The following is a 56022-nucleotide window of genomic DNA, read 5'->3' as shown; positions in this document are numbered from 1 at the left end:
GCGCGAGGCGTTGCTGAGCCTCGCCCGGCAGGCCAACAACCCGGGCTGGTGGCACCACTTCGGCGACATCCTGCCCGGCTGGTTCCAGTCGTACCTGGGCCTGGAGGCCGCGGCGACGCTGATCCGCACGTACGAGATCCAGTTCGTCCCGGGCCTGCTGCAGACCCCGGAGTACGCCCGCGCGGTGATCATGCTCGGTCACGCGGGTGCCAACGCCGACGAGATCGACCGGCGCGTCGAGCTCCGGCGGCAGCGCCAGACGCTGCTCAACCGTCCCGAGCCGCCGCAGCTGTGGGCCGTCATCGACGAGGCCGTGCTCCGCCGCCCGATCGGCGGCGTCGAGGTGATGAAGGCACAGATCGAGGCCCTGATCGAGGCGTCGAAGCAGCCCAACGTGCGGCTGCAGATCATCCCGTTCAACGCCGGCGGCCACGCCGCGGCGGGTGGACCGTTCGCGATCCTGCGTTTCCCGGAGCCTGAGCTGCCCGACGTGGTCTACGTCGAGCAGCTCACCAGCGCCATCTATCTGGACAAGCGCGAGGACGTCGATCATTACGCCATCGCGATGGAACGCGTCTGCATCGATGCCGACCCGCCGAACCACACGCCGGAGATCCTGGAGAAGCTCCTGCACGAGGTCGGCAGGCCGGGCTAGGGTCCCTGCCCCGCCGCGTCCTACCGGGGGAGCAGGTTGTCGAAGTCGCCGTCGCGGACCCCGCCGATGAAGGCCTCGATCTCGGCGGGCGTGTAGATCAGAGCCGGGCCCTCGGGATCCCGGGAGTTCCGCACGGCGACGCTGCCGTCCGGCAGGGCGGCACACTCGACGCAGTTGCCGCTGGGGTTGCTTCGGCCGCTCTTCTGCCAGGTCACTCCGTGCAACTGGCTGGCAGACATGCCGTTGACCATGCGCGACATTTGTACTCCCTACGTTGCCCTTCCGGCCGGGTCTCGGCCGGCGGTGGTTCTAACCCTTTGGCCCCGTCAAGCGACCGGCTGTGCAGATGCACGTGCATGTGGCCTTGCGCTCTCACGGGATTGTGAGCATGATAACGCACAGGCACAGGGAAAAAAGGTCACTGAGGGTGACATCTTTAAGTGACCATACGGTCGCAGAACGGCCTCAAGCGAGGTTCCTTGGCGGGGGCGTCCGAGCGGGAGGTAACAGGGCATGTGGGTGCCGAACATCGGTCCGGAGCTTCCTGAACCGTCCGATCCTGGTGCTCAGGACCACGCGCGGAAAGGCAACCCGGCTCTCTTGTATCGCGACGAACTGCAACTCGACGATGTGTCCGCGGCATCGAGCCGGGCCAGCGCCGTCACGCACCGTTTCGGCGGCATACGCTACGCGTTGCTGCGGTCGCCCCGTCGCCCCCAGGATGGTGAGTCCGATCCGCACGCTTGAGGCACTGCGCTGCATGCGGCGTTGTCATCCGAAGGTGTGGGTGGCCGACGAGCCGACGATGCGCGACGGCCGGCTTCAGCCCCGGCTGCACCGCCGCCTGGTGCACGAGTTCGCCGAGAGCGACTATTGCTACGGCATCGGCACACTGACCATCAAGCTGGACCGCATCGGCTGGGACCGCCCGGTACCTTTCGAGGGCGACACGTGGCTCGAGGTCGAGGGCACCGTCATCGACGGCTCGGGCCGCGAGGGTGCGCGCCGTGAAGTGCTGGTCAGGGCCCATTGCCTGCCCCCACGCCCGACTCGGAAACGTCCGCGGCTGCGCCCCTGAGACCCCGGTCGGGCGGTCGGGCTCCCCCGTGCCAGGCCGCTCGACCGGCTTCACTCTGGCGAAAACATCAAGATCACATTCAAGAGCTTGATCTTCCCGCGTTCGTCGGGGTACAGACCGTATGCTCCCGCGGGCTACGGGCTGGGGCCCATCGGGGATGGCCCGAGCCCTTCCGGGTGCGTGATCGCAAGACCCGAAGAGCAAACCAAGGTCACGCCGCTGTGGCGGCGCCGCGCCGGGTTCGGGTCAGGCCGAACACCACGCGGTCGCGGCCGGCGTGCTTGGCGGCGTACAGGTTGCGGTCGGCGGCGGACAGCATGCTCGGCTGGGTGGGCGACGACGCCTGGGAGCGGGTCGTCACGCCGACGCTCACCGTGACCGGCAGGTCCCCGGTGAGCGGCCGCCACGCGTGCGAGGCGACCGTCGACCGGATCTCGTCGAGCACCCGGGCCGCGGCGGTCACCTCGGTTGCCGGCATCACGACCAGGAACTCCTCGCCGCCCATGCGCGCGACGAAACCGTCCGGGCAGGCCGCCGCGAGCTCGGTCTCGAGCACCTTGGACACCTGGACGAGCACCTGGTCGCCGACGTCGTGCGAGAGGCGGTCGTTGATCTGCTTGAAGTGGTCCAGGTCGACGATGGCCAGGGTGAGCAGCGGGTCGCGCTGGATGAGGCCGGGCAGCTGCTCATCCACGTACCGTCGATTGAGCAAGCCGGTGAGGGGGTCGCGCCGCGCCTGCTCGCGGAACCGCTCCGCCTCCTCGCGTGCCTCGGCCGTCTCGAACATGGCCTGGCGGGTGCGGGCCTGCGCCTCGCGGTCGGCGGTGTAGAGGCTGTTCTGCGCCGTGTGGAAGACCTTGTACTCGGCGAACGCCGCCTCGAAGTCGCCGCGGGCCGCGTACAGCTCGGCCTGCTCCTGGTGGACGCGCACCAGGACGTGGCCGAGGTCGCGTTCCTGGCAGACCGCACGGGACTTGTCCAGGCTGGCCTGCGCCCGATCGGCGGAGCCCAGCCCGCGTTGCGCCCGGGCCAGCGTCAGCAGGTACTCGGCCAGCGAGTCGGCGTCCTCCAGCCGGCCGTCGTCGTAGCGTTCGATGCAGGTGAGCAGGGTCCGCTCGGCGTCGGCGTACCGGCCGTTCTCGATCTCGATCGCGCCGATCGTGTCCAGGACCGTCGGCGGCAGATCGGTGCCCAGGTCGGCCGCCGTCTGCTGGAGCCGGCGCACGATCTGCTGGGCGCGGGCGGCCTCGCCGGCCGCGGACTCCGTCCAGGCGAAGTTGTTCAGCACCCAGAGCAGCAGGTCGGGCCGGTCCAGCCGCTGGCAGAAATCCTCGGTCTGGCGGTAGCGCGCCCGGGCGGCGTCCAGCGAGCCCATCGCGCCCAACGCGTCGGCCAGCTTCAACCGGTGCCAGATCTCCATGAACGGCGTCGCGGTGTCGCCGAGCATCTGGACGGACTTCAGCGCGTGCTCGAGGCTCTGCGCCGAGTCGCCCAGGAACTGGTGGATGTTGGACCAGGTCAGGTGCAGCCGGGACAGCAGGCGTGGCTCGCGGTGATCCTCGGCCCAGCGGTGGATCGACCAGATCTGGCGGGAGGCGGCGGCCAGCTCACCCGTACGCATCAGCATGGTGACCCCGCACAACCGCGCGCGCTCCACCAGCAACTCGTCGCCGATGGCTCGCGCCGCCTGCTCCAGGCGTGCCGCGACGTCGCGGGCCTCGACCACGTCCCAGAGGACACCGTCCTCGATGTTGAGGATGGCGTCCGAGATCTCGTCGCGGTTCATCGTCCGTTTGCCTCAGGCCGCCGTCACCGCGCTGCGGTACGCCCGGTTGAGCCCGTCCCGCGGCATGCCGAAGACGACCCGGTCGCGGCCGGCGTGCTTGGCCGCGTACAGGTTGCGGTCCGCGATGGACAGCAGGACCGGCTGAGTGGGCGCCGCGGTCTCGGCGCCGGTGGCCACGCCGATGCTGACCGTGACCGGAAGGCTGCCGGTGATCGGCCGCCACGCGTGCGCGCCGACGGCCGAGCGGATCTCGTCGAGCACGCGAGCCGCAACGGTCACCTCGGTTCCCGGCAGCACCAGCAGGAACTCCTCGCCGCCCATGCGCGCCACGAAGCCGTCGGTGCGTACGTCGGCCAGCAGGGTCTCCAGCAGCCTGGCCACCTCGATCAGGACCTGGTCGCCGACGTCGTGGGACAGCAGGTCGTTGATCTGCTTGAAGTGGTCCAGGTCGACGATGGCCAGGGTGAGCAGCGGGTCGCGCTGGATGAGGCCGGGCAGTTCCTCGTCCACGTACCGGCGGTTGCGCAGCCCGGTGAGCGGGTCGCGGCGCGCCTGCTCGCGGAAGACCTCCGCCTCCTCGCGCGCCTCGGCCGTCTCGTACATGGCCTGGCGGGTGCGCGCCTGCGCCTCCCGTTCCGCCGAGCCGAGCGCGACGTGCGCGGCGAAGAACAGCTTGTGCTCGGCGAACGCCGCCTCGAAGTCGCCGCGGGCCGCGTGCAACTCGGCCTGGTCCTGGTGCACCCGCACCATGACGTGGCCCAGTTCGCGTTCCACGCAGTTACGCCGGCACTCGTCGAGGGTTCGCTGCGCCCGGTCGAGGGCGCCGGTGCCGCGCTGCGCCCGGGACAGGGTCAGCAGGTACTGGGCCATCGAGTCGGCGTCCTCGAGCCGGCCGTCGCCGTGCCGCCGGACACACTCCAGCAGGGTCTGCTCGGCCTCGGCGTACCGACCGTTCTCGATCTCGATCGAACCGATGGTGTCCAGGATCGTCGGGTGCAGCTCGAAGCCGTGCTCGGCGGCGAACGGGCGCAGCCGCTCGATGATCCGCTCCGCGCGCACCGGCTCGCCCATCAGGCACTCGGACCACGCGTAGTTGTTCATCACCCAGAGCTCGAGCACCGCGTGGCCCAGCTCGTGGGCGATCGCCTCGGCCCGCTCGTAGCGTTCCCGGGCGGCCGCCCGCGAGTCGACCAGGCCGAGCGCGCCGGCCAGCCGGGCCAGGTGCCAGATCCGCATGAACGGGGTGGCGTCGGAGCCCATCAGCTCGACGGCGAGCACCGAATGCTCGAGGTTGAGGGCGTAGTCACCCAGCAGCCGGTGGACGTTCGCCCAGACCAGGTGGGTACGCGCCAGCAGCTTGCGCGACTGGTTCTCCTCCGCCCAGCGGTGCACGGCCCAGATCCGGGAGGCGGCGCCGGCCAGGTCGCCGGCGCGCATGAGCACCGCGATCTGACACAGCCGGGCGCGTTGCACCAGCAGCTGATCGCCGAGCTCGACGGCGCGCTGCTCGTACTGGTCCGCGAGGTCCCGGGTCTCGATGGTGTCGAAGACCAGTTCGTCCTCGATCGCGAGGATGGCAGCCGAAAGCTCCTCCGCGTCCAACACGCGTTGCGTCACGTCGCCATCCCCTCCTCTCGCCACCTTTAGTTCGACCGAAGGTGGCGAGAGGTGAGGACTTAGAGGGCCCGGGCAGGTTCCGGTTCGGCGGCGGGCGCCGCGCTGTCCACGGCCTTCTTGCCGCAGAGGTCGGCCGGCTTGCCCACTGCGCAATATTTCGCGTTGGGAACTGGATCACAGACTGGCTACGCTGGTCGCCGTGACGGCAGGACTCCGCGAGCGCAAAAAGGCGGCCACCAGGCTCGCCCTGCACGAGTCCGCGGTCCGTCTGGCCATCGAGCACGGCGCCGAACGCGTCACCGTCGAGGCCATCGCCGACGACGCCGGAGTCTCCCGGCGCACCTTCTCCAACTACTTCGCCAACAAGGAACAGGCCCTCCTGCACGGCGACTTCGAACGCATGCGCCACCTCACCGAGGCCCTCCGCGAATGCCCACCCACCGTCCCCGCCTGGGCCGCCCTGACGACCGCCGCCGACCAGCTCTACGGCAACCTCGGCACCCTCGACCCCGGCCAGGTGCAGCGCTGGCGCCTGGTCCGCGAACACCCCGCGCTGACCGCCCAGCACGTCAACACGTTCGCCGTGCTCGAACAGGAACTCAGCGCCGCCATCGCCGAACGCGTCCCCGACCCGCTCCGGGCCCGCCTGATGGCCGCGACCTTCCTGGCCGCGCTCCGCGTCTCGCTGGACGTCTGGCTCGACGCCCCCGACTCCGACCTGGCCACGGTGGTCCGCCGGGCGTTGGCCTCCAGCGCGGCGGGCTTCGCCCAAGACCTTTGACGGGTACGCCCGACGAAGCCCGCACGTGACACACACGCCGGGCCGTCGTGGGTCACCCTCCCTGCCCCGCCGCCGGGCTGTCGCGCGTGGGCGCGCCTGGATCGCGCTGGGTCTTGGCTGCTCGCTGGGTTGCTTGCCCCTGCGTCGGATTGCCTGCTCGCGCTCGGTTGACTGCTCCGCGATGGGGTTTGTTCGCGCCGCCTGTCTCGCGCCGTAGTGCCTGCCGGGCGTTCCCACAGCGCCTGCATGTGGATACCGAGCGGTTCCCGCGGCGCGGCTGCATGTGGACAACCGGGCGGTTCCCGCAGCGACTGCCTGTGGATAACACAGAAAAACGTCGCACCCGCCGCCTACATTCAGGCCCACCCAGTGCCGGGGTGGGGGAGGTGGCGGCGCGCGCGTCCGATTTGTGAGTACTCGGCTTGGGTGCGTTTCAAGATGGCGCGCGGACTTTGGTCTGCCGCTGGTGCTGGGCCGGATCGGTCGGTTGCGGTCCGGCATGGTCGTGGGGTCGGCGCTTGGTCGGGGGCGCTCGCCTCCGGCGTAATTGGTAGGACCGGGCGGTATTCCGGCCCCGGATAGCGGGCTGATCTACCACTAGTCCAGGCAGTGGTAGCTGAGGCCGGCATTCGTGGCCTGGATGCCGCTCAGCCCCACCACTCGTGCCTGGTTCTACCAGTCGCGCCAGGTTCTACCAATGCCGTCGGAGTCCAACCGCGAGCGGCCGCAGCGACGGTGGGTGGGCACGTCGGCCGCCTGGCAACGTGGCTTGACTCCGTGCCGGCGATAGTGGCGCAGCGGCCGTGGGTGGGCAGCTCGGTCGCTTGGCGCTCCGCGTGACTACATGCCGGGCAATAACACTCCCGTGCCTGGATAACAGTGGCGGCAGCGGCGGTGGTGCTACGCCGACGCCGAGTAACGGCCGCGCGGCGACCGTGCGCCGGCGGTGCTTGGGCGGAGCGGCTCTGCCCGACGCTCAATGGGCGCGCCCACCAGCGAGACCGGCGGTTCATGACCGGGCAGGGTGTTCAGGCCGGCGCTGACCACAACGGAGGGTGACCGGATCGGATCTTGGCCACCTGGTGTGGATGTGGCGGCTACGTAGCGGCTTTTCAGTAAGAATTAAGTCTTGAAGTGTCGCGGTGGAGGCCTGGAACCAGTCAAGATTCGGTTCCCGACGTAACCCCCCGCGATCGGAGAACGCATGCCCGACTCCTTGTCAGGTGACGAGCATCTGCTCGGCCCAGGACCGTCCGAGCCGGACGGTGTGCCGCCGCATCTCGTGCCTGAGCCGTTGGCGTTCGGCAGTGCCGCTCGGCGGCGGCCGTTCCGCCCCGGTGCCCGGCGGCCGGGGATGACCGCGCCGCAGCGTGCGCGTCGCCCGCGTCGGACGTCGCGGCCTCGGCGCCACCAGACCGCTCCACCGCGCTGACCGGGGCCGACAACGGCCGGGGCCGACAACGACCGGGGGGCGACAAGGGACCGGGCCGACAAGGGACCGTGGGCCGACAACAACCGTGGGCCGACAACAACTGGGCCGAAACTTCGCGAGCGCTTCGACAGCGGTCACATTAGATTGATCGCAGCGAATGAGGCTTTGCGGAACCCGCCACCCAGAAACGCACGGCGCCGGAACCCCCACTCCGGCGCCGTGCCCTGGAACCCCGCGCCCCACAGGACGGATGCCCGCACGCCCCCGCAGGGCATCCCTCAGCGCGGCGCCGGGACGCCCCATCCCGGCGCCGCGCCCCCAGCGCCGCCCCATTCGTCTGGCGTGATCGGTCCACCGTGGAGCGCAGCGTCACAGCAAGTTCACAGCTATTCGTTACGCTTCGTGCAGCGACGGGAGTCGAAACAGGGTCGTTTCAGCGGGCTGCGAGGCCGTCCAGGAGCAGGCTGAGCTGGCGCCGCCAGGCCTCCGGGTCGGGTGAGCGCTGGATGACGCCGGCGTTCGCCATCAGCAGGCGCCACAGGTCGTCGAGGTCGAAGTCGGCACGCAGGCCGCCGGCGTCCTGGGCCCGCTGGATGACCTCGCGGGCGCGGCGCTGGGAGGTGGCTCGCAGCTGGGCCAGGCGTTCGTCGCCGTCGAAGTTCACCGCCACCAGCAGCTCGCCCAGGCCCTTGTTCGCGGCCTGGAGCTCGCACAACGCCGTTACGTAGCCCACGAAAGCGGGCCACGGGTCGGGTTGGGCGAGGGCGTGTTCGGCCAGGTCGACCTGGGTAGCCTTGCGGTCGGCGAAGACCGCGGCGATCAGGTCCCGGCGGGTGGGGAAGCGGCGGTAGAGCGTGGCGTTGCCGACGCCGGCGCGGCGGGCGATCTCGTCCAGGGACGCCTCGAGGCCCTGTTCGCTGAACACCTCTCGGGCGGCGGCGAGCAAGGCGATGCGGTTGCGCTCCGCGTCAGCGCGCAATCGTACGGCGGCCATCTACTCAGCGTACCGATGCTAGTGGGGATTAATCCCCGCTTAGGGGTAGCGTGACCGGGACAGCGGACATGACAGGGAGGCGTGGAATGCAACGCAGTTCGGTGGACATCCAGACGCGCGACGGGTCGGCGGACGGATACCTCGTACGGCCCCAGGGCAACGGGCCGTTCCCGGGCGTGCTGCTCTTCCCGGACGCGTTCGGCATCCGGCCGCGGCTGACGGAGATGGCCGACCGCATCGCGGAACGGGGCTACGCGGTGCTTGTACCCAATCTGCTCTATCGGTTCGGACCCGCACCCCACGTCGACATGAGCGGGCTCAGCGACCCGGACCGGCGCGGCGAGGTCATCGAGAAGATCATGCCGATGGTGCACGACCTGGACCACGACAAGCTCCTCAGCGACACGGCGTCCTACCTGGACTTCATGGGCAGCGCGCCGGGCTTCGACGGCGGGCCGGTCGTCATCGTCGGCTACTGCATGGGCGGGCGGAACGCGCTGGTCGCCATCGAGGCGTACCCGGAACGGGTCAAGGCGATCGCCAGCTTCCACGGCGGCGGCATCGTCACCGACCAGCCGGACAGCCCGCACCTGCACGTCGGCACGATCACCGGCGAGGTGTACCTCGGGCACGCCGACAACGACCGCTCGATGACCGCCGACAACATCAAGACGGTCGAGGCGGCGCTCGCCGACGCCGGGGTCACGCACACCTCGGAGCTGTACGAGGGCGCGGCGCACGGGTTCACGATGGCCGACACCGCGAGCTACCACGAGGAGGGCGAGCGGCGGCACTGGACGCGACTCTTCGAGCTGCTCGACCGAGTTCACCCTGCCTAGGCGGCCTGCCTAGGCGGCCTGGCCCTATGGTGCTTCCGTGCAGGAAACCGTTCGGCGAACCGAAGGCTGGCTGATCCGTCAGGGGCTGCCACAGCTCATCGCGGGCTACAGCTTCACCGGGCACATCCTGCCGCGGATGGTTCCGTTCCTCGGGCTCGTCGCGCTCACCGGCCTGCTCTGGCCGTTGCGCGACGAGCTCAGCCCGGTCGGCCGGTTCACCGCGGTGGCGGCGGTGCTGGCCGGCGGGGTCGTCGGCGGGGTGCTGCTCAACCGGTTCCGGCGGCTGCCCACGTTCCCGCGCTGGGTGGCGATCACCGTCGTCGTCGCGTACGGCATCATGCCGATCTTGATCCCCCTGCTCGATGTGGCGATCTGGCACCGGGCGTCGGCCCCCGAACTCCACGCCGGTGCGATCACCGAGGGCAGCGTCGGCTTCCTCAGCGCGGCCCTCGTCTTCGCGGCCATCTTCGCGGCGCTGTTCGAGCTGTCCCGGCTGGCGACCACCTACGGCGTCCTGCCGATGCTGGAACGCGCCGTCCGCCACGCCCTGCGGGACCTGCGAAACACCGTCCGCCTGCAGAGCCGCGCGCTGCCGATGCTGCTGTTCGTCACGCTGTTCTTCTTCTTCACGGGCGAGCTCTGGCAGGCGATGGACCGCCTCTCCTGGTGGCGCCTGAGCGGGGTGCTCGCGCTCTTCGCCGCGGTCACCGTGCTCGCCGCGGCCGGTCGGTTGCGCGAGGAGATCGTCCGGGTCGAGCAAGATTTGAGTACGCCACGGCTGGAGGAAGCCTGCCGGGGCACGCCGCTCGAGGACGTGCCACTCGACACGCTGACGTTCGAGCCGCCGCCGCCACCCCTCAACAATCGGCAGGTCGGCAACCTGCTGGTCATGCTCGCGTCCCGCCAGCTGTTGCAGGCCATGGTGGTCGGGTTGTGGCTGTTCGCGTTCTTCCTGATCGTGGGCCTGCTCGTGGTCGGACCGGAAACCGCCGAACAGTGGATCGGCGGGCCGCCGCACTACTCGCCGGTCTTCCCGTCCGTGCCGTCCGCGCTGTTCCGGAACGCGGCGCTGCTGGCCGGCTTCGGCAGCATGTACTTCGCGGTCACCTCGATGATCGACACCGAGAACCGCCGGCAGTTCTTCGCCCCGATCCTCGACGAGGTGGAGAGCACGCTGGCCGTGCGCGCGGTCTACCTCGCCGCGCACGACGCGGTCGACCTCGCGTCGCAGGACAAGGCCGACCTCGCGTCGCAGGACGCTGCCGTGCGGCGGGACTGAAGCAGGCGCCGCCGCGGGGCGAGGACCTGGCGGCCCTCGCTCCAGGCGGATCAGTGACCGACGGTCAGGTCCAGCTGCTTGCCGGAGCGCTTGGGTACGGCGACCTTGGTCGCGGTGGCCAGGTCGGATGCGTTCTCGTAGTAGCCGCTCTGGTCGATGCCCGCGTCGTAGTCGGAGACGGACCAGCCGATCTTGACCTGCTGGCCGCCCAGGACGGACACCCGGTAGGTGCCGTCCTCGGCCACCGAGCTGTCGAAGTCGGCCAGTTGGTCACCGGTGGTGGCGTTCGCGATGAACAGCCGCCACTGGCCGGCCGGGATGCCTGGCTTCACCGTGACCTTGCCGGTCAGGGGGACGCCGGTCTGGAGGGTGATGTCGTACTCGGCTGTCGCGCCCGCCGTGACCGGGACGGTGGCCGCCTGGTTGCGGTTGGCGGTGTTGCCCGACCACTGGCGTGGGTGGCTGCCGGTGGTGAAGACCAACGGCCACGCGTACGGGCCCAGGCCACCGATCGTGTAGCGGCCGTTCTCGTCGGCCTCCACGTCGTTCGAGCCGCCCGCGCCGAAGCCCCACGCCGAGAATGACACGTTCGCGCCGGGAAGCGCCGCGCCGGCCTCGTCGCTGATCGTGCCGCCGATGGTGCCGGCGCGGTCGACGTGGATCTCCGGCGCCTTGGCGACCTTGCCGGGCTTGACCACGATCTTCGCGGCCAGCTTCTGCTCGCCGGTGCCGCCGGTAGCCCCCAGCCACTGGTGGCCGTAGCCCTCGGGGGCGAAGACGAACGCCTGGTAGGTGCCGGGCGCCAGCGCCTGCGTGGTGACCTTGCCGGCGGTGTTGGTGCACTCGCCGTGGCCGTCGCCGAGACCGCCGTTGCCGGGGAGCACCAAGGCCACGCACGCGCGCCGCAGCGGGGAGCCGGTGGCCGTGGCGACCGCACTGGCGGAAACCTTGCCGCCGAGGGCGAGCGGAACGGTGAGGGTCGTCGTCTCGCCCGCGGTGAGGGTCACCTTCCGGAAGCCGGGGCTCAGGTAGAAGCTGCCCTGCGGCGCGGTGAGGTCCACGTCGAAGCTGCCGGGGGAGAGCTCGCCGAACACCAGGTCGCCGGTTTCGGCGCAGGCGGTCGCGTCGGGGCCGAGCACCCACGCGCAGATGCCGTCGACGGGTGCGCCGGTGGTGGCGTCGACCGCGTGCACGGTCAGGGTCGCGCCGGGCAGCCACGTGTCGTCGACGGTGACGGACTGGCCGGAGCCGACGACGATCGGTGCCGCGTCCTCGCGCTTCGACTTGCCGTACGCCCACTGCTGGCGGTTGCTGTCGGGGTGGATGAACGACACCAGGTAGCCGGCGGGGCGGGCGCCGGGCAGCGTCCACGTGCCGTCGGAGCGGGTGGTGGTCTCGATGCCCGAGTCCCACTCGTCGCTGGCGACCTGCGCCCGCACGGTCACCCCGGCCACCGGCGCGCCGGCCGGGTCGACCAGCTTGCCGCGCAGGGAGCCGGAGGTGAACGCCCGGTCGTCGGCGACCGTCCGCTCGTCGGCGACCACGGTGAACGCGGTGGCCTGGGCCGGGTCGGTGGTGCCGCGCATCCACTGGACGTCGAACCCGTTGGCCGGTTTGAACGCGACCCGCCAGCTGCCGGCCACCACGCCGGTCAGCGACCAGTCGCCGTTCTCGTCGGTCCAGGCCTGGGTCACCGGGACGTCCTCGGCGTCAGGGTCGTACGGGCGGTAGAGGTAGACCTCCGCGTCGACCATCGGCGTGCCGTTGGCCTTGGTGATCCGGCCGCCGAGCGACCCGGCGGCGAGGAGGGTGTCGTCGGTGACGACCGTCTCGCCGGCGCGGACCACGATCACGCTCGCCTCGGACACGTCGGTCTTGCCGGGCCACCACTGCTGGGTGGCGCCGCGCATGATGTCCAGCTTGTACTCGCCGACGGGCGCCTCGATCGAGAACCGGCCGTTCTCGTCCGGCGACGAGGAGATGATCTGCACCAGGGTGTCGGCGCGGCTGAGCGTGGCCCAGTAGTCGGTGACGGGCCGGCCGTCCGGCTCCGTCACGGTGCCGGTGACGGTGCCGACCGGGAGCTCGCGGTCGTCGACGGTGAGCGTGGCGTTGCCGGCGAGAGTGAATGTGGCCGCGGTCTCGTAGTCGAGCTGGCGGTGCGCCCACTGCCGCACACCGGTGCCGGAGAAGCCCACCCGGACGGGCCCGGCGGCCACGTGTGTGGCGGTGTATCGGCCCTGCTCGTCGGTGGCGGCGTCGCTCAGCCAGTTGTACTCGTCGTCCCACACGGCCACGGACACGTTCGCGATGGGCTCGCCCGCGTCGTTGGTGTAGGTGCCGGTGACAGTGCCGTAGTCGGCCGCGGCGGCAGCCGGCGCGGCAAAGGCGGCGGCGAGCATGAGGCCCGCCGTCGCGGCCAGGCCCAGACGGGCACGGAGAGAAACGGTCATCGATGATTCCTCGGTCGGAAGAGTGCATGGCCGACCAGAGGTCACACCCGTCGTGCACCCCCGTGCGCCATGCGGTGACCGGATCATAGCCGCCGGTCGATGGGCCGTGGGGGTGCGCGTCCGCGGCCTCAGCTGAGGCAGAACTCGTTGCCCTCGGGGTCGGTCATCACGAACCAGGAGAACGGGCCCTGACTGTGGCTCGCCTGGTAGGTCGCGCCGCGGGCCACGAGCTTGTCGCGCTCGGCCTCACGCTGCTCGTCGCCCACCCAGACATCGAGGTGCACGCGGTTTTTCACGGACTTGGCCTCCGGCACCGCCTGGAACAGGACCCGCTGCGGCTTGCCGCCCGGCAGTGGCTCGGGATGCCGGATGCCGGCCCCGATCGCCCACACCAGCACGCCGTTGTGGGTCTTGGTGTCCTCATCCTTGGCCAGGCCCTTGCCGATGAGATCGCGGATCATGGCCTCGTCGGAGGGCTCCGCCTGCCAGCCGAGCGTCTCGGCCCACCAGTCGGCCAGGGTGTGCGGGTCGGCGGCGTCGACGACCACCTGAAAGTTGTAAGCCATGCGGTGAAACTAGCCGGAGGGTACGACAAGAACCGCCTCAAGATCCGGGAAAGCCTGCCGATGAGCGGGTCGAACACCATCGCGATCCTGGAGGCCGCATGTTCGGCAAGCCGTGGCGGAAGCGCCGGCACCGTGACGACACCGGTTCGATGCCGGTCGCCCTGCTGGTGACGCTGCTCAGCGTCACCCTGAGCGCCGGCCTGTCGGGCGTGGTCGTCAACCAGATCAAGGACAGCAAGCGCCTGGAACTGCGGACCTCCGCGGTGGCCGCCGCACAGGCCGGTCTGGACGCCGGCCTCGCGCAGATCCGCAGCGCCATCAAGACGGATCTGGGCACGGGCCTCACGGTGGGCGATCTGACCAAGCTGAAGTGCGACAAGAGCATCCCGGGTCTGCTGCCGGCCAACGGCAAGGGCGATCAGACCTACACCACGACGATCGGCTATTTCGTGGCCGATCCCTCAGATGCGATCGAGACGCTGAAGCCGGTCGGTGACCTCACCAACCTCACGTCGCTCGTCGACAATCTCACGTCGCTGCTCGGCCTGGTGAACAAGACCACGACGCTGGCGACCGGCGGCGTGCTCCCGGTCACCAAGCCGCTGACCGACGTGCTGAGCAGCGTGATCGGTTGCGATGGCGATCGTCCTGATGCCGTACCGCTCTTCGGCCTGTTGCGCTCGGTAGGCAAAGTCGGGGGTGTTACACGCACCGTCTATGCGACCTACAAGTTCCGGACCGACGACGACACCATCCCCGGCGGCAAGATCGTCGTCTACAACGGCTCGGGCACCAAGCTGTGCCTCGGCTCGCTGGAGAACCCACCGCAGCTCGGCAAGAACCTGACGGCGGTCGACTGCAACAGCGACCCGAAGCAGGTCACCCTCATCTATCCGAAGAGTATGACCCTGGCGCTCTCCAAGACCCGCACCTCTGCCTCTTCCGGCTCGGCGGCCTATCCCTACGGCCTGTGCATCCAGGCTCCGACACCGCTCGTCGCCGGCGGTGCGGTGACGCTCCAGCGGTGCGACCCGGATACCACCGTCGCTCTGGCCACGCTGAGCCAGCAATGGTCGTACAACGTGAACCAGCAGACCTACTACGCGGCCACGATGTCCGGCCCGACCAAGGTGGCGAGCACCTACTGCCTGACCATGCTCAGCCCAGGCGTGATCAACACGCCGGTCGTGGTGCGCAGCGGCAGCAGCTACTGCGGCGCGGCCAACACGGTCGGCAAGTCCTTCGTCCCGGAGAACTCGGTGGGTGCCGGCGCTGCGAGCCTGACGTCCGGGCAGTACGTGAACCGGGACGAGTTCGGCCGCTGCCTTGACCTCACCAACGAGAACCCGAGCGAGAGCAGCCAGGATCCGCACCCGGCCGGTCTGATCTCGTACCCCTGCAAGCAGACGCTGAGCGGTGACGTCTACTGGAACCACAAGTGGACCGGGCCGCTGACGCAGAGCCTGATCAAGCAGAACGTCACGATGGCCGTGGGCCTCATCTACACCACGCAGCCGACCTCGCCCGCGAAGAACTGGTGCCTGAAGAGCCCGGGTACCGAGCTCGGCTTCGTCTGGGTGGCTGCCTGCAGCGCCAGCGCCGCCAACCAGCAGTGGACCGTCTACGGAGCCTCGCCGAACATCAACAACGCGTACCAGGTGGTGGACAAGTCGACCGGGTTCTGCCTGGAGGCCGGCGGCGACCGCGGCTCCTACTACAAGTACAGCGGCTGGAGTTACATCATCGTGGCCAAGTGCAACGGCACCGCGGAGCAGAAGTGGAACGCGCCGACCGACTGGGACCTCAACCCGCTGAAGTCGATCCAGGAGAAGTGACGCCTCAGTTGAGGTAGAGCCCGGGGAAGTAGCGGTCGATCGCGACCACGTCGTAGACCTGCCGGATCTGCGTGATCCGGCCGGCCTCGACGGTCAGGAACTCGGCCACCCGGGCCGTGCCGAACGGCGCCGTCAGGTCGTAGACCAGGGCGGCGCCGTCGGTGCGTCCGGCGCGGGACACCACGGTCACCGCGTCGGCGAAGACGGCGATCCGGTGCAGCGTCTGCACCAGTTCCTCGTCGTCGACCGGGGCGTCCAGGTTCCACTCGACGTCGACATCGGGCGCCAGCACCTGGCGTACGCCGTCGCGGTCGTCCCGGATCCAGGACTCGGTGTAGAAATCGATCACATCCACGTCAGCCACCGAATCGCACCGTCGCCGTCGGAACCGTCACCGGCATCGGGGCCGGTGGGGGCGCGAGCCCGGTCATCGAGGCGACCGCCTGCGCGGCCCGCCGCGGCGCCAGCGTGTCGTCGCCGCTGATCATCAGGTCCTTGGCCGGCACGCCCTCGTCCAGCAGGTTCATCGCGTCGATGGGCCGGGCGATGAGGTGGACGCGGGCCAGCTGGGTGATCAGCCGGGCGTCCGACTCCACGTCGGCCGCGGTGTTGATGCCGGCGCCTGATCCTTCGGACGGCGCGGAGAACACGGACCCCTGCGGGGCACAATCGTCGCTGCGCATCCCGGCGCTCAGGTGGGCCACCGGGATGCCGCGCCAGGCGGCGGCCAGCGCGGCGGACAGACCCGCCGGGTCGGAACCGGCCACCAGCACGGCGGCGGGCGCACGGTTGGCCCACATCCGGTCGAAGCGGGCGATCAGCCCGAGCGCCGGCGCGGCCGGCAGGGTGAGGTCGGCGACCAGGTTCAGCTCGGTGAACGCGGCGCCGACCGCGGTGGGGTCGGCGCCGGCCGCCACCAGCACCGGTACGAGCAGTCCGGCCAGCCGGAGTGCCTGAGCCACCGGACCCAGCTCGGTGGCGGCGTCGGTGGTGCCGGCCACCACATGGATCTCGGGGAGCGCCATAGCGGTAACCGTCTCCTCAACCTCGTGTCACAGACCGTCAAAAACCTAGTTAGCTACTCTCGGTGAAACAAGGTCCGTCACCGGAACGACCGTGAAGACTGGCTCATCGGCCCAGGTCAGAACGCTCAGGAACGGTCAACGGGCGGGTCTGGGGCGCGAATCATCCCATCACGGAGAGTAGTTCATAGTCCGAACAGATGACGATTTGTGGTCGAGGGCGGGGCTGCGCGTGATTGACCCCTACTGTCATCATCGGAGTCACCTTCCGGCGGGCGGCCGGGCGGGATCTCAGCAGGCGGGGGCGTGTTTCTCCATGGGTGGGTTCGTCGAGGCTGCGATCAGCTTCCCCACCGTTGTCTTCACTCCTCTGCTGATCGTGGTGATCGGCTACTGGATCGTGGTCATCGTCGGTGGCGCCGACCCGGACACCGACTCCGGCAGCGGCGAAGCCGGGGACGGGCCGCTTGCGTTTGTGGGCCTCACGGGCGTACCCATGTCGATTGTTTTTTCGCTTCTGGTGTTGTTCGCGTGGTTCGGGAGCCTGGCCGGGGCGGAACTATTCGCCATTCCGCTGTGGGTGATTCTGATCGCGGCGATCGTTGCGGCGTTCATCATCACCCGCGTCCTCGTCGTCCTGTTGGCCCGCGTCTGGCCGCACGGACCGAGTGCCTCCCGGGCCGACTTCATCGGGCTCACCTGCATCATTCGCACCGGCACCGTGACCCGCACGTTCGGGCAGGCCGAGGTGCATGCGCCGGACGGATCATCGGCGATCGTCCAGGTCCGGCAGACTGGCGCCGACAAGCTCACGGCCGGCAGCCGCGCATTGCTCTACGACGTCGACACCGACGGTGAATTCTTCTGGGTCGTTCCGGCGGACATCGCGCTGCCTGAATAAAAACAGTAAAGGGCATATCCATGGATGTGATCTCCACCGGCGTCGGCATCGTGATCGCCGTCGTCGTCCTCCTCGCTATCGGTGTCGTCTTCTTTCTGAGCCGGATGTTCCGCAAGGTCGAGCAGGGCAAGGCGCTGATCGTGTCGAAGGTGCGCCGGGTGGATGTCACCTTCACCGGCGCGGTCGTGTTGCCCGTGCTGCACAAGCACGAGACGATGGACATCTCGGTGAAGACCATCGAGATCACCCGGACCGGGCGTGAGGGCCTGATCTGTAAGGACAACATCCGGGCGGACATCCGCATCACGTTCTTCGTGCGGGTCAACAAGACCACCGAGGACGTCATCAAGGTGGCCCAGGCGATCGGCACCGAGCGGGCCAGCAACGAGTCCACGCTGCAGGAGCTGTTCAGCGCGAAGTTCTCCGAGGCGCTCAAGACCGTCGGCAAGCAGCTCGACTTCGTCGACCTCTACACCCGGCGCAACGACTTCCGTGACCAGATCATCGAGGTGATCGGCACCGACCTCAACGGGTACAGCCTGGAGGACGCGGCGATCGACTTCCTCGAGCAGACGCCGCTGAGCTCGCTCGACCCGAAGAACATCCTGGACGCGCAGGGCATCCGGAAGATCACCGAGCTGACCGCGATCGAGGCGGTGAAGACCAACGACTTCCGGCGCAACGAGGAGAAGGAGATCACCCGGCAGGACGTCGACGCCAAGGAGACGATCCTGGAGCTGCAGCGCCGGCAGGCCGACGCCGAGATCAAGCAGCACCGCGAGATCGAGACCATGCGGGCCCGCGAGTCCGCCGAGATCGAGCTGGTCCAGGCGCAGGAGCGGCTCAAGGCGCACGCCGCCGCCCTGCGCACCGACCAGGAACTGGGCATCCAGCGGGAGAACCTGCAGCGCGAGGTCGCGGTCGCCGAGAAGAACCGCGAGCGGGTCATCGCGATCGAGACCGAGCGCATCGAGAAGGACCGGATGCTCGAGGTGGTCATCCGGCAGCGCGAGGTCGAGCTCTCCACGATCGCCAAGGACAAGGACCTGGAGACCGAGAAGCGCGCGATGGCCGAGGTGGTCCGGGAGCGGATCGCGGTGGACAAGACGGTGGCCGAGCAGGAAGAGAACATCAAGCGCCTCCGGGTCGTCGAGGAGGCCGAGCGCACCCGCCAGGCGGTCATCATCGCGGCCGAGGCCGAGGCCCAGGAGCACCTGGTCAAGGACATCAAGGCGGCGGAGGCGGCGGAGACCGCGGCGGGCTTCAAGGCGCGCGAGGCGATCGTGCTGGCCGAGTCCCGGCAGCAGGCGGCCGAGCTGGACGCCCGGTCGAAGATCCGGCTGGCCGAGGGCACCCAGGCCGAGGCGGCCGCGAAGGGCCTGGCCGAGGTGCAGGTCAACGAGCGCAACGCCGAGGCGATCGAGAAGGTCGGCCGGGCCGAGGCCGTGGTGTCGCGCGAGATGGCGCTGGCGCAGGCCGAGGGCATGCGGGAGAAGCTGAAGGGTGAGGCCGAGGGTCTCACCGACAAGGCGGCCGCGATGGCCGCACTGGACGAGGCGTCCCGCGGGCACGAGGAGTTCCGTCTCAAGCTGGAGATGGAGAAGGAGATCCGGCTGGCCGGCATCTCGGTGCACAAGGAGATCGCCGAGTCGCAGGCCATGGTGGTCGCGGCCGGGCTGGAGAAGGCCAACATCGACATCATCGGCGGGGAGTCGGTGTTCTTCGACAAGCTGCTCGGCTCGATCACGATGGGCAAGAGCATCGACGGGCTCGTCAGCAACTCCACGGTGGCGCAGGGCCTCGTCGAGAACGGTGACCTCAGCAAGATGCTGGGTTCCGCGACCACGGCGGACCTGAGCAACACCGCGCTGGCGGCGTACCTGGTGAAGCAGCTGCAGACGGAGAACGGCGAGAAGTGACGCTCGACGCCGGGACGTACGAGGTACTGAGGAAGAGGCTCGGCGAGCAGTGCGCCGAGCTGGGTCGCCGGGCCGAGACGCTGAACGAGCAGCGGATCAGCACGTTCGGCGGCGCCGAGCTGCGGCTGCTCGGCACGGAGCGGATCCGCACCGAGAACAATTGCGTCCCGCGGGACGTGGCGCAGGTCGGCGGCTCGATGCTGTTCGGCTACAACGTGTTCATCGGCCTGCGGTCCGAGACCACAGTGGACGACGTGTTCGCCGTGCACGGGTTCTCCCGGGACGGCGACGCGTTCCGCTTCGAGCCGGCCGCCGCGGTGCCGGGGCTACTCACCGACGCCGGGTTCCAGCGCGACTTCGCCGAGATGTACCGGTACTACCAGCAGGCCAAGCTGTTGCAGCTGCGCCGGCTGGAAGGGTTGCTGCTGGCCGTCTTCCAGACCGGGCCGCGCATGGACGACCTGCGCGTGCTGCGCTGGCGGGTCGACACCAGCGGCAACGTGTCCTATCTGGACAACCGGGGCGAGCGCGACCACGTCTTCCCGGCGCCGCACGACTTCGAGTGGAAAGAGACCACCCGCGAGCAGCACGTCCAGGGCAAGCACCCGCACATCTCGATCGATGACGCGGTCTTCGTCGAGACGGTCGGCGGCACGCTCACCGTCAAAGTGGAGAACAACACCTCCGACGGCGAGGGCATCTACTCCGAGCCGGTGGACGAGCCGCTGCAGAGCCTGGCCGACGCCGACATCCGGTACAGCCGGATCGGCCCGCTGATCCTGCTCAAGGTGTTGCCGTACAAGGAGGACACCTGGCGTTACCTGGTCTTCAACACCCGGACCCGGGCCGTGGTCCGGCTGGACGGGATCGGCCAGGCCTGCCAGCGGCTGCCCGAGGACCAGGGGATCATCTTCCCCGGCGGCTACTACCTGGCCACCGGCGTGCACAAGACGTTCGACGCGGACGTGTCCGACCTGGAGTTCGAGCGGACCATCCGGTCGGTCAACGGCGAGGACGTGCTCTACGTCTTCCACGCCCGGGCGGCCGGCGCCTATCTGCTGCTCCCTTACAACATGATCCGCAAACAAGTCGCGACGCCGATCCCGTGCCACGGCTATTCGCTGTTCGAGGACGGGACGCTGGTCTGCTTCCGGGAGATGTCCGACGAGCCGGCCCGGGTGCACCCGATGCAGGTGTGGCGGACGCCGTTCGTCTCCGACACGTACGCCGCCCGGCAGCCGGTCGGCCCCGGCCCGCTGGAGCGCATCGGCAACGCCGAACTGGTCCGGGGCATCTCCGAATGCCTGTCGGTGGCCCGGATGTCGGACGAGATGGCACCCTCCGGCCCGGTCTTCGAGGCGATGGTGGCGGCCTGCACCCGGATCTTCGACCACTACCACTGGCTGGGCGAGGCCGAGCTCGGTGACCTGCGGACCCCGCTGTCCGAGGTGCGGGCCACCGCCACCCAGGTGCTGGACGAGTTCGAGACCGTCCAGGAACTGACCGCACAGGCCGTGGCGTCTCTGCAACAGGAAGACGACGATCTCCAGGCCCTGATCCGGCGGGTCCGGGCCGAGACGCCGACCGGCACCGACGGCTGGGTCACGCAGCTCGCCGAGCTGCGCAGGCACCAGGGCAAGCTGGTCGGCCTGCGGGAGATGCGCTTCGTCGACGTCGCCCGCCTGGACGAGCTGGGCGCTCAGGTCTCCGCCGAGGTGGACGCCACCGCCCAGCGCGCGGTCGACTTCTTCCAGCGGCCGGACGCGTTCACCGGCTACCAGCGGGTGGTGGACGACCTGGTGACCGAGGCGGGTGGCATCGCCACGGTCGCCGCCGCGGCGCCCGTGGCCGAGCGGGTCACCGAGCAGTCCGACGGGCTCCAGGTGGTCACCGAGGTGATCGGCGGGCTGGACATCGCCGACGCGACCGTCCGGGTGGCCATCCTGGAACGCGTCGGCGAGGTGCTCGGCGGCCTCAACCGGGCCCGGGCCACGCTGGACGCGCGCCGCCGGGAACTGTCCGCCGTGGAGGGCCGGGCCGAGTTCGCGGCCGAGTTCGCGCTGTTCGGGCAGGCGGTCAGCGGCGCGCTGGCGGTCGCCGACACCCCGGAGAAGTGCGACGAGCAACTGGCCCGCCTGATGCTGCAGATCGAGGCGCTGGAAACCCGGTTCGGCGAGTTCGGCGGGTTTCTCGACCAGCTCGGGACCAAACGCACCGAGGTGTACGAGGCGATCGCCGGCCGCCGCCAGTCCCTGCTCGACGATCGGGCGCGGCGGGCCGACCGGCTGGTCGACTCGGCCCGGCGGATCCTGGACGGCGTGCACCGGCGGGTCGCCGCGCTGGACAGCGTCGAGGACGTCAACACGTACTTCGCCAGTGACCCGATGGTGGCCAAGCTGCGGTCGCTGGCGGGCGAACTGCGTACCCTCGGCGACTCGGTCCGCGCCGAGGAACTGGACGGCCGGACCAAGGCCGCGCGGCAGGAGGCCGGCCGGGCCCTGCGCGACCGGCTGGACCTCTACACCGACGGCGGCAGCACGATCCGGCTGGGCAAGCACGCCTTCGCCGTGAACACCCAGGCGATCGACCTGACCATGGTGCCTTTCAGCTCTGCCTTCACTCCTGACAAGGGCGGCGGCGGGGCTGAGGACGGCGGACATCTGGCCTTCGCGGTCACCGGCACCGACTACCGCGAGGTGGTCCGGGACGAGGCGTTCGAGCGGACCCGGCCGTTCTGGGACCAGTCGCTGATCTCCGAGACCAGGTCGATGTACCGGGCGGCGCACCTGGCCGCCGCGGTGTTCGCGGAGGACCCGGCGGCTGCCGCGGCGGCTCTGCCCGACGGCTCGCTGCGCGATCTGGTGCGGCGGGCTGCCGAGGCGCGCTACGACGAGGGGTACGAGCGCGGCGTGCACGACGCCGACGCGGCGCTGATCCTGGGCGCCCTGGTCCGGCTGTCCGCCGGCGCCGGGCTGCTCCGCTACCGGCCGTCGGTGCGTGCGGCGGCCCAGCTGTTCTGGGCCTTCGAGACCACCGAGGAGCAGCGCCACGCATTCACCACCCGGGCGACGTCGCTGGTGCGGGCCCGCACCGTCTTCGGACCGACGCGGGAACTGGCCGATCTGCAGGCCGAGCTGGGCGAGTACCTGGTCGAGGAGCTGGCGTCGGAGCCGGCCGGTTTCGTCAGCGGGGCCGGCGCCCGCACGCTGGTCGATCGCTTCCACCGTGCTCTGGGCGCCGCCGAGCGGCAGTATGCCGACGACCTGCGAGCGCTGGACGGCGATCTCGCGGCGAAGAAGCAGCTCGTCGAGGCCTGGCTGTCCGGATTTATCGCGTCCAATCCCGAGAAGGCGGAGAAGGCGGACCTGCCCGAGGCGGTGGCGATCGAGCTCACCGTCCTCACCCGTTACGACTCCTCGGCGGCGACCACCGAGACGGTGACCGGCCTGCTCGGGGTACATCCGACGATCAACGGCGGTTCTTTCACCGTACGCCTGGAGGACCTGCTCGCCGACGCGCGCGAATTTCGCGAGCACCGGATGCCCGCCTACCGCGACTACCAGAAGCAACGGGCCGCCCTCGCCACGCGGGAACGCGCCCGGCTCCGGCTCGACGAGTTCAAGCCACGGGTGATGACCACGTTCGTCCGCAACCGGTTGCTCGACGAGGTCTACCTGCCGCTGATCGGCGACAACCTGGCCCGGCAGCTCGGCGCGGCCGGCGACGCGAAGCGTACGGATCAATCGGGTCTCCTGCTCCTGATCTCCCCGCCCGGCTACGGCAAGACCACCCTGATGGAATACGTCGCGGACCGGCTCGGCCTGGTCTTCGTCAAGGTCAACGGGCCGGCGCTGGGCCACGGGGTTACCTCGCTCGACCCGGCCGAGGCGCCCAACGCCACCGCCCGGCAGGAGGTCGAGAAGATCTCCTTCGCGCTGGAGATGGGCAACAACGTCCTGCTCTACCTGGACGACATCCAGCACACCTCGCCGGAGCTGCTGCAGAAGTTCATCTCGCTCTGTGACGCGCAGCGGCGGATGGAAGGCGTCTGGGACGGGCAGACCCGGACGTACGACCTGCGGGGCAAGCGCTTCGCGGTGTGCATGGCGGGCAACCCGTACACCGAGACCGGGCAACGCTTCCGGGTGCCGGACATGCTCGCCAACCGGGCCGACGTGTGGAACCTGGGCGACGTGCTGGCCGGCCGCGAGGACCTGTTCGAGCTGTCGTACCTGGAGAACTCGCTCACCGCGAACCCGGTGCTGGCGCCGCTCTCCGCCCGCGACCGGGACGACGTGCCCCTGCTGGTCCGGCTCGCCGAGGCGGACTCGGCGGTGCGTCCCGACCAGCTGTCCCACCCGTACTCGGCCGTCGAGCTGGACCAGATCCTGTCGGTGCTGCGCAAGATGCGCCGGGTGCAGCGGATCGTGCTGCGCAACAACCAGGCGTACATCGCGTCGGCCGGGCAGGCGGACTCGTCCCGTACCGAACCGCCGTTCCGCCTCCAGGGCTCCTACCGCAACATGACCAAGCTGGCCGAGCGGATCGTCCCGGTGATGAACGACGACGAGCTGGAGACGCTGGTCGACGATCACTACCTGGGCGAGGCGCAGACGTTGACCACCGGCGCCGAGGCCAACCTGCTCAAGCTGGCCGAGCTGCGTGGCCGGTTGACGCCCGAGCAGGCCGCGCGGTGGGCCGACGTCAAGAAGGCCTACCTCCGCGAGCTCGCTCTCGGCGGCGCGGACGACGACCCGATGACCCGGGCCGTGGGCGCGGTCGGGCTGCTCGCCGACCGGGTCGGCGGGGTCGAGACCGCGATCGGCAAACTGCGCCCGGACGCCTGAGTCCTGTCTCCTGGACCCCTCCGCAGCCCTGGGTGATCCACGAGACAGGACTTCAGGCGCGGTCCTGGCGCAGCAGCGTCGGGTCGTCGCGGAGCAGAGCCGCCAGGCGCTTGGCGGCCTGCTCGGTCTCCTCGCTGTCGACGCTGCGCAGCGGGATCGGCTCGGGCAGCGGCGTCAGGCCGCCGTTGTCCGGCTCGGGCTGCGGCGCCGGGCGCGGCGCCTCGTACTGCGGTGGCACCGGCGGCGGCGGCTGTGCCGCGAACGGGCTGCGGAACTGTGCCGCGTGCAGCGTCTCGGTGCGGTCCTCGTCGAAAGGTGGCGCTGAGGCCGGGGCGGTGGCGGGCTGCGGGTAACCGGGCGTGTCGTAGCCGGTGCCCGGGTCGTAGCGGTCGCGGTCGTCGAAGCTGACCGGCGCGGCCGGCGCCTCCGGCATCGGGTGGGCGACCATGTGTTCCTCGGGGTCCAGGTCGAAGTCGGCGTGCCGATGCGAGGCCGCCTCCGACCGGGCCGATACGGACGAGTCCGCGTTCACCCGCACCATGCCGTCCTCGACGTAGAAGTGCAGCAGCGTCGGGTCGACGACGCCCTCGACGCCGACCGTCACCTCGAGTTTCGGGTTGCGCCCGACCACCGAGGCGATCGCCTCGACCAACTCCTGCACGGCGAGTGGGGTGGCTTCCGCCTCCCCGTTCGCCCGCCGACGCAGCTCGTCACGACGCGCGAGCTTGTCCAGCGCATCGTCCAGTCCGCCTCGCACGACTCCGCCCCTCCGTCCGGGATGCTGCCCCGTACAACTCTGCCCGTTCGAAGGCCGGTTTGGAAACCATGAACCTGGGCCAGCACGTGCACACTCAGTGTGAATTCAACTTGATCGACTTGTGCAGTGCCTGGTCGAGGACCACTAGGAGAGCATCTCGCACCGATCCGCGGAACCGTGCGTCGAAGGAGAGAACGGGCACGTCTTCCCGCACTGCGAGAGCCCAGCGCACCTCGTCGAGGTTGTAGCCGAGCTGACCGTCGAAGGTGTTCACGCCCACCACGAACGGTAGCCCGGCCCGCTCGAAGTAGTCCACCGCCGGGTAGCAGTCGTCGATCCGGTTGGTGTCGACCACCACCAGGGCGCCCAGCGCGCCCCGGATCAGGTCGTCCCACATGAAGGCGAACCGCGACTGGCCGGGCGTGCCGAACAGGTAGAGCTTCAGCGTCTTGTCGATCGTCACGCAGCCGAAATCCATGGCGATCGTGGTGGTCGTCTTGGACGTCGCCGGCCCCGGATCGTCCACGCCGATCGACTCCATGGTCATTTCGGCCTCGGTGGTCAGCGGAGAGATCTCCGAGATCGCGCCGACCGTGGTGGTCTTGCCGACCCCGAAGCCGCCCGCCACGATGATCTTGACGGGAACGGGAGGCGTAGTCCTCCGCTGCTCGTCGGGCACCCTGGCGGTGCCGACAACGCGCTGGTCAGGCGTGAGCTGTCTAGGAAATGGCTCGTAGTCCACGGATCACTCGCATGATGGTCTCGGGGTCGGGGAAATCGTCGCCCAGCACATGCACCTCGAGGTGGCCGTCCGCCCGCAGATCCCCGACGAGGATGCGGGTGACGCCGAGGTGCAGGTGCAGCCGGGCGGAGATCTCCGCCACCGACAACGGCTCGACACACAGGGTCACGATGGCGCGCTTCTCCGGTGGCAGCCGCGTCGGTGCGGCACCCGGATGAACGGAGACCTGGGTCTCCATGTTGATGTCCGGGTCCGGCCCGTCCACCCGCCCGGACGTGATGACGAACGGGCGCAGGGTGGAGTTGGTGTCGCCGGCCTCGCTCTGCCCGGGGGCGGGCTTCGTCCGGAGGAACGGCCGTACCCCGGGCGCAGCATCGCGCCTGGGGTGGTCACGGCCGCCCGGATAGGTCATTGCTGGACGGCGTTCTTCAATTCCGCGATGAGCCGGGGGCTGAGCGCACCACCGGCGCGGGTGGCGAAGAGGGTCATCTCGTACGCGAGCGTGCCCAGGTTTGCCGTCCGGTCCGCGATCACGCCGAGCACCGAGCCCGCACTGATCGCCGTCACCAGCAGGTAACCGTCCTGCATGTCGATGATCACCCGATTCAGGCTGCCCAGGTTGTACCAGCTCGCGGCGCCGCCGGACAGGCTGGTCAGGCCGGACACCACCGCCGCCAGGCGCTCGGCGTTGGGCCGGTCCTTGATCGCCGACATGGCCATCAGCAGACCGTCGGAGGACACGGCGATGGCCTCGATCACGCCAGCGGTGCCGGACGTGAACGAGTCCAGCAACCAGTTGAAGGTCTTCGCCTCCGCGCTTAACTGCGAGTGCGCGTAGTCGCGTCCGCTGTTGGTTTCGGTGCTGTAGGGGGAAGTCATCGCGATTGTCCCTCGTGTTGGCTCTTCGACTCATTCAAGGCGAGTGCGACTCCGTACTCGAATTGCTCGACCAGGGCGCGCGCGGCGTCCGGGTCCAGGGGCTGGCGCGGTGCGGCGGGCGTGACGCTTTGCGGCTCGGGGGCCGGCAGCGAGGCGCCCGGCGTCCGACGGGCCAGCGGCGGGTGGCCGCTTCCCTCGGCGCCGGTCAAGGGGCCGGACGAAGGGGCGGCGTAGGGGCCGGCCGGCGGGGCGGCGTAGGGCCCGGACGAAGGGGCGGCGAAAGGGCCGGCCGGCGGGGCGGCGTAGGACCCGGCTGAGGGGCCGGCTTGTGAGCCGGACATCTCGGCCTCGATCACGTCCCACTGCGCCCGGTTGACGCCGGCCTCGAACGCCTCGAACGCCTCGCGGGCGGCGAGCGCGTCGTCGGTGGACGGCGGCGCGGCGGGCATCTTGGGCCCGGTGTCGTGCGGCAGCTGGGTGCCCGGCACGCGCCGGCGCAGCCCGTTGCCGCTCCCGTTCCCGTTGCTGTTGCCGTTGCCGTTGGTGTTGCCGTTCCCGTTGCGGACCGGCTGCTCCGTGCCGTTGCGCTGCCGCGGGATGGCGACCGGCTCGAACGGCGTCGGGGAGGCCGGCGCCGGCGTCATCTCGATCGGCCCCGGCGGCAGCTCGGGCATCGCGGCCGGGTGCCGCCCGGCGACCGGGGTGCCGGCGTCGTAGCGCCGAACCTGCTCGTCCTGCCGGACCGGCTCGTCCCAGCGGACCGGCTCGACCCGCTGGACCGGCTGGACCGGCTGGACCGGCTGGACCGGCTGGACCGGCTGGACCGGCGCGCTGCGGCGGACTGGGGCGTCGTCGACGATCTCCGCGTCGACGGGCGCGGCCGACGAGGTCAGCTGTGCGTACGGCGAGAACGCGTTCCAGGACTGCGTGCTCTGCAGCGTCCGGGTCGCGCGGTCCAGGATGTTGGCGTCGAACGGCTGGGCGCTGCCCGGCACCGACCGCCGGCCGGCGCTGCCCGCCAGCAGCGAGCCGAACTCGCTGGTCGGACTGGTCACGATGGCCTGGATCGGCGCGCCCTGCGGGAACGTCTCAGCGCGGGAGATCAGGTGCGCCGGGCGCAGGTCGATCCACGCGGTGACGCCGCCGTCCGGGGTGTCGGTCAAAGTGACCTCGATGCCGTGCCGGCGGGCCAGCCGGCCGACCACGAAGAGGCCGAGCACCTCGGTGGGCGCCAGGTCGAGGCGCTCGCGGCGGGTCAGCCGGGCGTTCTCCTCGGCCAGCCGCTCGCGCTCCAGGCCGAGGCCGTGGTCGACGATCGCCAGCCGGGCGCCGCCTCGCATCTCGGCGGCGGTGACCGCGACCTGGGTGTGCGGCGGGGAGAACGCGGTGGCGTTCTCCATCAGCTCGGCGAGCAGCAGGGTCAGGTCGGCCACCACGGCCGGCACGACCACGATCTCCTCGGGCACGTCGACGTCGACCCGGGTGTAGTCCTCGATCTCACCCAGGGCGAGCCGGACCACGTCGTTGAGTGGTAGCGGGGCCATGTGCTCGTTCGCGCCGGCGCCACCGGAGAGCACCACGAGGCTGGAGGCGTTGCGGCGCAGCCGGCTGGACATGTGGTCGAGGCGGTAGAGCTCGCGCAGGCGGTCCGAGTCGGTCTCCCGGCGCTCCAGGTTGTCGATCAGCGCGAGCTGACGGCCGACCAGGTTCTGCGTACGCCGTCCGACGTGCCCGAACATCTGCGCCACGTTGCGCCGGCCGATCACCTGGCGCTCCACCAGCCGGACGGCGGTGGCCTGCACCCGGTCGAAGGCCCGGGCCAGGTCGCCGATCTCGTCCTTGGCGGCGACGTCCACCGGGTCGAGTCGGATGGGTCTGGCGACCTCGGCCTCGTCGTCGGCGACCCGCTCGAGCTCGCCCTCGGCGGCGCGGGCGATCCGGTCGGCGGACCGGGTGAGGCGCTGCAGCGGCCGGGCGACCGCACGGGCCATCACGATGCTCAGGCCGAACACCATCAGGAGCAGCAGCAGCGACGCGCCACCGACGAAGAGCGCGGTCTGCAGGGCGCTGTCCCGGTTCTCGGTGACCGCCGCGTTCACGTCGGCGGACACCCGCTTCTCCACGAAGCCACCGAGCACGTTCACCGACTGCAGCGACGGGAACAGCGCCTCGCGGTCGAGCAGCCGGACCGCGGAGGCCGGGTCGATCGCCGCCTTCTGCAGGAACTCCGCGCCGACCCGGGACGACCAGGCGTCCTGGGCGGAAAGGTAGAGCTTGTACTGCGGCGGCGTGAAGAACACCTGCGCGGTGAGGATGTCGTTCTGCAGCCGGATCAGGATCGAGTAGAAGAGCCCGACGAACTCCGGCCGGTTGGCGATCGCCGCCGTGGTCAGGTACGCCGACGCCTGGCTGATCAGGTCGTTGGTGCGCAGGGCGTAGTCGAGCGCGAGGAGCTGCCGGCCGACCGAGGTGGTCAGGTCCGCCTCGGTACGCAGCCCGAGCCCGTCGATCAGCGGCAGCACCACGGCGTTGAACTCGTTGACCACGGCGTTCGGGTCGGTCTTGCCGGTCAGCACCGCGGTCCGGGTGTTGTTCAGGCGCGCGGCGTCGGCCACCGCCTTGTTCATCCGGCTGCTCAGCGGGTTGTCGCGCCGGCTCAGCGAGGCGAGCCTGTCCTGCACCTTCGCGCTCTGTGCGACCAGCTCCGGCCCCTGGACGAGCTGGAGCAGGTAGCCGATCGAGAGCAGGCGCTCCTCCTGGAGGTCCTGCACGGTGGAGCCGACCGCGTTGGCGAGCTCGACGAGGTCCTGGATCTTCTGTGCGTCGCGGGCGGCGTCGATCCGGTTGACGACGATGGGCACGCTGAGCGCGACCACGCCGAGCAGGGGTACGAGAACCAGCAGGGCCAGCTTGCCGAGGATGCGGAACTTACCGAAGAGCACCGGAACGCTCCCGCCGATCGGGGCCTACCTCGGCGCCGTACGGCGGCGACGCCTGATCAGGCACGTGGGCAGCGAACGGGTCGCGGGCGCTGGGCAGCGAGTCCGCCAGGCTGCGGGGTTCGCGGGCGGGCCCGGTACGGTCCTTGCGCCGGCCGGTGGCGATCATCAGCACGGCGGCCAGGACGAGCAGGAACACCAGGGCACCCATCGCGATGGTTTCGATCCGCCGGCTGTCCAGCCGGTCGCTCCGGCTTTCCAGCAGGCCGCGCATCTCCCGGACCAGCACCCCGGAGAGGCCGGACAGCGAGGTCTGCAGCTGGCTCTGTGCGGTGGCCATGGCGGCCGCGTTCGGCGCGTTGCTGCCGCCGGGGCTGGCACCGCGGATGAACGACTCGACGCCGCGGCGGAACGCGTCCACCGTGGTGACCAGGCTGCCGCTGAGCGTGGTGCTGTCGGTGTCGTCGACGGCGGCCTGCAGGTTGTCGGTGAGCGACGCGACGTTGGTGTTGACCGCCAGCACCGCGGCGCCGAACTGCGGCAGCAGGGTGGCCTGGGTCTGCTGGCGGGCCTGCGAGTTGCCGGTCAGGTTGGCGAGCATCAGGGCCAGGTCGCCCATCCGGCTCACCATCACCGTGGTGTTCGGCAGGTCGGCGGCGAACGCCTGCTGGAGGTGCGACAGGTCGTTGTCCGGGTCGCGGCTGAGCGTCGAGTTGTCCGAGACGGAGGTGAACAGCGCCAGCGTCAGGTTGGTCACCTCGACGTTGGCCTGATAGATCTGCAGCGGCTGACCGGCGACGGAGCTGAGCCGGTTGATCCGGTCGCGCAGCCCGGTCCACCGCTCGCGGGTGCCGAGGTCGTCACCGATCCGCTCGTCGATCGCCGCCATCCGGGAGACCGCGGTGGTCAGCGAGGCGGGCGCCTTCGCGACGCCCTGCAGTGCCGAGGACTGCGCCTCGGTGAGCGCGCTGACCAGCGGGGCGAGTCCGCCGAGGTACTCCACACCCTGCTGTTCACGCTTGGTGTCGTCGCGCTCGTCGGCGTTCTGCTGCCACACCCGGAAGAAGAGCATGCCGGCCGGCGCGAGAATCAAGATCGTCAGAACGACCGCGAGCGCGGAACGTAGACGAGACGTTGCTGCCATTGCCTTCTTCCTCCGCCACGGGGTAGAACCGATCCGCGGCCCCGAGCTAGATCACCCTCTGTAATCGCATGAGCGCGCGGATCCGGGCCAATCTATCCCGAGAAATAATCAAGTCACCCCTTCTTGCTGGTCAGTCTTGGATCGTCTGATCGGGGGATGCGCCGCAGGCCGACCTGCGGGTAGCAGTAAGACGCGAAACAATTACGTGACCCATGCGTGATGGATATCGGTCGATTCACTGGCCCACTGTCACGGCATGACTGCGGAGAGTGGTAAAACTACGCAGAGTTGCAGGTCGGACACGGTGTCCGGCCGGCGCGTCAGATCCTGGAGAGGGCTTTACGCAGGGGATCAAGGCCGAGAACCCCGAGATCCAAAGCGTCACGATGGAACGCTTTCAGGTCGAAATCCGCACCTTTGCGGGCCTTGGCGTCGTCACGCGCCTGCAGCCAGATCCGCTCGCCGACCTTGTACGACGGCGCCTGCCCCGGCCACCCCAGGTACCGGCGCCACTCGAAGCGCAGCACGTCCTCGTCCACCCGGCAGTGCGCCCGCATGAACTCCCAGCCCAGCTCCGGCGTCCACCGCTCACCCGGGTGGAAGCCGAACGGGTTGTCCCGCGGGATCTCCAGCTCCAGGTGCATGCCGATGTCCACGATCACCCGGACCGCGCGCAGCGCCTGGCCGTCCAGCATGCCGAGGCGGTCACCAGGGTCGCCGAGGTAGCCGAGGTCGTCCATCAGGCGCTCGGCGTACAGCGCCCAGCCCTCGCCGTGACCGGAGCACCAGGCCAGCAGCCGCTGCCAGCGGTTGAGCCGGTCGGCGCGCAGCTGGGTCTGCCCGATCTGCAGGTGATGGCCGGGCACGCCCTCGTGGTAGACCGTGGACGTCTCGCGCCAGGTGGAGAACCGGGTCTGCCCGGCCGGCACCGCCCACCACATCCGGCCCGGGCGGGAGAAGTCCTCGTTGGGCGCGGTGTAGTAGATGGCGCCGTCGGAGGTCGGCGCCAGGCACGCCTCCAGGTTGCGCATCTGCGGCGCGATCTCGAAGTGGGTGCCCGACAACTCGTCCATCGCCTTGTGCGCGAGCCGCTCCATCCACTCGCGGAACGCCTCCTTGCCCGGCACCCAGCGGGCCGGGTCGGAGTCCAGCGTGGTCACGGCGTCGTCGATGCCGGCGCCGGGGCCGGCGATCTCGGCGGCGACCGTACGCATCTCGGTCTCCAGCCGGTGCAACTCCTCGAAGCCCCAGGCGTACGTCTCCTCCTGGTCGATCTTCGCGCCCAGGAAGTACTGCGAGGCCAGCGCGTAGCGCTCCGGCCCGGCCGCCTCCTTGTCCAGTCCGCGCGGCGCCATCTCGGTCCGCAGGAACTCGGCGAAGCCGGCCACCGACGCGCTCGCGCCCGCCGCGCCGAGGCGAAGGTGCTCGCCCAGCGTTCCCGTCGCGCCGACCCGGTCGGCCAGCCCGTGGAAGAAGTTGTCCCGCTCCGGGTCGGCCCACGCCTCGCACAGGTCGGCCGCGGCGACGAGCTGGGCGCGGGCGCTCACGTGCCCGGCCTCGGCCGCCTCGGTCAGCGTCCGCTGGTACTCCTGCACCGCCCGCGGGAAGGCGGCGAGCCGGGCGGCGATGTTGACCGCCGCCTCCTCGCCCTCGGTGGGCATCAGGTCGAACACCATCCGCAGACCCGCCACGCCGTGGCTGATCACGCTGACCTCGCTCGCGGTGTAACCCGCCTCGTACCGGGTCACCTCGAGGCCGAGCCGCTCCAGCATCGCGTCCTTGGCGACCTGCTCGGACTCGTCCGCCGGGTCCATGACGTCCAACTCGGCGATGGTGCGGCGGGCCAGGTCGGCCTGGGCGGCGTAGCCCTCCGGCGACAGATCGTCCAATTTGTCATCCTGGCCGGGAACCCCGATGAAGGTGGCGCCGGTCGGGTTCAGCGGTGCCCAGGCGGCGATGTACCGGTCGGCAAGGTCAGCTACGTCTCCCACCGCGCCGACACTACCGTTCGTGCGACCGTGTCCAATCCAATAACCGATCCTCAGACCAGGTGTTCACGACCCGATCCACCGGCACGCCGCACAGCGCCGCCCGTTCGCAGCCGAACCGAAGCCAGTCCAGCTGACCGGGCGCGTGCGCGTCGGTGTCGATACTGAACAGACAGCCCGCCTCGACCGCGGCGGTGAGCATCCGCTTCGGCGGGTCCAGCCGGTCCGGCCGGCAGTTGATCTCCACCGCCTTGCCGTGCTCCACGACCGCCGCGAGCACCTTGGCCAGATCGAAGTCGCTCGGCGGCCGGGTCGGCGAACGGCGGTGCGCGCGGTCGCCCTCGGCCTTCACCCCCGACGCGGCCGCGGACACCTTGCGCCCGGTCATGTGCCCGAGGATGTCCAGGTGCGGGTTCTCGATCGCCCGCAGCATCCGCCGGGTCATCCGCGGCGCCTCGTCGCGCAGCTTGCTGTGCACCGAGCCGACCACCACGTCCAGCCGGGCGAGCAGCGCGTCCTCCTGGTCCAGCGAGCCGTCGTCCAGAATGTCCACCTCGATGCCGGTGAGCATCCGGAAACCGTCGGGCAGCGCGTCGTTCAGCCGGGCCACCCGGTCGAGCTGCTGGCGCAGGCGGGCCGGAGACAGTCCGTTGGCGACCGTCAGCCGCGGCGAGTGGTCGGTCAGCACCAGGTACTCGTGGCCCAGCTCGACCGCGGCCAGGGCCATCTCCTCGATCGGCGAACCGCCGTCCGACCAGTCCGAATGCGCGTGACAGTCGCCGCGTAACGCCTCCCGCAGCTTCGCCGCGGCGCCCTGCAGGTCGGTGCCCTCGGTCGACTCCATCCGGCGCAGGTAGGCCGGGACGGTGCCGGCCAGCGACTCGGACACCGCCAGCGCGGTCACGTCGCCGACACCCTTCAGCTTCGACAGGGTTCCGGAAGCGACCCGCTCGTGGAGCTCGTCCGGGGGCAGGGCCGCCACCGTCGCGGCGGCCGAACGGAAGGCGCGCACGCGGTAGGTGGCCTCGTTGGCGCGTTCCAGCAGGAAGGCGATGCGGCGGAGGTCGGCGACCGGATCTCTGGCGGGCATGTCTGCAGAATAGGAGGCATGCGGACGATCGACTGGGTGGACGGCGCCATCGAGATCATCGATCAGACGGCACTGCCGGCCGAGGAGCGGATCCTGCGGCTGACCACGGTGCCCGATTTGATCGCGGCGATCCAGACGTTGGCCGTGCGCGGCGCGCCCGCCCTGGGGGTGGCCGGTGCGCTCGGCGTCGCCCTGGCCGCCCGGCTGCATGAGGCAGACCCACAAAAGCTTGCTCATTGCGTACGCGAGATAGAAAAGCGCACGCCCCACCGCCGTGAACCTGGCCCGCGGAGCGCGACGCACCGCCCAGCTCCTGCCCGACGGTCCGGGCGCCGCGCTCGAGGAGGCGCTGCGCGTGCGGGACGAGGAGATCGCCGCGTCCGAGGCGATGGCCACCCGCGGCGCCGACCTGATCACCGAACTGTGCGGGCGGGCGCCGCGCATGCTCACCCACTGCAACACCGGCGGCCTGTGCTCGGTGGTCGGCGGAACGGCCCTCGGCGTGGTGCTCGAGCTGCACCGGCGCGGCACCCTGCGGGATGTGCTGGCCAGCGAGACCCGGCCGCTGCTGCAGGGCGCCCGGCTGACCGCGTGGGAGCTGACCCGGGCCGGCGTGGAGTTCCGGGTGGCGGTGGACGGCGCCGGCCCGTTCCTGATGGCGCGCGGCGAGGTGGATGCGGTGGTGGTCGGCGCCGACCGGATCTGCGCCAACGGCGACACGATCAACAAGATCGGCACGTACGCGCACGCGCTCGGCGCCCAGCGGGCCGGCATCCCGTTCGTCGTGGTGGCGCCGGAGTCCACGATCGACCCGGACACCACGGACGGCGCCGCGGTCGAGATCGAGGACCGGGCCGCCGAGGAGGTGACCGCCGGATTCCCGGCCGCCAACCCGGCGTTCGACGTCACGCCGTCCGACCTGATCACCGCGATCGTCACCGACAGACGCACAATCCGACCGGGCCGCGGCGAGCGCCCGGACGCCTAGGCTTCAGACGTGATACGCGGAATCGCGGCGTTGGTCCTGATCACGGCCGGTCTCGCCGCACCGGTCAAGGCCGGCAACACACCGCCCGAGCTGCACTCGATCACGTTCTCGCGGGAGACGGTGGCCGTCTCCGGGCTGCAGACCAAGCTGCTGGTGGTCAGCGCCCGCCTGACCGACGACACCGAGGTCGTGGAGCAACCGTTCTTCGCCGGCCAGGAGTCCTTCCCGGCGGTGCGGATCAACAACCGCTGGGTGGTGCTGAGCCTGGTCAGCGGCACCAAGCAGGACGGCGTCTGGACCGGCGGCGTCGCGGTCACCTCGGACTGGGCGAGCGGCACCTACAAGCCCGACCTGATCTTCGCCCGTGACTCGTCGTGGGCCCTGCTCGAGATCGACCCGTCGACCGTCATCGACGTGCCGTCGATCGAGGTGACCAGCAGCAACAAGCCGGTGCTGACGCTGACCTTCTCGCCCCAGCCGGCCGTGGTCGGCGGCAACCTGACCCGGACCGTGCGGGTCATCGACCGGGACAGCGGCCAGCCCCTGCAAGGCGTGCCGGTCACGGTGAACTACGACAACAGCTGCGCGGAGGGTGACATCCGCTCACCGGACGGCCGCACCAACGCGTCCGGGGTGTACAACTCCACGCTCACCGGCACGAGCGCCGCCCTCGGCCACTGCGCCTGGATCACCAGTGACAACGTCCCCGAGCAACCGGCCACCATCATCGCCCCGACGTACCTCTTCCCGAACTTCCGCTGGTCGGTGACCGCCCGCCCGGCGTCCACCTCGGTGCCGGCCGGCACCAACGTCGCGGTGACCGGGACGCTGGAGCCCGACGGTTCGGGCACCGAGGTGCAGTTGCAGCGGCTCACCGGCAGCACCTGGCGAACCGTGAACCGGGGCACGACCGACGGCGAAGACCGGTTCAGCATCCTGGCCACCCCACCGGGCGTGGGGACGTACTCCTACCGTGCCCTCGCCCCGGGAAATCCCAGCCGGACGGGCGCCACCTCGCCGGTCTTCACGATCCGCGGCACCTGACGATCACCCGGTGCTCTTCGAGGCCGGGCTCTGTCACCACGCCCCACCTGCGTCGTTCTCGACTGGTAGACGTCCGCGGTGTCAACTGAGGCCAGACAGAGAGACGCCCGGTGACTCACTCGGAGTCACCGGGCGTCTGCCCTGCTTGCTGGCGGTGGTGAAGGGATTTGAACCCTTGGAGGGCTTGCACCCTCACACGCTTTCGAGGCGTGCTCCTTAGGCCGCTCGGACACACCACCGCGAAGTAGATTACCGGACCCGGGATCCGGCCCGCCGCCGGGTTGCCACCTTCGCGACTGCCGGGACTGGCGCCGACGGCGGCTGGCAGGATCGACGGCGAGAGCGGCTGGCAGGATCGATGCCGAGACCACTGATCGACGGAGGGGCGACGCATGAGCGTGCACATCGGGGCCGAGCCGGGCGAGATCGCGGAGCGGGTCCTGCTGCCCGGGGATCCGATGCGGGCCAAGTGGATCGCCGAGACGTTTCTCGACGACCCGAAGTGCTACACGCAGGTGCGGGGCATGCTCGGGTTCACCGGGACCTGGCAGGGCGTGCGGGTGTCGGTGCAGGGGTCCGGCATGGGTCTGCCGTCGGCCTCGATCTACACCCATGAGCTGATCAACGAGTACGGGGTCCGTGATGTGATCCGGATCGGGTCGTGCGGGGCGCTCGCCGAGGATCTGCACCTCGGGGACGTGGTGGCGGCGATCGGATCGGCGACGGACTCCAACATGAACCGGACCCGGTTCGACGGGCTGGTCGATTACGCGCCGGTGGCCGACTTCACGCTGCTGCGGACGGCCGTCGAGGTGGCCGAGCGGCGGGGCACCCCGATGCGGGTGGGTCCGATCCTGGCGTCGGACATGTTCTACACCGACCGGCCTGACCTGTACGACAAGCTCGCCGACTACGGCGTGCTGGCCGTCGAGATGGAGTCGGCCGGCATCTACACGATCGCGGCCCGCTACAAGGCCCGGGCGTTGACCATCCTGACCGTCAGCGACCACATCAAGCGCAACGAGGCGATGGACTCCGCCCAGCGGGAGACCGGCTTCTCCTCCATGGTCCAGATCGGCCTCGACACGGCGATCGAAGGCGTCTGAGGGAGGCCGCGCGCAAAGGAGGTCGCGCGCCCTGAGGGGCGTGGCGCGCCCTGAGGGGCGTGGCGCGCCCTGAGGGAGGCGGCGCGCCCTAAGGGAGGCGGAAGAACTCCCGCATGAGGGTCGCGCACTCGTCGGCCAGTACCCCGGAGTAGACCTCGGGCCGGTGGTTGAGCCGCCGGTCCCGCACCACGTCCCAGAGCGACCCGACGGCGCCGGTCTTCGGTTCCCACGCGCCGAAGACCAGCGTCGACACCCGGGCCAGCACCAGCGCCCCGGCGCACATCGTGCACGGCTCCAGCGTGACCACCAGCGTGCAGCCCTCGAGCCGCCGGGTGCCGAGCACCGCGGCAGCCCGGCGCAGGGCGAGGATCTCGGCGTGCGCGGTCGGGTCGCCGAGGGCCTCGCGTTCGTTGCCGGCCGCCGCCAGCTCGACGCCGTCCGGCCCGAGGACGATCGCACCGACCGGTACGTCGCCCGGGTGAGACGACGGCCCGGCGGAAGCGAGCTGGGGCGACGGCCCGGCGGAAGCGGGCTCGGACGACGGCCCGGCGGAAGCAGGGTGGGACGACGGCCCGGCGGAAGCGGCGTGGGACGTCGCCACCTCGAGCGCGCGGCGCATCCACGCGACGTGGAGCGGCCTGGCGATCACGCCTCGCGCAGCTCTTCCAACTCGTCGGCGCAGCCCAGTTTCTCGGCCACCGACGCCGTGACGTCGGACGGCATCAGGCCCTCCTGCGCGCACAAGGCCAGCAGCCTCGACGAGCTGACCCCGAGGTCGGCGAGGATCTCGGAGTCGCCGACCGGGTCGACGTCGGGATCCGCCACCGGATCGTCGTCGGCCTCCTCCTCGTCGGTGTGATCCTCGTCCGCCGAGACGGTGGACGCGACGTCGAGGTCGATGGCGGGCGCCTCGATGTCGCCCAGCAGCAGAGCCCCGAGCCGGGACTCCTCGGCGAAGGCCGAGTCGGAGCCGAAGACCCGCAGGTCCTCACCCTCGTCCAGGCGCAGGATCACCAGGTACTGGTCGTCGGCCTCGACGAACAGCACGGAGACCTCCGCCTCCGGCTCGACGTCGAGCAGCCGGTCGGCGACCTCGTCGATGTCGGCGAGGCCGGTCAGCTCGATCTCGGAAGCCGTCCAGCCGTTCTTGTCCCGGGCGACGGCGGCAGCAAAAGTCGACACGATTCCCCCACTGCGATGTCCTGGCGCGAACAAACGCTAGCCGGTACGCGGGCGCTGGCGAAGCGCCACACCCCGAAGGAGTGTCAGGAAACGACGCGGCGGCGGCGGACGGCGATCAACTCGCGCAGGCGGGCACCGCGGAGTCGCACGGGTTGCGTGTGGTCGCGCGCGGCCTTCGCGTCGGCGAGGGCAGCCAGAAGTTCGAGTCGCCGGCGGCGCCGGTCGGGGTCAAGCCGCTGTGGGGAAGGGGCGTCAAGCCGCTGTGGGGAAGAGGCGTCAAGCCGCTGTGGGGAAGTGGCCATGGGGCAGAGGCTGCCGAGCGCGGCGGAGTTCGTCAAGACCGAGTGCGCTGCGCCACCAAAGCCACACCGTACGTCTATGAAATGTGGTGTCAGACCTGGACATTCACCACAGCGGCCAGTCCAGGGTCGTCACCCATCGGTAGGTGACGAAGCCCATCGCGATCGACAGGCCGATCCCGGTGACGATGGCCACACCGGTCGCCACGCCGCGGTCGCCCAGCACGCTCAGGATCAGGGCGACCGCCCAGGCGGTGACCGCGGCAACGACCGTCCACCAGGCGTAGCCGGCCAGGTCGCGGCCGAGGAAACCGAACGCGGCGAGCCAGACCATGGCCGCGGCCATGCCGGACAGCAGCGGGGCGGTGGCGATCGGGTGCGGCTCGCGGTAGACCGGGCGGGGCGGGTGCCCGGCGAGCATGCCGGGCGGCATCGCCGGCGGGGTGTCGGCGCCGGCCGGCAGCCACCCGGGCGGCGGCGGTTGCGCCGCGGGCCAGATGCCGTGCCGCTCACCCATGCCAATCTCCTTCAGCCTCGGTCTGAATCCACCCTAGTCCGGATGACCAGGGCAGCGGGATCGGACGAGGTCTGTCAGGATGGCGCGGTGTTTCGCCTCCGTACCCTCACCGGACTGACCGCTCTGGCTCTGTGCCTGGCCGGCTGCGGCGCGCCCGCGAGCGACGCCGGCACCGACACCGCGCCGGTGGCCGCGACGCCGGTGTTCGTCGAGCCGTCGTCCGCCGCCGCGCCGACGTCGCCTTCGTCGACCACGCCGCCGGCCAAGCAGCCGGCGAAAGCCATTCCGAAGAAGTCCGCGGCGCCCCGGACGGACGTCAAGTACGTGTTCCCGGTCAAGGCCTCGAACGTCGCCTACCATCCGACGCACGGCAAGTACCCGGCGACGGACATCTTCGCGGACTGCGGCGAGTCGGTGGTGGCCACCACGAGCGGCAAGGTCCTGGAGGTCAGCCTCAAGGACACCTACAAGAAGGGGTCGCCGGACGGCCCGAACAACGGCGGGCTCTCGGTGTCGCTCCTGGGTGACGACGGCGTGCGCTACTACGGCTCGCACTTCAGCAAGGTGCAGAGCGGGATCAAGGCGGGCGTACGGGTGAGCGCCGGTCAGCTGCTCGGCAAAGTCGGCCGCACCGGCAACGCGAACAATGTGTGCCACCTGCACTTCGGCATCTCCCCGCCGTGCGCCAAGACCGGCGACTGGAAGACCCGCCGCGGCGTGATCTGGCCGAAGACCTACCTGGACTCGTGGCGTAAGAAGGGCAGCAAGAGCCCGGTCGCCACGGTCAAGGCGTGGGAGAAGAAGAACCACTGCAAGCCGTAGGACACACGGAGGGCCGCATCCCCGCCCAAAGGATGCGGCCCAATTTCCGGGTAAAGCCTGTCAGCTGAACTGCGCGAGCCTCTTCACCGATCTGCCGTTGACGGTGGTGAAGGCGCCCCCTGCGGCCAGCGCGCCGAAGGTCGAGGTGGTGGCCATCGTGAGCACGCCCTCGATGCCGTTGCCGTTGGCGGTCCAGGACTTCAGCGCCCCGGTCGAGGGCGCCAGGGCGGCCAGCTTGATCCGTGCCGACGAGCCGTCCAGGCAGACCCCTTGCGGGCCGGTCCGCGCTGTCTTGCACGCCCGGTCGAAGTGGCCGCCGACGTAGACGACGCCGCCGTAGGACACGATCGCCTGCGCGTCGCCGTCGAAGGTGGCCGTCCACTTGAGCGTGCCGCCGGTCGAGTAGGCGTTGGCCGTGCCGCCTTGGCCGCCGTGCGCCGAGTAGACGCCGTCCGGGCCGGCCGCGATCGCGTACGTGATGACGGTCGCCTTGGGTTTGAATCCGGTGACGATCGACCCCGCGGCGGGGTCGAGAGCGACCAGCCGGTCGTACCCGGAAACGCTGTTGACCTTGCGGAATCTGCCTCCCGCGTAGATCCGGCCCGAGGTGGCGGTGAGCGTCTCGACCTGGTCGTCCGCGGCAGGCTTCCAGGTGCTGTCGAGGCTGCCGCCGCTCAGGTTGAACGCGGCGAGGCGGGTGCGCGGCTGCCCGTCGACCGCGGTGAACGCGCCGCCGACATAGAGTCGCCCGGAGCCGGCTGCCAGCGCGTACGGCCTGCCGGTGAGGTTGTGCTTGAAGCCCCCGACCGCCCCCGTGACGGCGTCGAGCTTCACCAGGCTGTCCCGCGTCAGGCCGCTGACCGTGCCGAAGTCGCCGGCCGCGTAGACCGCCGATCCGTTGACGGCCAGCGCCTTGACCCGCCCGTCGGCGGCCGGCGCCCAGCTCAGCAACTCACCGGTGCGCGCGTCGACCGCGGCGAACCGGCTCCGGGCGATGGCCTTCCCCTTGACCACGACCGAGGTGAAATCCCCGCCGACGTAGAGCGTGTTTTCCGAGTACGCCACCGCGAGCACGGTCCCGTTGAACCCGGGCAGTGCGTCAGGCGTCGCGGAGAACGCCGCCCGCGCCGGGGCCGCACCGACCGTCACCAGCGTCGCCACAACCGCCCCGGCGATAAGTTTGCCCCCGTATGTCACAAAATGACAGTAACCCGATGCATCGTGTCGCTCTAGTGACGAAACGGACAATTGTGTTGTCGGTTCGGGTTGGTCGTCCCCCCGCTAGGGTTCCTCCTCGTGGACGTCGCGGTGCTCGGACTCGGCCTGATCGGCGGCTCGGTGCTCCAGGCGCTGGCGGCCGCCGGTCACCGCGCGGTCGGCTTCGACGCCGACCCGGCCACCCGGGCCACCGCACGCACCGCGGCGGCCCAGGCGAGATCCGGCGCCCGCTGGCAGGTGGCCGGCACGATCCGGGACGCGCTGCGGGACACCGACGTGTGCGTGCTGGCCGTGCCGTTCCCGGCCCTGCCCGCGGTGCTCACCGACCTGGCCGGATACCCGGGCCTGGTCACCGACGTCACGTCCATCAAGGAGCCGGTCCGTGAGCTCACGGGAGACCTGCGGTACGTCGGCGGGCACCCGATGGCCGGCAAGGAGACGTCCGGGTTCCGGGCCGCCGACCGGGGGCTGTTCGTCGGCTGCGCCTGGGTGCTGTGCCTGGAGCCGGACACCGACACGGCGGACTGGCTGGACCTGGCCGGGCTGATCACCGCGCTGGGCGCACGTGTGGTGCCGGCGACGGCGGCCGAGCACGATCGCGCGGTGGCCGGCATCAGTCACGTACCCCATCTGCTCGCCGCGGCCCTGACCGGCGTGATCGAGGGCAACCCCCTCGCGGCCTCGCTTGCCGCGGGGTCCTTCCGGGACGGCACCCGGGTGGCGGCCACCCGGCCGGAACTGATCGCGGCGATGTGCGGCGGCAACGCGGACGCCGTCGGTGCGGCGCTCGACCAGGTGCTGGAGACCTTGCAGGCGTTGCGTACGGAACTGAGCGCGCCGGACCCGGTGGCCGCCCTGCGCCCGCTGCTCGCCCCCGCGAGCGCCGCCCGCGCCGCCTGGCCACCCGTACCCGGCGACCAGACCGAGCTCCCCGCCCGCAAGGACGTGCTGCTGCGCCTGGGCCGCGTCGGCGGCTGGGTCACCGACGTGGACCGGGAATCCCGGAAAGTCATCGCCATGCGGCCGGAAAGTGGCCGCAATTCCTCCTAACGTTGTTCCCAACCACGACGAAGGAGCACGATATGCCTGGTCAGACCCGCCCGGTCAGCGACGAGCGCGACGGCCTGCTGGCCTTCCTGGAACAGCGCCGCTACCTGCTCAAGCTCACCGGGTACGGCCTCACGCCCGAGCAACTGCGGGCCACGCCGAGTGCCAGCGAACTGAGCGTCGGCGGCCTGATCAAGCACTGCGCCTACACCGAGGCCGGCTGGATCGACACGGCACTCCAACGGCCGCCGTCGCACCCCCGTGCCCACGAGTGGGACCAGCACTTCGACCTCGCCGAGGGCGAGACCCTGGAGGACATCCTCGCCTTCTACGACGAGGTGGCCGCCGAGACGACGCGGGCCGTCGCGACGCTCGACCTGGACCAGCCGGTGCCGATCGACAAGAGCGTGCCGTGGAACCCGCAGGAGTACGACAACTGGTCGGTGCGCTGGGTGCTGCTGCACCTGATCGAAGAGGTCGCCCACCACGCCGGCCACGCCGACATCATCCGGCAGACCGTCGACGGCGCGACCGCCTACAGCCTGATGTCCGCGGCCGAGGGCTGGCCGGCCAACGACTTCGTCAAGCCATGGGAGCCCGCCGTGCAACCAACGGCGTAGCGATCTCGTACAAGGGGCGTGTTGAGACGAGATTCTGAGCAGGATCGCGAGTTCACGGAGTTCGTGACGGCGCGGCGAGCGGGCCTGGTCCGCGTCGCCGCGCTGCTCGTCTCCGGTGACCTCGCGCGAGCCGAGGACATCGTGCAGACGGCGCTGACCCGGATGTACCTGGCGTGGTCGCGGGTGCGGCCGGACACCGTGGACGCCTACGCGCGGCGGTGCGTCGTCAACGAGGCGATCGACGAGCGGCGCAGGCCGTTCTGGCGGCGGGAACGCGTGCACGCGCAACTGCCCGACGTGCCGATCGCCTCGTTCGCCGACGGCCCGCGCAGCGACGAGGAAGAAGTCCTCGCGCTGCTCGCCACGCTGCCCGCCGGGATGCGGGCGGCCGTGGTGCTCCGCTACGTGGAGGGGCTGAGCGTCGCCGAGACGGCGGACGCCATGCGCTGCAGCGAAGGCAACGTCAAGAGCCAGGCCGCCCGCGGACTGCAACGGCTGCGCGACACCTTTCCCGCCCACGCCCACCTGTCGATGAAGGGGATCTGACATGCCCGACGTACTGGATGTCCTGCGCAACCTGCCGCGGGCCGTCGAGCCCGGCCGTACCGACGCCGAGGCCGTCGCCGCCGACGTGGCCCGCGGGCACCGGGCGGTGGCCGACCGTCGCCGTCGCCGCTTCGCCGTCGCCGGAGGTGCCGCCGCCGCCATCGTCGCCGGGGCCGCCTTCGCCCTGCCCGTCGGCGGTGCTGGTCCCCAGTCGCCCAAGCCGCCCGGACCGCCCGTGTCGGCGGCGTCGCGGGTGCAGCTGGTCGGCTGGACCGGCAAGCAGCCGGTCGGCTTCGAGGTGAGCACCGTGCCGTCCGGATGGGAGGTGGTCTCGTCGGACAAGTCGGCGTTCGTGGTGGCCCCGCCCGGCCAGGAGATCACGCAGAAGCCCGGCGACCCGATCAGCTTCGAGGGCCGCATCGTGGTGTCGCTCCAGGGCCTGTCGCATTTCCCCGACGAGTCGCCGATCACCGAGGTGGACATCAACGGCCGGAAGGGTCGGATGGGCTTCCCGCTCGCGGACGAGGGCAAGCTGTCCGACACGCGCTGGCTCTTCTTCAAAGACGCCAAGGGACGAAACGTCGAGGTGGATGTGCCCGCATCCGCCGGGCTGAGCGACGATCAGATCGTCAGCTTCGCCGAGGGTGTCACGGTCACCGACCAGGCCCAGGAGATCGGCGGCTGATATCCCGCCCTACAGGCCGGTGGCGGCTCGGACCAGGCCGGCCAGGGCGCGTGAGGTGCTGTGCGGTGGCCAGGCGATGACCGTGGTCACGGTGGGTGCGTCGAGGACCGGGACGGTGGCGTGGCCCTCGGTCAGGTAGGGGCGGACCGACTCGGGCAGCACCACCAGCGCGCGCCCGAGGGAGATCAGCTGCAGCAGCTGGGCCTGGTCGTGGATCTCCGGGCCCGGCCCGCCGCCGTACGTGCCGTCGCGCCGGGGCCAGCGTGCCATCGGCAGGTCGGGCAGCGCGTCGACGTCGGCCATGCGCAGGTGCTTGCGGGTGGTCAGCGGATGCCCGGCCGGCAGCACCACGACCTGGGTCTCGCTGTGCAGTTCCTCGACGTCGAAGCCGGTGATCGAGTCGAAGGGCTTGTGCAGCAGCGCCACGTCGGCGCGGCCGTCGCGCAGCATCCCCTCCTGCTCGCCGACGCTGCACAGCACCACGTCGACCGGGACCGAGCCGGGTTCGGCGGCGTACGCGTCGAGCATCTTCGCCAGCACCTCGGTGGCGGCCGCGGCCTTGGTGACCAGCACCAGGCCGGCGCCGCTGCCGGGGTGTGCCCGCCGGGTGCGGCGTTCGGCGGCCTCCACGGCGTCGAGGGCGGCCCGGCCCTCGCGGAGCAGCACCGCGCCGGCGTCGGTGAGCGCCACCGAGCGGCTGGTGCGTTCCAGCAGGTCCACGCCGAGGCGCCGCTCGAGTTGGCGGATCGCCCGGGACAGGGGTGGCTGCGCCATGCCGAGTCGCTGGGCGGCGCGACCGAAGTGCAGTTCCTCGGCGACCGCGACGAAGTACCGCAGCTCCCGCGTCTCCATGCCTTCACGCTACTAGCGGATCGATACCCGGGGGATATCGATCCGCACCCAGACGGTGTTGGAGCCGTGACGCCCCGGCGACCAGGCTGAAATGCATGAGCGAACAAACGATCGCGCTGGTCACCGGCGCGAACAAGGGCATCGGGTATGAGATCGCGGCAGGCCTGGGCGCGCTCGGCTGGAGTGTGGGAGTCGGTGCCCGGGACGAGGAACGTCGCGAGGCGGCCGTGGCGAAGCTGCGTGCGGCGGGAGTGGACGCGTTCGGCGTACCGCTGGATGTCACCGACGCGGCGACCGTGACCGCCGCCGCCTCCCTGATCGAGGAGCGGGCCGGCCGGCTCGACGTGCTCGTCAACAACGCTGCCATCACGGGTGGCATGCCGCAGGCGCCGACCGTGGTCGACCCGGCGACCGTGCTGCGGGTCGTGGACACGAACGTGGTCGGCGTCGTCCGGGTGACCAACGCCATGCTGCCGCTGCTGCGCCGTTCGCAGTCTCCGCGGATCGTGAACATGTCCAGCAGCGTCGGCTCGCTGACCAGGCAGGCCGGCGGCGACTTCGACACGGGCCCGATCTCCGGCGCGTACGCCCCGTCGAAGTCCTTCCTGACGGCCATGACCGTCCAGTACGCCCGGGAGCTGAGCGACACGAACATCCTGATCAACGCCGCCTGCCCCGGCTTCGTGGCCACCGACCTCAACGGCCACCGAGGCGTACGCACCCCGGAGCAGGGCGCCGCGATCGCCATCCACCTGGCGACCCTGCCCGACGGCGGCCCCACCGGTGGGATCTTCGACGACGCCGGAGTGGTTCCTTGGTGATCGGCGGGTAAGTTCACGCCCCGTGAGCACCCTGGTGTCGTTGTTGCTGCTCGCCGGGGTGCTCGGGTTCGCTGTGGTGCGGCCGCGCGGGTTGCCCGAGGCGGTCGCCGCCGTGCCCGCCGCCGGCATTGCGATCGGTACGGGGCTGGTGCCGTGGGCCGACGCCTGGCGGGAGGTGCGGTCGCTCGGGCCGACCGTCGGGTTCCTGGCGGCGGTGCTGCTGCTGGCGCATCTCGCCGATCGGGCCGGCGTCTTCCGGTGGGCGGGCGCTCTCGCGGCCCGGTCGAGTGGCGGGTCGCCGGTGCGGCTGCTGCAGTTGATCTTCGTCATCGCGGCCGTGGTGACCGCGGCGTTGAGCCTCGACGCGACGGTCGTACTGCTCACGCCCGTGGTCTTCGCGACCGCCGCGCGATTGGGGATCAGACCCAAGCCTCATGTGTACGCGTGCAGCCACCTCGCCAATTCGGCGTCCATCCTGCTGCCCGTCTCGAACCTCACCAACCTGCTGGCGATGAGCGCGGGCGGCCTGTCGTTCGTGCGGTTCGCCGGGCTGATGGCCGGTCCGTGGGTGGCCGTGGTGGCGGTCGAGTTCGCGATCCTGCGCTGGTACTTCGCTGGTGATCTGCGGGTACGGCGCCCGGTCGGGCCGGCCGAGCCGGTGGCCGCCCCGCGGTACGCGCTGGTCGTGCTGGGGATGACGCTGGCCGGTTTCGTGGCGGCCGGGCCGCTGGGCGTGCATCCGGCGTGGATCGCCGCGCTGGGGGCGCTTGCTCTGGGCGTACGGCAGAAGGGTTTGACACCGAAATCGATCCTGGCCGCCGCCAATCCGTGGTTCTGTCTTTTCGTCTTCGGCCTCGGCATCGTGGTGCTGGCGGCGGGGCGCGGTGGTTTCGGCCGCCTGATCGATGGGCTGGCGCCGCGCCATTCTGGAATTCTCGGTCTGCTGGCGATGGCCGGATTGGCGGCGGTGCTCGCGAATCTGCTCAACAATCTGCCCGCGACCCTGATGTTGCTGCCGCTCGCCTCGCACAACACCGGCCTGGTGCTCGCCGTTCTCCTGGGCGCGAACATCGGACCGAATCTGACTTATGTGGGTTCGCTGGCGACGTTGCTGTGGCGGCAGATTCTGCATCGCCGTGGTGAGCCACCGGTGACCGGTGAATTCTTCCGGCTCGGTGCGCTGACCGTTCCGGCGTGTCTGCTCGTGGGGGTGGCGGCGTTGTGGCTGAGTCTGCGAGTGTCGGGCTTGTGAGGACGCTCGTGTGGCTCGCCGACGGCACCTGGGAGGCGTGTGTGGACGCCGCGCGGGGGCAGGAGGGCGAGATCACCCTGCTCTACGTGGTGGACAACGACACGATGGCCGCGTTGAGCGGCTCGGCCGGGCTGCTCGGCCGCAACTCGCCGACGCAGGCGGGCGATGTTCTGGCGGAGGCCGGCGAGGCGGTGCTGACCGCGGCCGAGCGTCGTCTGGGGCGGGAGTGCGGCCGGGCGATGCGCTGGGGCCGGCCGGAACGTGAAGTGGTCGCGGCCTGCGCGGATGTCGATGTGCTGGTGGTGGCGCGGGACGGCGATCGCCTGGTGGTGGGCCCGCGCAGCCTGGGCCACGCGACTCGGTTCGTGGTCGATCACGCCCCGTGCTCGGTGCTCCTAGTCTGGCCCTAGTTAGACGTTCCGTAGTGGCACGATCACGTTCCGACCTGGACACTGAACGTCCCACCTCACGGATTGTGAAAAAAAGCGTGGGCGGCCGAAACCTGGTGACGTGACTCTCAGGACTCTCACAGCATGATCAGAACCGCTGCTCACGTATCGCTGACGTGACGGTGCCGTTTCGTCGTGACGGATGCATTCTGTCGCAAGCTCCTGACCAGGGGGAATTACCAGGGGTAACGGAAAGGGCACCGCCCAAAGATGGTGGGGTTGAGGCAAGATGTGAAGGCCAATTCCGGCCTGACGGACGATGTTTCCTGACCTGCTGGTGAGGAAGTTTCGCGAACTCGACCCGGGCAGATCAGTCCATGTCTGTCCTAAAGTTGACCCGTGAAGGTTGAGCATCACTGGTGGAATGGTGACGTCCGGCTTGCACGTCGGGACGTCTACGTCAAGACCGACGGCGCGCAATGGGAGGTCGAGGCCCAGATGGGCGGTCCTGCTGGCAAGTCGAAGGTCCAGCAGTGTCCAGGAAAGGCATCGGCCATGATCCTGGCAGACGCGTGGCGCGGTTCACGCTGGCAGTGGCGCAAGCTCTGAGGCGCCTGTTGCCGGGCTGAGCCGAGCGCTTGACTCAACGGCTTGGCCCTATTCATTCGATCGGGTCGGATTCCCTTTGGGGAGTCCGGCCCGATTGCTTTCGGCGATCGGACCTTGTGTGCGGCAACGTCCGTTTGTGGCGTTCTAGCCTGGATTGCCACTGATCGCGATCGAAAGCGAAATGGAATGTTAGCCACGATCTCCGAGCACTGCCCCGATGTCGCGGTGCTCAAGCTGACCGGCGAACTCGACTCCGACACCGCGGCCAAGCTGCATGCCACCCTCGCGGACCTGCTGGACCGTACGGTGCCGCGGATCGTCGTGGACCTGTCCGGCCTGAAGTTCTGCGACTCGGTCGGGCTGAGCGCCTTCATCACCTGCAAGCAGGTGATCTCGGAACGCGGCGGCTGGCTCAGTTTCGCCTGCGCCGGCCCGTTCCTGGTGAACCTGTTGGAGACGGTCGGACTGAAACGCTACTTCGCGATCTATCCGAGGGTCGAGGACGCGATCGCCGCCGCCGGATCCTGAGAGGTTGCTCTCAGGCTTGTGAGAGACTACTTTCGAAACATGTCTCTCACGAATCCTCTGGGCGACGTCCCGCTGACCGATCCACAGGCCATGCGGGCGCTCGCTCATCCCGTACGCCTGGCAATCTTGTCGTTCTTGCAGCGCAGCGGCCCTGCCACGGCCACGACGCTGGCCCCTCAGGTGAACGCCACCCCGTCCGTCGTGAGCTGGCACCTACGGCACCTCGCCGGATTCGGCCTGGTCACCGATGCCGACCCGGCCGACGCCCCCGGCGACCGGCGACAGCGCTGGTGGGTCGCGGTCGGCAAGGGCTTCCGGATCGAGGCCACCGACGACCCGGCGGCCCAGCTGCTGGCCGACCAGATGTACGAGGCCGGGCTGGCCCAGGTCTCGTCCTGGATGACCGACGTCCGCCCGACGCTGCCCCCCGAGTGGCTGCGCACCGCGGGCCTCTCCAACACCCGCGTGGCGCTGACCGCCGACGAGCTGGCGGCCCTGGACGAGGCGATCGACCAGTTGCTCGCCCCCTACGTGCACCGGGAGACGCCACCTGACGGCGCTCGGCCGGTCCGGATCCTCCGGCACTTCATGCCCCTGGAAGAGTCATGAGTCGCTTCGGGAAGTACTGGGCCGGGCAGACCGTCTCCGAGTTCGGCGACCGGGTCAGCGAGCTCGCCCTGCCCCTGATCGCGGTCACCACCCTGGCCGCCACGCCCGCCGAGGTCGGCCTGCTGACCGCGGCCGTCTGGACGCCCAACCTGCTCTCGATCCTGATCGGGTCATGGGTGGACGGCCAGTCGCACCGCCGCCGTCTGCTGATCATCGGCAACCTGATCAGCGCCGCCGCCATGCTCAGCCTGCCGCTCGCGTACTGGTTCGGCGTCGTCACGCTGGCCCAGCTCTTCGTGGTGGCGCTGCTGGCCGGGGTCGGGCAGGTCGTCTTCCAGGCCGCCGGCCCGTCGTTCTTCGTCAAGCTGGTCGACCGCGACGGCTACGTGGACGCCAACAGCAAACTCAGCACCACCCGGTCGGCGTCGTTCGTGGCCGGCCCGGCCCTCGGCGGCTTCCTCATCCAGTTCCTCACGGCGCCGGTCGCGATGCTCGTCGACGCGGTGTCCTTCATCGTCTCGGCGCTGTTCATCAGCCGCATCGAGGTCGAGCCGTCGGTGCCGGCCGCCTCCTCGTCACCCCGGGACGGGCTCACCTACGTGCGCCGCCACCCGTACCTGCGGGCCGCCCTCGCCTGCGTCACCACCATCAACTTCTTCACCTTCATCGCGCAGGCCCTGGTCGTCCTGTTCGCCAGCCGCGAGCTGGGCCTGTCGGCCGGTCTGATCGGCCTCGCCTTCGGCCTCGGCGCGCTCGGCGGTCTGCTCGGCGCCGTCGTGGCCCCGCGCCTTTCCCGCCGGTACGGAGTGGGCCGCGGCGTTGTCGCCGGTGCGATCCTCTTCCCCGCCCCGATCGCGCTGCTCGCCCTGGCCGGCGGGCCCACGTGGGTGACCTTCGCGGTACTGGTGGCCGCCGAGGCGGTGTCGATGTTCGGCGTGATGATCTTCGACATCAACCTGAACTCCGTCCAGGCCGCGGTCACCGCCGACGCGATGCGCGGCCGCATGGTCGGCGTCTTCGGCACCATCAACTACGGCATCCGCCCGCTCGGCGCGGTCGTCGGCGGCCTGCTCGCGACCGGCATCGGCGTACGCCCCGCCCTGCTCGTGGCCGCGGCCGGCGGAGTCCTCGCCTGCCTCTGGCTGCTGCCGTCGCCGATCCCGCAGATCCGTGACATCAAGGATCTTGCCTTAGCGGCCTGAGTTCTCGATGAGGTCGACGCGGTTGCTCCACAGCCAGCCCGACCAGCCGTCCGGGACGTCGGTCAGGTCCTCGCGCCGGTCGAAACCCTCCGACCACGGTCCGTCGCCGGCGACCAGGATCACCCGGGTGTCCGCCTCGCGCATCCGCTCCACGAAACGGTTCGGCCAGCCCCACAGGGCCCGGCCATACCGATGGGGCAGGTGCAGCTCGGTGTGGCGGCAGCTGTCCGGCACGTGCCCGGTCCAGCCGATTCCCTCGTACGCGAGAAGACAGTCCCTCATGGTCTTCTTGGAGGCGGCGCGTACCTGGGGGAGGCGCTTCGCGACGGCGGCGACCGGCGCATCCCCGCCGTACACCGCCAGGGTTGCGAGGCGCTCGGGCGGCAGGGTGCCGAGCAGGTCGGCGAGGCGCTCGCCCTCGGACGCGTCGTCGTTCTTCAGGTCGAGCAGCAACTCCCGGTCCGGGAAGGCGGCGAGCACCTCCGGGACCGTCGTGAGCAGCCCGGTGCCTTTGCCGCGCAACGGGAAGGTGGCGCCGTTGTCGGCCGTGTAGCCGTACCCGAGGTCGAGTTTGCGCAGGTCGGCGAGCGAATGTTCCTTGACCGCGCCGCGCCCGTCGGTCCGGCACTCGAGCGCCGAGTCGTGGAAGACGACGAGCTGGCCGTCGGCCGACACCTGCACGTCGAACTCGAGCATGTCGGCGCCGGCCGCGAACGCCGCCCGCATCGACGGCAGGGTGTTCTCGATGTACGCGTGGTCCGGTGGATTGATCCGGGTGGCCGTACAGGTGTCGTTCCCGACGCCGTCCAGGGGGAAAGTCTGCGCGATCCCGCGATGAGCCAGCACCTGGTGCCGCCCGGACCCGTCTCCCGACCGATTACCTACGTACAAGCCGGTGACCAGCACCACGACGACGCCCGGAATGATCCATCGCTTCTTATTCATCACCATCACGGTCCCACATCCGGGATCTCCAGCGGCTAGAGTCTGCCGCCGACGCATCGCATCCACGGGGAGTTTGAGCATGGAGAACAACGGCACGCCCTGGTCGGACCCGACCGCCCAGCCGGGCGGGTCGCCTTATTCGGGCCAGCCCTATTCCGGTCCGCCTTCTCCCGGCCAGCCGCTCCCCGGCCAGCCCTTTTCTGGGCAGCCTTTTGCCGGTCCGCCGCCTGGTCAGCCCGGGTGGCCCGGTTACGGTGCGCCGCCGCCCGCGCCGCCCGCCAAGAAGTCAAAGGCCAAGTGGATCATCGCGCTGGTAGCCGTCGTCGGTGTCCTGGCGGTGGGCTGCTTCGGCGCCGTTGCCTTCGGAGTGGTGAAGGCCGCCCGCAACGCCGAGTCCAAGTCCAAGGCCGGCTCGTCGACCTCGGAGGGCTACGCCCCGCCCGGTGAGCAGCCCTTCCTGACCGAGCCCTCGTCGGCCCCGCCGACCACCAACCCGCCGCAGACCCCCGTCGGTGTGACCGGCTCGGTCCCGGCAGGTTCGAAGGCCAGCTCCACGAAGGTCAAGAAGTCCGAGGACTTCGAGCGGGTCTGCGACCGCTGGTACTTCCCGAAGCAGCCGAAGTACAGCACGGCGCTGTCACCGCACCCGATCGCGATCAGCGTCCGCGACCGCAAGGACCTGCCGTACCGCACCAACAAGGGCTACGTGGGCATCCCCTACGACGCACCGCCCGCCATCAAGAACGCCTGGGAGCCGAAGGACCCGACGAAGGTGCAGCTGGTGGCCTGCGTCGACCTGGTGACCACGGACACCGCGAAGGTCAAGACCTGCCCCATCGACAAGCCGAAGCCCTCGAAGATCACCATGAAGGAGGGCCGCTACCGCCTCCAGGTCTACGAGGCAGCCACCCGCCGCAAGATCTTCGACACGAAGCTGACCGGCGAGAACGAAACCTGCCCGCTCTTCATCTTCATCGGCAACGACCGCAACGTGTACAGCGCCCTCGAGGACCGCCAGCTCACCGAGGCCCTGGAACGCTTCGTCGAGCAGTAGAGACGCTTCTGCTTCGTAGGGACAGTGAAGGCCGGACCCGCGTCGGGGTCCGGCCTTCGCCCTACTCGGAGACGGTCTCTGCTTCGTCCTCCTGGTGGACCGGCGAGGTGGTCAACAGCTCGAGCTCCCACCGCGATCCGAGCCCGTCCTCATCAGCCACCAGGTACGAGCTGACCCGCACACCCAGCCCCAGCTGATCGGCAGCGCGCAGGTGCTCCACCACCTCGTCAACGCTGGTCAGGTAGTGGGTGGCGATCAGCTCAGCGGCCGCCTCATCATCGATCTTCACATCCGTATCGGTCACGCGAGCCAGCGTAGAGCGACTGAAGCCCGGCTCCGCAGCGCGGGTCCGGCCTTTCCGCCGCGCTGATCTGATGTGCCCGGCGTAGTACGTCGAGTTGAGCGCGACTTCAGAGCGCTTGAAGGGCATGGCCGGCCGCGCTTCGTGCCGCTTCGGTCTGCCGGGTGGCACGACGACAACCACCAGCGCTCTCCACCAACTCATGCGCAGGTGTGCGCCGAACGCCGCGAAGACGTGGGGCCGGCGGACCCGAGCGGGTCGTCGTGTCTCGCGGGCCGTCGCAATGAGGTGCGTCCATCGGTGTTCCCTCGGATTCGAATCGGCAGGTTTCGTTCACGAGTGGAAACCGTGTCGCGGGGGCACGGTCAAGACGGACCAACGCGGAAGGGCCGATCCCCGGAGGGGTCGGCCCTGGCGTCTTGCCTGCTCAAGCTGGCGGAGGATACGAGATTCGAACTCGTGAGGGGTTTCCCCCAACACGCTTTCCAAGCGTGCGCCCTAGGCCACTAGGCGAATCCTCCGTTCGCCAGAATACAGACCCCCGCACGCCGGTTTCGTGGGAGGGCCGTACGGGCGTGCGCAGGGGTTGGGTACGCTAGGTCTCAGCCCCTCGTGCGGCGTCATCTTGTGAACCTCCCCAGGGCCGGAAGGCAGCAAGGATAAGCGAGCTCTGGCGGGTGCACGGGGGGTCCTTTCGTGTCCGGGGCCCTCGGCGCGCCTCCGGTACGTTTGTTTCTGTCACACCCTCGGCGGACAATGGCGCGGTCGTCGAGGAAGGGGCAGGCGTGGCACTCGCGCTCTACCGCAAGTACCGTCCGCGGACCTTCGCCGAGGTCATCGGGCAGGAGCATGTCACCGAGCCGCTGTCGCAGGCGTTGCGCAGCGGGCGGCTGCATCATGCGTACCTCTTCTCCGGGCCTCGTGGCTGTGGCAAGACCTCCAGCGCGCGCATCCTGGCGCGATCACTGAACTGTGAGCAGGGTCCTACCCCGGAGCCGTGCGGGGTGTGCGCCTCCTGCAAGTCGCTGATGAACGACGGCACCGGGTCGATCGACGTCATCGAGATCGACGCGGCCAGCCACGGCGGTGTCGACGACGCGCGTGACCTACGGGAGAAGGCGTTCTTCGCCCCGGCCAGCAGCCGCTACAAGATCTATGTCATCGACGAGGCGCACATGGTCTCGTCGGCGGGCTTCAACGCGCTGCTCAAGCTGGTCGAGGAGCCCCCGGAGTACGTCAAGTTCATCTTCGCGACGACCGAGCCGGAAAAGGTCCTCGGCACGATCCGGTCGCGGACCCATCACTACCCGTTCCGGCTGATCCCGCCGGCCGTGCTCCGGCCGTACCTCCAGCAGCTCACCGAGGCCGAGGGCGTGACCGTCGACCCGGCGGTCTTCCCCCTGGTCGTCCGGGCCGGCGGCGGCAGCGCACGAGACTCGCTGTCCGTGCTCGACCAGCTGATCGCCGGCGCCGGTCCCGACGGCGTGAGCTACCCGCGCGCGGTCGCCCTGCTCGGTGTGACCGACGTCGCGCTGATCGACGAGATGTGCGACGCCCTGGCGGCCGGTGACGGCGCGGCGGCCTACTCCACGATCGACCGCGTCGCCGAGGCCGGCCACGACCCGCGTCGCTTCGCCTCCGACCTGCTCGAACGCTTCCGCGACCTGATCGTCCTCCAGCAGGTCCCCGACGCGGTCGCCAAGGGCCTCATCGACGGCCCGGCCGACCAGCTCGAGGCGATGGGCGCGCAGGCCACCCGGCTGGGCCCCGCGCAGCTCTCCCGCAGCGCCGACATCGTGCACAACGGCCTGGTCGAGATGCGCGGCACGACCGCCCCCCGGCTGCTGCTGGAGCTGATCACCGCCCGCATGCTGCTCCCCGGCGCCGACGATTCCCACGGCGCGCTGCTCCAGCGTCTGGAACGCATGGAGCGGCGCCTGACGCTGAGCGATTTTTCTGAAGTACGCCCGAACACCGCGACTTCGTCGCTACCCGACGCCAGTGTCGATGGTGGCCGACCGACCGCCTCGGTAACCGGCGGCGCCCAGGCCACCGCCTCGCCTCCCACCGACCCTGGCGGCCGGGCAGGCATCTCCGCCGCCCGAGCAGCCGCGGCCGCCGCCAGCCGCCGAGCCCCCGCAGGCGGCTTGTCCCCAGGCCAGCGCCCCGCCGCCCCTGCCGACGCCGCCCCGCCCACGCCTCCGCCCGCCCCCGTCTCAGCCCCGCCGTCGTCTCCGCCTTCCGTAGCGACCCCCCAGTCGGCACCTGACGCGTCACAGCCCGGCCCCGCACCGACGTCCCCGCAGCGGTCCGCACCTTCGGCCGCGCCACTCGCCTCCCAGCCCGCGCCTTCGGCCGAGGTGCCCGCTTCACAGTCCGCGCCTTCGGCCGAGCCGCCGCCCGGACCCACCGCGCCGCAGCCGGGTCCTGCCCCGCAGGCCGCAGCATCGTCCGCGCCGCCTGCTGGTTCAGGCGCACCGCCTTCCGCGACCTCTTCGGCGCCTGCCGCCTCTCGGCCCGCTTCCGGCGCCGCCCCGGTGTCGGGCGGCCCCGCAGCAGGCCAGCCGAGCTCCACCAGCGCCTATGACGACGACGAATGGCCCGACGAGCCGCCGCCGTGGGACGAGGAGCCGGCACCCACCTCCCGCCCGGCCGCGCCCGCAACCCGCTCGGCCACGCCCACGACCCACTCGGCCACGCCCACGACCCACTCGGCCGCGCCCACGACCCACTCGGCCGCGCCAGCCTCCCGCTCAGTCCCGCCGCAGGCCGCGCCCACCTCGGGTGGCGGTCAGCCCGCGCACCGCCCCGACCAGCCGCAGGCCGCGCCCGCGCAGCCCGCGCACCGGCCCGACCCCGGCGCGATCCTCCCCGACGCTCCCGACGACGGCGTCGAACCGGTCTCCTCGGGAGCCCCAGGTCAGTTGACGGCCGCCGCGGTCCGTGAGGTCTGGCCCGAGATCATCGGCGTGGTGGGCCGCCAGAGCAAGAAGCTCGCCGCCTTGGCCAACGGCGCCACCGTCCGCGACCTGGACGGGCAGACGGTCGTGCTGACGTTCCGCTTCCCGGCGCACGCGAAGATGGTCGCCGACCAGCCCCAACTCCTGGTCGACGCCCTGTACGAGGCGCTCGGCGGCCGCTGGCAGATCCGCTGCGAGGTGTCCGGCGAGACTCCCGCGCCAGCAGGCGGCTCCCAGCGAGGCCCCGCGCCGGCCGCCTCTCAGCAAGGCGGCCCTGCCCGCAACGGCTCGGCCCAGAACAGCCCCGCCTCACGTGAGCCGTCCTCCCAGCCGACCCGCCAGCGCGAGTCGGCCCCGCAGCGCACGGCCCGTTCGACCCCCGACGACAGCGACGACTGGCCAGAGCCGGCCCACCCAGCCCCCCAACCCGCCACAGAGAACGACCGCCTGCCGCACCAGGCCGCTGTCCCCAGCCAGCCGGCAGAGGGCCGCCCGGCCGCCGACCCAAGTCAGCTGACGCATCCGGCCGCCACCGATGACGGCTGGCCCGAAACCGCCCGGCCGGCTACACCCGCGACCGCCGGCGTAAGTCCATCGGCGCCCGCGTCCGATGACGGCTGGCCGGAGACCGCGCGTCTAGGGGGACCGCCCGCAGCGACCGCCCCTGAGCAGCCGCCATCGGCAGACGACAGCGCCTGGCCGGAGCCCGCCCGCCCCGGAAACCCTGCCCCCGCACAGTCCACCCACGCATCGGTCTCGGCCGCCGGCACCCCTAGGGATGCATCGGTGTCCCACCCGAATACGGGCCCAGCCGCCCCGCCCGGGAGTGCCGCCGCGTCCGGGAGTGCCGCTCCGCCCGGGAGTGCCGCTCCGGCCGGGAGTG

General features: G+C 70.4%; 50 protein-coding genes, 2 tRNA genes and 1 other RNA gene (2 of these 53 cut by a window edge). 28 read left to right on the top strand and 25 right to left on the bottom strand.

The window, feature by feature from the left end; translation table 11 throughout:
- Positions 1–655, top strand: the 3' portion of a protein-coding gene (locus tag QSK31_RS22050; protein ID WP_502872995.1) for a Sco1979 family transcriptional regulator. The gene continues 191 nt to the left of window position 1, outside the view; the window shows 655 of its 846 coding nt (coding positions 192–846); the start codon falls outside the window, past its left edge; the stop codon is at positions 653–655.
- 20 nt (positions 656–675) lie between these two features.
- On the opposite strand, the gene QSK31_RS22045 is transcribed toward QSK31_RS22050, so the two are convergent.
- The gene (locus QSK31_RS22045; protein WP_285686153.1) at positions 676–915 is read right to left on the bottom strand and encodes a DUF397 domain-containing protein; all 240 of its coding nucleotides are present in this window, start codon (positions 913–915) and stop codon (positions 676–678) included.
- A gap of 253 nt (positions 916–1168) precedes the next feature.
- Here QSK31_RS22045 and QSK31_RS22040 point away from each other — a divergent pair, with 253 nt between their 5' ends.
- A complete protein-coding gene (locus QSK31_RS22040; RefSeq protein WP_285686152.1) occupies positions 1169–1402 on the top strand; it encodes a hypothetical protein in 234 nt (77 codons plus the stop codon).
- Positions 1403–1442: 40 nt separating this feature from the next.
- Positions 1443–1733, top strand: a complete 291-nt coding sequence (locus tag QSK31_RS22035) for a hypothetical protein (protein WP_285686151.1) — start codon at positions 1443–1445, stop codon at positions 1731–1733.
- A gap of 211 nt (positions 1734–1944) precedes the next feature.
- On the opposite strand, the gene QSK31_RS22030 is transcribed toward QSK31_RS22035, so the two are convergent.
- Both QSK31_RS22030 and QSK31_RS22025 read right to left on the bottom strand, forming a co-directional pair.
- The gene (locus tag QSK31_RS22030) at positions 1945–3519 is read right to left on the bottom strand and encodes a GGDEF domain-containing protein (RefSeq protein ID WP_285686150.1); all 1575 of its coding nucleotides are present in this window, start codon (positions 3517–3519) and stop codon (positions 1945–1947) included.
- Between the two features lie 12 nt (positions 3520–3531).
- Positions 3532–5136: a GGDEF domain-containing protein gene (locus QSK31_RS22025; protein ID WP_285686149.1), complete on the bottom strand. Its 1605-nt coding sequence runs from the start codon at positions 5134–5136 to the stop codon at positions 3532–3534.
- A gap of 199 nt (positions 5137–5335) precedes the next feature.
- Between QSK31_RS22025 and QSK31_RS22020 the strand changes: the two genes are divergently transcribed.
- Positions 5336–5917 (top strand): TetR/AcrR family transcriptional regulator, encoded by a 582-nt coding sequence (locus QSK31_RS22020; protein WP_285686148.1) that lies wholly within the window; start codon positions 5336–5338, stop codon positions 5915–5917.
- Between the two features lie 1865 nt (positions 5918–7782).
- Here the strand turns inward: QSK31_RS22020 and QSK31_RS22015 are convergent.
- Positions 7783–8343: a TetR/AcrR family transcriptional regulator gene (locus QSK31_RS22015; RefSeq protein ID WP_285686147.1), complete on the bottom strand. Its 561-nt coding sequence runs from the start codon at positions 8341–8343 to the stop codon at positions 7783–7785.
- 86 nt (positions 8344–8429) lie between these two features.
- Here QSK31_RS22015 and QSK31_RS22010 point away from each other — a divergent pair, with 86 nt between their 5' ends.
- Positions 8430–9182, top strand: a complete 753-nt coding sequence (locus tag QSK31_RS22010; RefSeq protein ID WP_285686146.1) for a dienelactone hydrolase family protein — start codon at positions 8430–8432, stop codon at positions 9180–9182.
- Positions 9183–9219: 37 nt separating this feature from the next.
- Positions 9220–10461, top strand: coding sequence for a hypothetical protein (locus QSK31_RS22005; RefSeq protein WP_285686145.1), 1242 nt, complete (start codon positions 9220–9222; stop codon positions 10459–10461).
- A 50-nt stretch (positions 10462–10511) separates the two neighbouring features.
- Here the strand turns inward: QSK31_RS22005 and QSK31_RS22000 are convergent, their stop codons facing one another.
- Positions 10512–12914 (bottom strand): carboxypeptidase-like regulatory domain-containing protein, encoded by a 2403-nt coding sequence (locus tag QSK31_RS22000; protein WP_285686144.1) that lies wholly within the window; start codon positions 12912–12914, stop codon positions 10512–10514.
- A gap of 128 nt (positions 12915–13042) precedes the next feature.
- On the bottom strand, positions 13043–13480 hold the full coding sequence (locus tag QSK31_RS21995; protein WP_285686143.1) for a VOC family protein: 438 nt from the start codon (positions 13478–13480) through the stop codon (positions 13043–13045).
- Positions 13481–13578: 98 nt separating this feature from the next.
- Between QSK31_RS21995 and QSK31_RS21990 the strand changes: the two genes are divergently transcribed.
- Positions 13579–15315: a DNA-directed RNA polymerase subunit beta family protein gene (locus tag QSK31_RS21990; RefSeq protein ID WP_285686142.1), complete on the top strand. Its 1737-nt coding sequence runs from the start codon at positions 13579–13581 to the stop codon at positions 15313–15315.
- 4 nt (positions 15316–15319) lie between these two features.
- Here QSK31_RS21990 and QSK31_RS21985 read toward each other — a convergent pair whose 3' ends face one another.
- Both QSK31_RS21985 and QSK31_RS21980 read right to left on the bottom strand, forming a co-directional pair.
- The gene (locus tag QSK31_RS21985) at positions 15320–15679 is read right to left on the bottom strand and encodes a hypothetical protein (RefSeq protein ID WP_285686141.1); all 360 of its coding nucleotides are present in this window, start codon (positions 15677–15679) and stop codon (positions 15320–15322) included.
- Positions 15672–16340 carry a UDP-N-acetylglucosamine 2-epimerase gene (locus tag QSK31_RS21980; protein WP_285686140.1) on the bottom strand — a complete coding sequence of 223 codons (669 nt, stop codon included), beginning with the start codon at positions 16338–16340 and terminating at the stop codon, positions 15672–15674. The genes QSK31_RS21985 and QSK31_RS21980 overlap by 8 nt, the downstream gene beginning before the upstream one ends.
- 313 nt (positions 16341–16653) lie before the next feature.
- On the opposite strand from QSK31_RS21980, the gene QSK31_RS21975 reads away from it, so the two are divergent.
- From QSK31_RS21975 to QSK31_RS21965, 3 genes are read left to right on the top strand one after another with little or no spacing between them, the layout of a single operon-like run.
- On the top strand, positions 16654–17238 hold the full coding sequence (locus QSK31_RS21975) for an OB-fold-containig protein (RefSeq protein ID WP_285686139.1): 585 nt from the start codon (positions 16654–16656) through the stop codon (positions 17236–17238).
- A gap of 20 nt (positions 17239–17258) precedes the next feature.
- On the top strand, positions 17259–19157 hold the full coding sequence (locus tag QSK31_RS21970) for a flotillin family protein (RefSeq protein WP_285686138.1): 1899 nt from the start codon (positions 17259–17261) through the stop codon (positions 19155–19157).
- On the top strand, positions 19154–24004 hold the full coding sequence (locus tag QSK31_RS21965; protein ID WP_285686137.1) for a DNA repair ATPase: 4851 nt from the start codon (positions 19154–19156) through the stop codon (positions 24002–24004). The genes QSK31_RS21970 and QSK31_RS21965 overlap by 4 nt, the downstream gene beginning before the upstream one ends.
- Before the next feature lie 52 nt (positions 24005–24056).
- Here the strand turns inward: QSK31_RS21965 and QSK31_RS21960 are convergent, their stop codons facing one another.
- The 8 genes from QSK31_RS21960 to QSK31_RS21925 all read right to left on the bottom strand — a co-directional run bounded on the left by QSK31_RS21960 (position 24057) and on the right by QSK31_RS21925 (position 33543).
- Positions 24057–24761, bottom strand: coding sequence for a hypothetical protein (locus QSK31_RS21960; RefSeq protein WP_285686136.1), 705 nt, complete (start codon positions 24759–24761; stop codon positions 24057–24059).
- Positions 24762–24855: 94 nt separating this feature from the next.
- Positions 24856–25503 carry a GTP-binding protein gene (locus tag QSK31_RS21955; protein ID WP_285686135.1) on the bottom strand — a complete coding sequence of 216 codons (648 nt, stop codon included), beginning with the start codon at positions 25501–25503 and terminating at the stop codon, positions 24856–24858.
- Positions 25481–25915, bottom strand: a complete 435-nt coding sequence (locus QSK31_RS21950) for a DUF742 domain-containing protein (protein ID WP_285686134.1) — start codon at positions 25913–25915, stop codon at positions 25481–25483. Before QSK31_RS21950 ends, QSK31_RS21955 begins: the two co-directional genes overlap by 23 nt.
- Complete coding sequence (locus QSK31_RS21945) at positions 25912–26382, bottom strand: roadblock/LC7 domain-containing protein (protein WP_285686133.1); 471 nt, start codon at positions 26380–26382, stop codon at positions 25912–25914. Before QSK31_RS21945 ends, QSK31_RS21950 begins: the two co-directional genes overlap by 4 nt.
- On the bottom strand, positions 26379–29324 hold the full coding sequence (locus tag QSK31_RS21940; protein WP_285686132.1) for a sensor histidine kinase: 2946 nt from the start codon (positions 29322–29324) through the stop codon (positions 26379–26381). The genes QSK31_RS21945 and QSK31_RS21940 overlap by 4 nt, the downstream gene beginning before the upstream one ends.
- Positions 29311–30465 (bottom strand): hypothetical protein, encoded by a 1155-nt coding sequence (locus QSK31_RS21935; protein ID WP_285686131.1) that lies wholly within the window; start codon positions 30463–30465, stop codon positions 29311–29313. The genes QSK31_RS21940 and QSK31_RS21935 overlap by 14 nt, the downstream gene beginning before the upstream one ends.
- Before the next feature lie 320 nt (positions 30466–30785).
- Complete coding sequence (locus QSK31_RS21930; RefSeq protein WP_285686130.1) at positions 30786–32456, bottom strand: DUF885 domain-containing protein; 1671 nt, start codon at positions 32454–32456, stop codon at positions 30786–30788.
- Between the two features lie 10 nt (positions 32457–32466).
- A complete protein-coding gene (locus QSK31_RS21925) occupies positions 32467–33543 on the bottom strand; it encodes a PHP domain-containing protein (RefSeq protein WP_285686129.1) in 1077 nt (358 codons plus the stop codon).
- A 274-nt stretch (positions 33544–33817) separates the two neighbouring features.
- Here QSK31_RS21925 and QSK31_RS21920 point away from each other — a divergent pair, with 274 nt between their 5' ends.
- Entirely contained in the window at positions 33818–34531 is a 714-nt protein-coding gene (locus QSK31_RS21920) for an S-methyl-5-thioribose-1-phosphate isomerase (RefSeq protein WP_285686128.1), read from the top strand.
- A gap of 9 nt (positions 34532–34540) precedes the next feature.
- Positions 34541–35575, top strand: coding sequence for an Ig-like domain-containing protein (locus tag QSK31_RS21915; protein WP_285686127.1), 1035 nt, complete (start codon positions 34541–34543; stop codon positions 35573–35575).
- 149 nt (positions 35576–35724) lie between these two features.
- On the opposite strand, the gene QSK31_RS21910 is transcribed toward QSK31_RS21915, so the two are convergent.
- A tRNA-Ser gene (locus QSK31_RS21910) sits at positions 35725–35814 on the bottom strand.
- A 153-nt stretch (positions 35815–35967) separates the two neighbouring features.
- Between QSK31_RS21910 and deoD the strand changes: the two genes are divergently transcribed.
- Entirely contained in the window at positions 35968–36681 is a 714-nt protein-coding gene (deoD, locus tag QSK31_RS21905) for a purine-nucleoside phosphorylase (protein ID WP_285686126.1), read from the top strand.
- 88 nt (positions 36682–36769) lie between these two features.
- Here deoD and QSK31_RS21900 read toward each other — a convergent pair whose 3' ends face one another.
- From QSK31_RS21900 to QSK31_RS21890, 3 genes are all read right to left on the bottom strand, one after another.
- Complete coding sequence (locus QSK31_RS21900; protein WP_285686177.1) at positions 36770–37300, bottom strand: nucleoside deaminase; 531 nt, start codon at positions 37298–37300, stop codon at positions 36770–36772.
- Positions 37301–37326: 26 nt separating this feature from the next.
- Positions 37327–37863 (bottom strand): tRNA adenosine deaminase-associated protein, encoded by a 537-nt coding sequence (locus QSK31_RS21895; protein WP_285686125.1) that lies wholly within the window; start codon positions 37861–37863, stop codon positions 37327–37329.
- Between the two features lie 405 nt (positions 37864–38268).
- Positions 38269–38595 (bottom strand): hypothetical protein, encoded by a 327-nt coding sequence (locus QSK31_RS21890; protein ID WP_285686176.1) that lies wholly within the window; start codon positions 38593–38595, stop codon positions 38269–38271.
- A 126-nt stretch (positions 38596–38721) separates the two neighbouring features.
- On the opposite strand from QSK31_RS21890, the gene QSK31_RS21885 reads away from it, so the two are divergent.
- On the top strand, positions 38722–39501 hold the full coding sequence (locus QSK31_RS21885) for a M23 family metallopeptidase (RefSeq protein WP_502872992.1): 780 nt from the start codon (positions 38722–38724) through the stop codon (positions 39499–39501).
- 60 nt (positions 39502–39561) lie between these two features.
- On the opposite strand, the gene QSK31_RS21880 is transcribed toward QSK31_RS21885, so the two are convergent.
- Entirely contained in the window at positions 39562–40698 is a 1137-nt protein-coding gene (locus QSK31_RS21880; RefSeq protein WP_285686122.1) for an NHL repeat-containing protein, read from the bottom strand.
- Between the two features lie 99 nt (positions 40699–40797).
- On the opposite strand from QSK31_RS21880, the gene QSK31_RS21875 reads away from it, so the two are divergent.
- The 4 genes from QSK31_RS21875 to QSK31_RS21860 are packed head-to-tail and all read left to right on the top strand — an operon-like array spanning position 40798 to position 43617.
- Positions 40798–41769, top strand: a complete 972-nt coding sequence (locus tag QSK31_RS21875; protein ID WP_285686121.1) for a prephenate dehydrogenase/arogenate dehydrogenase family protein — start codon at positions 40798–40800, stop codon at positions 41767–41769.
- Between the two features lie 32 nt (positions 41770–41801).
- Positions 41802–42386, top strand: a complete 585-nt coding sequence (locus QSK31_RS21870; protein ID WP_285686120.1) for a DinB family protein — start codon at positions 41802–41804, stop codon at positions 42384–42386.
- Positions 42387–42404: 18 nt separating this feature from the next.
- Positions 42405–42932: a SigE family RNA polymerase sigma factor gene (locus tag QSK31_RS21865; RefSeq protein ID WP_285686119.1), complete on the top strand. Its 528-nt coding sequence runs from the start codon at positions 42405–42407 to the stop codon at positions 42930–42932.
- Between the two features lies 1 nt (position 42933).
- Positions 42934–43617, top strand: a complete 684-nt coding sequence (locus QSK31_RS21860) for a hypothetical protein (RefSeq protein ID WP_285686118.1) — start codon at positions 42934–42936, stop codon at positions 43615–43617.
- Between the two features lie 9 nt (positions 43618–43626).
- On the opposite strand, the gene QSK31_RS21855 is transcribed toward QSK31_RS21860, so the two are convergent.
- Positions 43627–44469 (bottom strand): LysR family transcriptional regulator, encoded by an 843-nt coding sequence (locus QSK31_RS21855; RefSeq protein WP_285686116.1) that lies wholly within the window; start codon positions 44467–44469, stop codon positions 43627–43629.
- A gap of 95 nt (positions 44470–44564) precedes the next feature.
- On the opposite strand from QSK31_RS21855, the gene QSK31_RS21850 reads away from it, so the two are divergent.
- The 7 genes from QSK31_RS21850 (at position 44565) to QSK31_RS21820 (ending at position 49879) form a co-directional block, all read left to right on the top strand.
- Positions 44565–45290 (top strand): SDR family NAD(P)-dependent oxidoreductase, encoded by a 726-nt coding sequence (locus tag QSK31_RS21850; RefSeq protein WP_285686114.1) that lies wholly within the window; start codon positions 44565–44567, stop codon positions 45288–45290.
- A gap of 22 nt (positions 45291–45312) precedes the next feature.
- The gene (locus QSK31_RS21845; RefSeq protein WP_285686112.1) at positions 45313–46542 is read left to right on the top strand and encodes an SLC13 family permease; all 1230 of its coding nucleotides are present in this window, start codon (positions 45313–45315) and stop codon (positions 46540–46542) included.
- Positions 46539–46952, top strand: coding sequence for a universal stress protein (locus QSK31_RS21840; protein ID WP_285686110.1), 414 nt, complete (start codon positions 46539–46541; stop codon positions 46950–46952). The genes QSK31_RS21845 and QSK31_RS21840 overlap by 4 nt, the downstream gene beginning before the upstream one ends.
- Positions 46953–47330: 378 nt before the next feature.
- On the top strand, positions 47331–47540 hold the full coding sequence (locus QSK31_RS21835; protein WP_285686108.1) for a hypothetical protein: 210 nt from the start codon (positions 47331–47333) through the stop codon (positions 47538–47540).
- 186 nt (positions 47541–47726) lie between these two features.
- Positions 47727–48068: an STAS domain-containing protein gene (locus QSK31_RS21830; RefSeq protein ID WP_285686107.1), complete on the top strand. Its 342-nt coding sequence runs from the start codon at positions 47727–47729 to the stop codon at positions 48066–48068.
- A 39-nt stretch (positions 48069–48107) separates the two neighbouring features.
- Entirely contained in the window at positions 48108–48677 is a 570-nt protein-coding gene (locus tag QSK31_RS21825; protein WP_285686105.1) for a helix-turn-helix domain-containing protein, read from the top strand.
- A complete protein-coding gene (locus QSK31_RS21820; protein ID WP_285686104.1) occupies positions 48674–49879 on the top strand; it encodes an MFS transporter in 1206 nt (401 codons plus the stop codon). The genes QSK31_RS21825 and QSK31_RS21820 overlap by 4 nt, the downstream gene beginning before the upstream one ends.
- On the opposite strand, the gene QSK31_RS21815 is transcribed toward QSK31_RS21820, so the two are convergent.
- On the bottom strand, positions 49868–50824 hold the full coding sequence (locus QSK31_RS21815; protein ID WP_285686103.1) for a glycerophosphodiester phosphodiesterase family protein: 957 nt from the start codon (positions 50822–50824) through the stop codon (positions 49868–49870). The two genes, QSK31_RS21820 and QSK31_RS21815, sit on opposite strands and share 12 nt — an antisense overlap.
- Before the next feature lie 79 nt (positions 50825–50903).
- Between QSK31_RS21815 and QSK31_RS21810 the strand changes: the two genes are divergently transcribed.
- Positions 50904–51878, top strand: a complete 975-nt coding sequence (locus QSK31_RS21810; RefSeq protein WP_285686101.1) for a hypothetical protein — start codon at positions 50904–50906, stop codon at positions 51876–51878.
- 61 nt (positions 51879–51939) lie between these two features.
- Here the strand turns inward: QSK31_RS21810 and QSK31_RS21805 are convergent, their stop codons facing one another.
- Both QSK31_RS21805 and QSK31_RS21800 read right to left on the bottom strand, forming a co-directional pair.
- The gene (locus QSK31_RS21805; protein ID WP_285686099.1) at positions 51940–52182 is read right to left on the bottom strand and encodes a hypothetical protein; all 243 of its coding nucleotides are present in this window, start codon (positions 52180–52182) and stop codon (positions 51940–51942) included.
- A 430-nt stretch (positions 52183–52612) separates the two neighbouring features.
- Positions 52613–52700 (bottom strand) — tRNA-Ser (locus QSK31_RS21800).
- Between the two features lie 80 nt (positions 52701–52780).
- Between QSK31_RS21800 and ffs the strand changes: the two genes are divergently transcribed.
- Together ffs and QSK31_RS21790 are read left to right on the top strand one after the other, a co-directional pair.
- Positions 52781–52876, top strand: an RNA gene (ffs, locus tag QSK31_RS21795) — signal recognition particle sRNA small type.
- An 88-nt stretch (positions 52877–52964) separates the two neighbouring features.
- On the top strand, positions 52965–56022 hold the 5' portion of the coding sequence (locus QSK31_RS21790) for a DNA polymerase III subunit gamma and tau (RefSeq protein ID WP_285686098.1). Its footprint extends 566 nt past the window's final position; the window shows 3058 of its 3624 coding nt (coding positions 1–3058); its start codon is at positions 52965–52967; its stop codon lies off the right edge, out of view.

The sequence above is a fragment of the Actinoplanes sp. NBRC 103695 genome, from assembly GCF_030269485.1.
Classification (GTDB): Bacteria; Actinomycetota; Actinomycetes; order Mycobacteriales; family Micromonosporaceae; genus Actinoplanes.
This window is presented reverse-complemented; position numbering and strand designations above follow the sequence as displayed.

What these genes read in the sequence shown, in the direction of transcription:
- QSK31_RS22045 (WP_285686153.1), bottom strand. Translation starts at nt 915, where the DNA reads ATGTCGCGCATGGTCAACGGCATGTCTGCCAGCCAGTTGCACGGAGTG.
- QSK31_RS22040 (WP_285686152.1), top strand. Translation starts at nt 1,169, where the DNA reads ATGTGGGTGCCGAACATCGGTCCGGAGCTTCCTGAACCGTCCGATCCT.
- QSK31_RS22030 (WP_285686150.1), bottom strand. Translation starts at nt 3,519, where the DNA reads ATGAACCGCGACGAGATCTCGGACGCCATCCTCAACATCGAGGACGGT.
- QSK31_RS22015 (WP_285686147.1), bottom strand. Translation starts at nt 8,343, where the DNA reads ATGGCCGCCGTACGATTGCGCGCTGACGCGGAGCGCAACCGCATCGCC.
- QSK31_RS22010 (WP_285686146.1), top strand. Translation starts at nt 8,430, where the DNA reads ATGCAACGCAGTTCGGTGGACATCCAGACGCGCGACGGGTCGGCGGAC.
- QSK31_RS22000 (WP_285686144.1), bottom strand. Translation starts at nt 12,914, where the DNA reads ATGACCGTTTCTCTCCGTGCCCGTCTGGGCCTGGCCGCGACGGCGGGC.
- QSK31_RS21995 (WP_285686143.1), bottom strand. Translation starts at nt 13,480, where the DNA reads ATGGCTTACAACTTTCAGGTGGTCGTCGACGCCGCCGACCCGCACACC.
- QSK31_RS21990 (WP_285686142.1), top strand. Translation starts at nt 13,579, where the DNA reads ATGTTCGGCAAGCCGTGGCGGAAGCGCCGGCACCGTGACGACACCGGT.
- QSK31_RS21980 (WP_285686140.1), bottom strand. Translation starts at nt 16,340, where the DNA reads ATGGCGCTCCCCGAGATCCATGTGGTGGCCGGCACCACCGACGCCGCC.
- QSK31_RS21975 (WP_285686139.1), top strand. Translation starts at nt 16,654, where the DNA reads ATGGGTGGGTTCGTCGAGGCTGCGATCAGCTTCCCCACCGTTGTCTTC.
- QSK31_RS21970 (WP_285686138.1), top strand. Translation starts at nt 17,259, where the DNA reads ATGGATGTGATCTCCACCGGCGTCGGCATCGTGATCGCCGTCGTCGTC.
- QSK31_RS21950 (WP_285686134.1), bottom strand. Translation starts at nt 25,915, where the DNA reads ATGACCTATCCGGGCGGCCGTGACCACCCCAGGCGCGATGCTGCGCCC.
- QSK31_RS21945 (WP_285686133.1), bottom strand. Translation starts at nt 26,382, where the DNA reads ATGACTTCCCCCTACAGCACCGAAACCAACAGCGGACGCGACTACGCG.
- QSK31_RS21935 (WP_285686131.1), bottom strand. Translation starts at nt 30,465, where the DNA reads ATGGCAGCAACGTCTCGTCTACGTTCCGCGCTCGCGGTCGTTCTGACG.
- QSK31_RS21925 (WP_285686129.1), bottom strand. Translation starts at nt 33,543, where the DNA reads ATGCCCGCCAGAGATCCGGTCGCCGACCTCCGCCGCATCGCCTTCCTG.
- deoD (WP_285686126.1), top strand. Translation starts at nt 35,968, where the DNA reads ATGAGCGTGCACATCGGGGCCGAGCCGGGCGAGATCGCGGAGCGGGTC.
- QSK31_RS21900 (WP_285686177.1), bottom strand. Translation starts at nt 37,300, where the DNA reads ATGCGCCGCGCGCTCGAGGTGGCGACGTCCCACGCCGCTTCCGCCGGG.
- QSK31_RS21890 (WP_285686176.1), bottom strand. Translation starts at nt 38,595, where the DNA reads ATGCCGCCCGGCATGCTCGCCGGGCACCCGCCCCGCCCGGTCTACCGC.
- QSK31_RS21885 (WP_502872992.1), top strand. Translation starts at nt 38,722, where the DNA reads ATGACCAGGGCAGCGGGATCGGACGAGGTCTGTCAGGATGGCGCGGTG.
- QSK31_RS21870 (WP_285686120.1), top strand. Translation starts at nt 41,802, where the DNA reads ATGCCTGGTCAGACCCGCCCGGTCAGCGACGAGCGCGACGGCCTGCTG.
- QSK31_RS21860 (WP_285686118.1), top strand. Translation starts at nt 42,934, where the DNA reads ATGCCCGACGTACTGGATGTCCTGCGCAACCTGCCGCGGGCCGTCGAG.
- QSK31_RS21855 (WP_285686116.1), bottom strand. Translation starts at nt 44,469, where the DNA reads ATGGAGACGCGGGAGCTGCGGTACTTCGTCGCGGTCGCCGAGGAACTG.
- QSK31_RS21850 (WP_285686114.1), top strand. Translation starts at nt 44,565, where the DNA reads ATGAGCGAACAAACGATCGCGCTGGTCACCGGCGCGAACAAGGGCATC.
- QSK31_RS21830 (WP_285686107.1), top strand. Translation starts at nt 47,727, where the DNA reads ATGTTAGCCACGATCTCCGAGCACTGCCCCGATGTCGCGGTGCTCAAG.
- QSK31_RS21825 (WP_285686105.1), top strand. Translation starts at nt 48,108, where the DNA reads ATGTCTCTCACGAATCCTCTGGGCGACGTCCCGCTGACCGATCCACAG.
- QSK31_RS21820 (WP_285686104.1), top strand. Translation starts at nt 48,674, where the DNA reads ATGAGTCGCTTCGGGAAGTACTGGGCCGGGCAGACCGTCTCCGAGTTC.
- QSK31_RS21815 (WP_285686103.1), bottom strand. Translation starts at nt 50,824, where the DNA reads ATGAATAAGAAGCGATGGATCATTCCGGGCGTCGTCGTGGTGCTGGTC.
- QSK31_RS21810 (WP_285686101.1), top strand. Translation starts at nt 50,904, where the DNA reads ATGGAGAACAACGGCACGCCCTGGTCGGACCCGACCGCCCAGCCGGGC.